This is a genomic window from Paenibacillus sp. p3-SID867 (assembly GCF_025142895.1).
GTDB lineage: Bacteria > Bacillota > Bacilli > Paenibacillales > Paenibacillaceae > Paenibacillus_AQ.
This window is the reverse complement of record NZ_JAMBDM010000011.1, coordinates 171,514-229,184: the sequence shown is the minus strand read 5'-3', so window position 1 is coordinate 229,184 and position 57,671 is coordinate 171,514. Positions and strand designations below refer to the sequence as shown.

The following is a 57,671-nucleotide window of genomic DNA, read 5'->3' as shown; positions in this document are numbered from 1 at the left end:
TTACAGGCGCTCCGGTCGAGCAGTTGGAGTTTGAAGAAGTGAATTACTGGGATGAGCTTACTGAAATTTTTGAATGGACCAAGACGCATGTAACCTCCACGCTCCATATCTGCTGGGCATCGCAAGCCGGACTTTATTATCATTACGGCGTGCCGAAATACAGCCTTGAGGAAAAATGCTTCGGCGTATTTCCACATACGATCAATGAAACATGTACCAAGCTGCTCCGCGGATTTGACGAAATGTTCTTTGTTCCGCATTCCCGCCATACGGAAGTTCGGCGCGAAGACATTACAGGCATTGACGATTTGGTCATCCTGTCCGAATCCGAGGAAGCAGGCATTTATTTGGTATCAAGCCGGGATGGAAAGCAGATTTTTGCCACAGGGCATTCCGAGTATGATGCGGACTCTCTGAAGTGGGAGTATGACCGGGACGTTGCCAAGGGCATGGATATCGAACTGCCGCGCAACTATTATCCGAATAATGATCCAACAAGGACGCCTCCATCCATATGGCGGGCGCATGCAAACTTATTATTTACTAATTGGCTCAATTACTATGTATATCAGGAAACGCCATACGATATTGGTCCGCAAATATAGCCGTATACGGGAGGAGAGTTTGTGATGGAGAAGAAACCTTTTAATATAGAGAGCCGGCTGGCACAGATCGGCTCGGTGCAAGAACCGGTAACCGGAGCCGTGAATTTTCCGATTTATCAGGCTACGGCATACCGCCATCCCAAATTAGGCCAGAGCACGGGGTTTGACTACGCCCGTACGAAAAATCCGACCCGGTCGGTACTGGAGGACGCCTGCGCCGAGCTGGAATCCGGCGATGCCGGCTTTGCTTGCAGCTCGGGCATGGCAGCCCTTCAGACGATTTTTGCTTTGTTCGGTCAAGGGGATCATCTGATTGTATCGCTGGATCTGTATGGTGGGACGTATAGGCTGCTGGAGCGGATTATGTCCAAGTTCGGCGTTACGGCTACGTACGTGGACACGAATGACCGGGATGCGCTGGAAGGGGCAAGAAGGCCCAACACGAAGGCTGTATTTATCGAAACGCCCACCAATCCGCTGATGATGATTACGGATATCGAAGCCGTCTGTACGTGGGCAAGGCATCATCAACTGATCAGCATCGTGGATAATACGCTGCTTACTCCGTATTTCCAAAGACCCATCGAGCTTGGGGCGGATATCGTTATACATAGCGCCACCAAGTATTTGGGAGGACATAACGATGTGCTGGCGGGGATCATCGTAACGAAGGGCAAGGAACTATCGGAGGAGATGGCTTTCCTTCATAACTCCATCGGCGCGGTGTTAAGCCCGACGGATTCCTATCAGCTGATGAGAGGAATGAAGACGCTTGCGCTGCGCATGGATCGGCACGAGACGAATGCAACCGCAGTGGCAACGTTTTTGACAACTCACCCGGCGATCGGCGAGGTGTATTATCCTGCCCTGCCGGACCATCCGGGACATGACATCCAGAATCGTCAATCCAGCGGCAACACGGGCATCTTCTCCTTCAAGGTGAAGGACGCCCGTTATGTGGAGCCCGTGCTGCGGCACATTAAGCTGATTGCGTTCGCTGAAAGCCTGGGGGGCGTTGAGTCCCTGATGACATACCCTGCCGTTCAGACCCATGCGGACATCCCGCTTGAGATTCGGGAAGCAATCGGCGTGGATGACCGTTTGCTCCGGTTCTCGGTCGGCATCGAGCATGCGGATGACTTGATCGCGGATTTGGATGCTGCACTGAGCGCGGCCATGGCTGAAGTGGAAGGGAGCACGGGAGAATGAGCATCGATAAAGGTCCATCCGGATTGGAAACGCAAACCAAGCAGTTAGCTGCTAAACGGGGACACGAGGAAGAACTGCGTTTCGAGACAAAACTATTGCATTTCGGCGGGGAAATCGACCGGGCAACCGGCGCCTCGAGCGTTCCGATCTATCAAGCCTCGACGTTTCACCATGAAGATATCTTTAACCCGCCGCAACACGATTACAGCCGTTCCGGCAATCCGACTCGGCAGGCGCTGGAGGATTATATCGCCCTTTTGGAGGGAGGCGTACGCGGTTTCGCTTATGCTTCCGGTATGGCAGCGATCTCCAGCTCGTTCATGCTGCTCAGTGCGGGGGATCATATGATCGTGACGGAGGATGTGTACGGCGGAACCTACCGCTTGCTGACCAGCATTTTATGCCGTATGGGCATCGAGAGCACCTTCGTGGACATGACCGATCTGGATCAGGTGAAGGCGGCCCTCAAACCGAATACGAAAGCCGTCTATATGGAAACTCCTTCAAACCCGACCCTGAAAATTACCGACATTGGTGCGGTGACGGATTGGGCGAAGGAGCAAGGCCTGCTTACCCTGCTGGATAATACGTTCATGACGCCGTTTTACCAGCGTCCGATTGAATTCGGCGTGGATATCGTGATCCATAGCGCGACCAAATTCCTTGGCGGGCACAGCGATGTGCTGGCAGGTCTCGCGGTAGCCAGAACCGAGGAGCTGGGAGACCAACTGAAGCAGCTGCAAAATGGTTTGGGCACGGTCCTTGGGGTCCAGGATTCCTGGCTCCTTATGCGCGGAATGAAAACACTCAGCACACGTATGGCCCACTCCGAGCAAAGCGCGGCCAAGCTGGCGGCATGGCTGCAAGGGAGAAGCGACATTGAGCAAGTGTACTACCCTGGCCTCTTGAATCATCCGGGACGTGAAGTCCATGAGAAGCAATCGAGTGGTTATGGCGCGGTCATCTCCTTTGACGTCGGCTCAGGCGAACGCGCCAAGCAGGTGCTGAACCATGTGAAGCTGCCGCTGGTCGCGGTCAGCCTGGGAGCCGTGGAGAGCATCCTGTCGTATCCGACAATGATGTCGCATGCGGCCATGGGCGAGAGGGTTCGGCATGAACGCGGAATTACGGATGGCTTGCTCCGTTTCTCGGTCGGACTCGAGGATGTGGACGATCTGATTGCTGATCTGGATCGGGCTTTTGCTGCCAGTTACTAAAGATTTGCGCGAAGCAAGGAACGTTATTTAAAGATTTGCCAAATCATAGAATTCGGCATCCTGTCACGGACGGGATGTCGTTTTTAATGCCGGATTGTGGTAGGATGAGATAGAAAAAGTTTTGCTGGTGATTTGTTATTTTGCTCTAAGTAGGGAGGCTGCAAGAATGAGTGCGGTAAACCGTATATTGGATAAAGCTTTACGCGGTGAGCGTTTGAACCTGGAAGATACCGTAACGCTTTTTGAAAGTGATGAGATTGAGAAAATTGGTCATGCGGCGGATGTGATGACAAAGCGTCTGCATCCGGATCCTATCACGACATTTGTTATCGGCCGGAATATCAATTACACAAACATATGTGATGTATTCTGCCGTTTTTGCGCTTTTTATCGCAGACCCGGCTCTTCCGAGGGCTATGTACTGCCCGATGAAACAATCTTCCAGAAGATTCAGGAAACCGAGGATGTGAACGGTACTGAAATTCTGATGCAGGGCGGCGTCAATCCGGATTTGCCTTTCAATTATTATACCGACCTGCTTCGCAACATTAAGAAGCGGTTTCCTAACATCACGATGCATTCCTTCTCCCCGGCGGAAATTATGAAAATGGTGGAGATCTCCGGGCTTACGCTCGAAGAGGTGATGCGCGAGCTTCACAGCGCGGGTCTGGACTCATTGCCTGGCGGCGGGGCCGAGATTTTGGATGATCGTATCCGCAAAAAGGTCAGTCGTCTGAAAGGCACATGGCGCCAGTGGATGGATGTCATGCAGACGGCCCATAAAGTCGGCATGAACACGACGGCTACCATGGTGATCGGTCTGGGTGAAACGATGGAAGAGCGTGCGTTACATATGCTTCGCGTACGTGATGCTCAGGATGAATGCATTCAGAACGGATATGATTCCAAAGGCTTCCTGGCCTTCATTCCATTTACGTTCCAGCCGGACAATACGAACCTTAAGCGCGAGCGCGAAACGCCGGAGGCGTACTTGAAGACGGTAGCCATTGGTCGCTTGGCGATCGATAACGTTCCGAATCTGCAATCCTCCTGGGTAACGATGGGACCTGAAATCGGCAAGCTGTCACTCAGCTACGGCTGCAATGACTTTGGCAGCACGATGATGGAGGAGAACGTGGTTTCTTCCGCAGGAGCCGTCTATAAGGTCAATATTGAATCGATAATTCAATTGATCCGGGAGACCGGCAACATCCCGGCTCAACGCAACACCCGGTATGATATTCTGCGCGTGTTCGAAGATAACAGCACCGTTGAGCGTGACTTCGTTATGCAGAACTAATTCTATACTTCATGTAGATCCGCAAGGCGGGCCGAGCAACTCGGTCCGCCTTTTTAATTTACATCAGAGAGTATGTGCGTTGATGGACATATTTAGGATGCGGCCGTTGATTAGATATTTTCCGGACTTGCTTGTTTTTCCAAGCAGGAGTTCCGTATATCCCCGAGCGGGTCCCCATATACTGAAAAGGGAACTCGAAAGGAGTGATTCCATGGAACTGTTCAGCATTTCTGTCGGTACACGGACGGAAGACGAGAAAAAGGCGTTTCACCGTATATTGTCAGACAAGCAGAAAGAGCTACATAAACAATGCAAGCAGCTGAAATTCACATTCAGCGCTTCGGATGACCGCGTAATTTGGACGTGCTCCGGCAAGCTTCCGCTGTCCTCATGGACCGCATCGGCCGACACGCTGCGCCGGCTCACTGCCGAAGCAGTCACTGCTTATATTATGGAAGAGAAAGAGCAGGAGATTGCTGCACGGTTAATGTTCTCGGAATTCGAGTTTGATGATGAGGAAGAAGCGGGGCGGATCCTGCAGTGGTTTTTGATGCTCCTGCAAAAAGAGGAAGGCCCGTCCGGGGACTTCTGGCAGAGCCGCAAACGCAAGCTGTCGGAAGGCATATATCAATGCCTGAACGAGGCGCCTGAGCTTAATCTGGATGGGTTTATAACCTTCCGGCTTCAGTCTTATGAACAGGAGCTCCGCGAGATGGCGGAGTATGCAGTGGATGAATTTATGCTCGATCAGCAGTACGAGGAGTTCGTCAGCCTGCTGAAATATTTTGTTTATTTTCAGGAGCCCAAAATGCCGCTGGTTCATGTCATTCATAAGGGGGAGGAAGAGTTCCTGCTGCTGGATGGCAATCTTCGCCCGATTGAACGCCCTCGGGATGAAGGACTCGTTATGGAGAGGCTTGACCAGGATATGGAGATTGAAGATATGGTGGTCAGTACGCTGATTTCGGTATCTCCGGCCCGCATGATTATCCACACGAGGCAGCCTGAGCTTCCCGTCATCGTGACATTGGCCCATATCTTTGATAACCGCGCCGAAGTATGCTGCAGCTGTCCCGAATGCAGCGCGCTTCTCGGAAGCGGACGAATGATGACTTGACGCATCGAAGCGGTCAGGATTATAATTACTGATAAATTCACGTAAAAGCTCTGACAAAGACATGAATCAATTTTGGATTTGACCGCTCAGAGAGAGGAAACCTTGGCTGCAATTTCCTCCGGTTCACCATTGATTTACCCCTTTGTAGCTGTGTCGTCGAACCCGCACGTCATGATGATTGCGGATGAGTAGGCTTCACCGGTTCATGACCGTTACTCAATGCTGATGAAGGATCTTAATCGTTTATGTACCCAGTACATAAGGTGATGAAAGAGATCGAATTAGGGTGGAACCACGGGTATAACACTCGTCCCTTCGCGGGACGGGTGTTTTTTGCATGTTCCGGTATCTTTCGTTGAAGTCTTGGCGGGCACCTCAGCGGTCCATGCCTGTCTTCGCGGGGAGACTAACGCGTCCTTCATATATGGAAGAAACGTGAAATTCTTTTTCTTGGGAGGAATACAAGGTGGCTATTAGCATTAAATTGCCTGACGGCTCCGTACGGGAGTATGATGCGGGCAGCAGTATTGAGGATGTGGCTGCTTCAATCAGCAGCGGACTTAGAAAGAATGCGGTCGCGGGAAAAATGGACGGGATCGTCGTGGATCTTTCGACACCGCTTCAGGACGGAGCTTTGATCGAGATCGTAACGCAGGATACGCCCGAAGGGCTTGAAGTGATGCGTCATAGTACAGCGCATTTGCTGGCTCAAGCGACCAAGCGTTTGTATGGAGCGAAAGAAGTAAAGCTGGGCGTGGGTCCGGTCATTGAGGACGGCTTCTACTATGACATGGATCTGGAAGAGCCTTTGAATCCGGAGGACCTGCAAAAGATCGAGAAGGAAATGGAACGCATTATCGGCGAGAATCTTCCGATTGTCCGCAAGGAAGTAAGCCGTGCGGAAGCGCTGCGCATCTTTGGCGAGCTTGGGGATCCGTACAAGTTGGAACTGATCAATGCCCTGCCTGAGGATAGCGTTATTACGATCTATGAGCAAGGCGAGTTCTTTGATCTCTGTCGTGGACCGCATGTCCCTTCAACCGGCAAGATCAAAGTATTCAAGCTAATGAATGTGGCGGGCGCATACTGGCGCGGCGACAGCAAGAACAAAATGCTTCAGCGAGTGTACGGTACGGCGTTTGTGAAAAAAGCGCAGCTCGATGAGCATCTTCATCTGCTGGAAGAAGCCAAGAAGCGTGACCATCGTAAGCTGGGCAAGGAATTGCAAATGTTTACGTTCTCTCAGCTTGTAGGACAAGGCCTGCCGATCTGGCTGCCAAACGGCGCGAAATTGCGCCGTACCCTGGAGCGTTATATCGTGGACATGGAAGAGCGCCTCGGGTACCAGCACGTGTACACGCCTGTGCTCGGAAACGTGGAGCTGTACAAAACCTCCGGTCACTGGGAGCACTATCAGGAAGATATGTTCCCGAAAATGGAGATGGACAACGAGGAGCTTGTTCTTCGTCCGATGAACTGTCCTCACCATATGATGGTATATAAGAGCGATATGCACAGCTACCGGGATCTGCCGATCCGTATTGCTGAGCTTGGCATGCAGCACCGCTATGAAATGTCCGGTGCACTGACCGGCTTGCATCGGGTGCGCGCGATGACGTTAAACGACTCGCATATTTTCTGCCGTCCGGATCAGATCAAGGAAGAGTTTGCACGGGTCATTCAGCTGATCATGACGGTCTACAAGGACTTTGGCATTCATGACTATCGCTTCCGTCTTTCTTACCGGGATCCGCAGGATACCGAGAAGTATTTCCAGAATGATGAAATGTGGGAAATGTCCCAGCGCATGCTGCGCGAAGTCGTCGAAAGCCTGGATATGCCGTTCTATGAGGCCGAAGGCGAAGCTGCCTTCTACGGTCCGAAGCTCGACGTTCAGATCCGTACGGCTCTAGGCAAGGAAGAGACGCTGTCAACCGTTCAGCTCGACTTCCTGCTGCCTGAGCGCTTTGAGCTGGAATATGTCGGCGACGATGGCCAGAAGCATCGTCCGGTCGTTATCCACCGCGGTATTCTGGGCACGATGGAACGCTTCACTGCGTTCTTGCTTGAGAATTTTGCGGGTGCGCTGCCGCTGTGGCTGTCACCGGTACAGGTGAAAGTCATTCCGGTCTCCAATGCCTTTGAGGATTATGCCAAGGAAGTGGCCGAGAAGCTTCAATTCGCCGGTATCTCCGTAGAGCCGGATCTTCGCAACGAGAAGCTGGGATACAAGATTCGGGAAGCGCAGCTCGAGAAGATTCCTTACATGTTCATCGTTGGCGAGAACGAGAAAAATGCGGGCGCGGTTTCGGTTCGCAAACGCGGCGAAGGGGATATCGGTGCCCAGCCGCTCGACGAGATCATGCTCAAGCTTCGTGAAGAAATTAACACCCACGTCGTTTAAGTTTAGCTATAAGGTTAAGTAACGTAGGGACATGCAAACCTCTGCCATCACGTATATTCTTTTTGGGAAGTGGGAACCCTCGCTAGTAAGGGGGAGGTACTCACATGATCCAATGGAAAAAATGGCAGAGGTTTTTTGCTGGTTTTATTTTATCAGCCGTCTTGTTCAGTGCAGGTTCTTCAATAGTAGATGCCCATAATCTGATTCTAAGCGAATCCTATGATTCAACAGACTTAAGAAATGTGTATGATCCGTCCGGGGAATATCAAGGCTCCGATTACGTGGAAATGTCTCGCTTCTATGCGCTTCGAGTAGCAGGTTTTAGCGATATGAATAGATACTTGGATGTTCCGGATACGGGGCCTAAGGCCAGCGTGCCTGGCAAGAAACGCGAATCCATGCCCGTGCTTGCGCCTAGGGAGGACCAGGTGCTGCATACGGTGAAGGTAACCGCTACGGGCTATACGGCAGGTTATGAATCGACCGGGAAGAAACCCGGGCATCCTCAATATGGAATTACCTATTCCGGGGTGAAGGTGAAGCGGGATCGAAATACGCTATCAACGATTGCCGCGGATCCGGATGTATTTCCGCTTGGCAGTATTCTCTATATACCGGGCTATGGTTATGGAATCGTAGCGGATATCGGATCAGCGATCAAAGGGCAAAAAATCGATCTTTATTTCTCCACAACCAAACAAGTGTTTAAGGAGTGGGGGAAGAAGGACGTCGAGGTACAGGTCATTAAAACCGGGAGCGGCAAATGCACGGAGGAAATGCTCAGAACCCTGGATAACGCGATCGAGACCTATCGTTTCCTGCCGGCATCCGTTTTGGAGGAAGCCATTTAGGGTGATTTTGGCGCGTAGATTGGCAGTAAACATTTAAGAATAATGCCTCCCTGTTCATCACATACTACTTTTCGGGGGCCAAACCCCTGAAGAGGATGATGGTATTGCATATGAACAGGGAGGTGAATACTGTGGCTAAAAAGAACAAGGTACAAGAAAACTTTAAAACGCCGAATGAAAAGTTTAACGCTGAGTTTGCTGAAGATACCAGCATAGCCAGCAACCCAAAAGGGAATTCCAAAGTTCAAGAGAACTACAAAAAACCGAACGAGAAGTTTGATGCTGAGTTTGGCGAACTGAACACACCAGGGGACCATTCTGCAAACCGTTAAGGTGCAGATGCCAGCGCCCGTTCGTGCAAAAATAAGACCTCCGCTTTAGCGGGGGTCTTTTATTATGGCTCTCCTCCCATTTTTATCCATGAACTCAGTCTCTAGACCGAGATCAACTTCATTCCACCGCCGCTAACCTGTTCATCGCAATATGTTGTACACTGTAGTTAAGAAAAAATAGAACTGGAAGGCAAGGGGATGACCATGAGTAGAAAAGGATGGAGCCAGCTTAGCAACGGATTGCTGCTCATCGGTATTGGTGTGGTGTTTCTTCTAAATCAGCTTGATATGATACATGTGGACCTTGGTTATATATTCTCGACTTTTTGGCCGGTGTTCATCATCTGGTTCGGGCTGCAAAGCTTAATTTATGCCCGTGGAGGAGCACTATGGGGCTCCGTTGTGCCGATCATTATCGGATCTTACTTTCTTGGGAAAAACCTGAATTTGATTGACTTCTCGTTTGGCGATCTGATCAAGTATGCGATTCCTATTATCTTGATTGGGTTTGGACTGCAGGTCATTTTCAAACCGAAACCTCATACGCCGCCGCCATCACCGCCAAGTCCGGATGACTTTAGCTCGCATCGTAGCGACCATTACGACATTCCCGATCCGCCTGAAGCGCGTCCGCTGGATTCTTCCCTGGATGAAGAATTCGAACGGAGATTTGGCAAGCCAGACAAGGCTGACAAGTCTGAGAATATCCTGCCCGAGCGCGAACCAGGATCATCGGATTTTCATGAGCAGGGCAAGGGTTACCGCTGGCAGGGACAGCAGCAGGAGCGCCCGCGCCAGGAGCATCAGGATCGCAGCAAGTTCAGAGTTCATGTGGATTTTGACGATAACGGCAAAAGCTACGGCAACGGATCGGATTATAAGGATGAACAGCACCAACATCACCACCATCATCATCAATCTTGGCACAGCCATGATGCGGTGAACAAGTCCTCTTTTATCGGGGACGTGCATATGGGAAAAGATTATTTTCAGCTGAAGCCGACAAATATCTCCCAGTTCATCGGTGATACGGTGCTCGATCTGACCAAAGCTCAAATCCCTTACGGAGAAACGAAAATCAACATCTCGGCGTTTATCGGGGATGTCAAAGTATTCGTTCCGAATGATTCGGATGTCGGCATTCATGTCACGACCAACTCCTTCATTGGCGATATGAAGGTGCTGGAGGAAAGCCGCAGCGGCTTTATGAGCAATGCCGGACTGGAAAGCCCGCATTACAGGGAAGCCGGTAAGAAAATACGAATCACCGTCAGCGTATTTATCGGTGATGTCAAAGTGAATAGGGTAGGATAACTGTTATGATGGGAATATTGAAAAATACCAAATGGGTGATACTGTTTTACTTTCTGTTGATTGGAGCCGGAGTTGCTGTTTTCCTGTATACAGCAAACCAATCCGGCTACATACATATTGAAGATAACCGGCTGTGGGTGTATTACACGGTCGGTGTACTTCTGTTTACGGGGATTGCGGGATACATCGCGGGGCAGCGCATTCAGCGGCCGCTGGACCTGCTCCATCTGAACATGCTGCAGGTTGCCAAAGGAAATCTGAACGTGCGGCTGCCGGCTATGGAAGACGGTTCTTTTGCCAGAGTATATGATGAGTTTAACGGAATGACGGAAGCGCTGGAGAAGAAGATGAAGCTGCTGCAGCGCCTGGGCGAGCAGGATGTCATTGAGAAAGAGATCGCCGCGGAAGCCGCGGTGCTTGAGGAACGACGCCGGATGGCAAGGGATTTGCATGATACGGTCAGTCAGCAGTTGTTCGCGATTCATATGTCGGCTTCATCGCTTCCGGCGGTTCTGAAGAGAAACCCGGAGCACGGCGATAAAGTGCTCGGTCAGTTGATTGAGATGTCTCACGTGGCACAGAAGCAGATGCGGGCGCTGATTGCACAGCTTCGGCCTGTTGAACTGGAAGGAAGAACCCTGGAGGAGGCACTCGAAAGGTGGTTTCCGGATTACTGCCGCCAAAATGGCCTGAAGGGCATGAAGGATGTGGAGCTCTACGGCGGGGTATCCGATGCAATTGAGCATCAGCTGTTCCTGATTATCCAGGAGGCCGTAGCCAACATTGTGAAACATGCCGGTGCAAGCCTTGTCAGCATGTCGCTTCGTGAGGATCAGAAACGCGTTATTTTAAGCATCAGCGACGACGGAATTGGGTTTGACGAGGTGGCAGGCAAGCAGGGCTCATACGGGCTGTCCACGATGCGTGAGCGAGCCGAAAAGCTTGGTGGCCAGGTCGATATCATAAGCAAAAAGGGTGCAGGAACGACAGTTCGCGTAAACATTCCGCTATTTGAGGCCGAGGGCAATCAGGGACCGGCTGCGGAAGAGAGCAAGGAACAGGAAGAGCTGGCTGAGCCAGTGGAGTAGAGAGGGGACAACATCATTATGGGTACGATTCGGATATTGCTGGCGGATGATCATGATATGGTTCGTATGGGATTAAAAACGTATTTGTCGCTGGATCCGGGATTTGAAGTGATCGGAGAGGCAGCTAACGGCCAAGAGGTTGTTGATATGTTAAGAAATGGAGATGAGGCAGACCGGCCTGATCTCATTCTTATGGATCTGATGATGCCGGTGATGAACGGGGCAGAGACCACGCGTGCGGTCATGTCCGAGTTCCCGGACCAGAAGATTGTGATTCTGACCAGCTTTCTTGAAGATGAGCTTGTGGTTGAGTGCATTGAGGCGGGGGCTGTCAGTTATGTACTGAAAACCGTTTCGGCTGACGAACTCATCTATGCTCTTCAAGGAGCGTTCAGGGGCATGCCGGTCATGACCAAAGACGTGTCGGAAGCACTTACCCGCGGGATCCGCCGACATATGGTGAACGGCGATGATTCGGGGCTTACCGAGCGCGAGAAAGAAGTGCTGCTGCTCATTGCCGAGGGCAAGAGCAACAAAGAGATCGGCGAAGAGCTGCATATCAGCATTAAAACGGTTAAAACCCATGTCAGCAATCTGCTGATGAAGTGTGAGCTGGAAGACCGCACGCAATTGGCGATTTATGCTCACCGTAAGGGATGGGTCAAAATATAGCGCCATCATTCGGATCAGATTCCCTTGACGCCGCTCGGCTTTCTTTTTATCTGCCTTTTAATTGTTTTTAAGGTACTATTAAGGTTTATAGTACACAATAAGAACAGTTAATCAATTAAACCACTTGGAAGCAAGTGATTTTAAATAGGAGGTAGACCTATGGACGACCAAAGAAAGCGCTACGGGTATCCGGATGATGAGGGAATGAACAATGAGTCGACTAACAATGAAGTACCGAGACGTGAGGAAGCATCCACGAAGAATTCGTCTTATTACTATTCTTACGGACCGTTTCAGTCCATACCCAATGAACGCGATGATCAGCAGACGGAGCGACCATATCAGAGCCGGGAATCGCAGGAAGTGGAGGTTACCGCTCCGCAGCCGGTTAAACCGATACCATCCTCCGGTTTCTCGCAGTCACATTCCTCCGGAAGCCAAGGGGGCGGCGGGTCTATGGATTCGATGAAAAGAAACAAAGAATGGAACTACAGCCAGAAGCCTAAAAATTCCGTGAAGACGGTGCTGTTGTCCTTCTTGGCTGGTGTCCTTGTTATTTCAAGCCTGATGTTTGCCGCGGACCGCACGAATCTGTTTACGCCGGATGCGGCGTATTCATCGGAGCCAGCCCAAGAAACTTCAGCTAGCGTTGATGATAACGGCGGAGCTACTACGGCATCGGCCATGATTCCTTCTAATCCCGGCGATGTATCGGCGGTTGTTGACCAAGCAAGTCCAGCCGTCGTGCTGATCGAGACGCTTGTAAACAGCAGCAATCGTCAAAACACGAATCCGAACATGAATGATCCGTTCTGGTACTTCTTTGGCGGCGGACAATCGAGCCAGGGAGGAAATGGCGGAAACGGTGGAAGCAGCAATAACGGAGGTCAGGAATCCCAGCTTCAGCCCTCAGGCATCGGCTCGGGCTTCATCTTTGAGAAGTCAGGATACATTTTGACGAATGAGCATGTGATCCATGGCGCAGATGTGATCCAGGTGACGGTTCAGGGTACCAAAAAACCATATGAAGCGAAGCTGCTCGGTTCCAGCTATGAGCTCGATTTGGCCGTACTAAAAATCGAAGGGGCCGATTTTCCATCGGTGCAGCTAGGCGACTCCAACTCGCTGAAGGTTGGTGAATGGCTTGTTGCCATCGGTAACCCGCACGGTTTTGAGCATACGGTAACCGCAGGTGTACTTAGCTCGAAGGAACGCGAGATCGATATTCAAGGAACGAATGGCGAGGATGATCGTAATTATGAGCATCTTCTGCAAACCGATGCTTCGATTAATCCGGGTAACTCCGGTGGACCGCTTCTCAATCTGAAGGGCGAGGTTATCGGGATGAATGTAGCCGTCAGCGCGGAAGCGCAAGGGATCGGGTTTGCGATTCCGTCCAGCACGATCAAGGAAGTTGTGGAATACCTGAAGAACAACGAGGAAGTTCCAAAAGAGCCGGTTCCGTTTATCGGGGCAAGCCTTGGAACGGTCACTCCGCAAATTGCCCAATCCTTGGGCACCGACGTAACGGAAGGTTCTTATGTTGACAGCGTCGTATTCCGTTCGCCGGCTTATGAAGCGGACCTGCGTCAATATGACATCATTGTGGGCGTGGACGGGACGAAATATCCGACCTCGAAGGATTTGACTGAATTCATACAATCGAAGAAAGTCGGAGACAAAATTACGTTGAATGTGGTTCGTAACGGCAAGAAGATTGATCTGCCGCTGACAATCGGGGACCGTAATAAGTTTGATCTATCCCAACAGCAGCAACAACAGCAACAACCGTAACCCTGGATATGTGTGACAACAAGCGGAAGGGACCGTTCCCTTCCGCTTGTCTTGTCCTTGAGACGACCGATATAATGGGATTGTAACGTCGTACTAAATTTAACGCTAGAAGATAGAGGAGATGCCGCTATGCGATCCCGGATATTAATTGTAGATGATGATGAGAAGATTATTTCGATGCTGCGCAGGGGACTTGCGTTTGAGGGCTATGACGTCCTGACCGCGTCCAACGGAGCGGAAGGTTTGAAAGTAATTTTGAGTGAGGACCCGGACGTTGTCGTTCTGGATGTCATGATGCCTCAGGTCGATGGATTTGAAGCGCTGCGCAGACTCCGGGAAGGCGGAAGCACGACACCTGTGCTAATGCTGACGGCGAAGGATGAGGTGGAGAATCGTGTGAAGGGACTGGATACCGGAGCGGATGATTACTTAGTCAAACCCTTCGCGCTGGAGGAGCTGCTCGCCCGCGTACGTGCCTTGCTGCGCCGCAAAACCGGGGATGATAGCTCTAACCACCGACTGACCTTCGAGGATCTCGTGATGGATACCGATGCAAGGGAAGTCATTCGCAGCGGGCAAAGACTGGAGCTCACCGCCAAGGAATTTGAGCTGCTGCATCTGTTTATGCAAAATCCGAAGCGGGTGCTGTCCCGCGATTTGATCATGGATAAAATATGGGGCTATGACTACAGCGGGGAGTCCAATGTGCTGGAGGTTTACATCGCCATGCTCCGGCAAAAGACCGAGGAACATGGAGGTAAACGGCTGATCCAGACGATCCGCGGAGCCGGCTATATTTTAAGAGGAGATAACTAGCATGTCCATTCGGTTAAGACTGACAGCATGGTATACCGGCATTTTATTTGTGACACTGCTGATTTTCAGCTCGGCGGTGTATGGCTTTGTCCATTTGTATACGTATGAGGAGTTAAAACAGCGATTAGTACAGGAAGCGAATAAAATCGGTTACACGTCTTCGTCTGTTGCGCTTCTACCGGATCGTTCCTCCGCGCTTAATATGGAGGCAGCTGATCTATACGTTCAGCTTTATACTTTCTATAATGGATCCATCTGGAGATCTGGCAATATGGAGTTCAGTGGTTTGCAATTTGAGAATCCAACTGTAGAAAGAGCGTTAAGTATGACTAAACCCGGAGAGTTTAAACGGTTTTCCTTTAATGGGGTATCCTTCCTTGTATACGAATCCCCAGTTGTTGAAACGAACTCAAGGAAATTATTCGGATGGCTTCAAATTGGTTCCAACACAAGGTTAATCGATGAGACACTTGACCGACTTCAATCCATCCTCATCATGGGATCCGCAGCAACCCTAGTCATTGCTTCAACGCTTGGCTTGTTCCTCGCCCGGAAATCCATGAAACCGATCGGCAAGGTCACGGAGGCGGCGGAGCAGATCCAGAAGGGTACCGACCTCAGCGTACGAATCGAATACGATGGGCCAGAAGACGAGATCGGGCAATTAATCGGCACGTTTAACGGCATGCTGGAGAGGACGGAGGGCTTTTACAAAGAGCTTGAAGATGCCTATGCGGCCCAGCGCCGGTTTGTATCGGATGCTTCCCATGAACTCCGAACGCCGCTGACCACCATCCGGGGAAATGTGGATCTCCTCCAGAAGATGTGGACGGAAACCCCTGGTGAGAGAGCGAATATGGACGAAGAAACGATCAAGCAAATCTCGTTCGAAGCTGTGGGAGATATATCCGATGAAGCGAAGCGGATGAGCCGGCTGGTGAACGATATGTTATCTCTGGCGCGAGCCGATACCGGCCAGACCTTTGAACTGCATCCGGTTCCTCTGCAGCCTTTGGTTGAAGAGGTCGCACGGCGCGCTCATTTCCTTGATAAAACCGCTGAGTGGCATGTCGGAGAGCTGTCTGTCCTAAACGGTGTTTATGTAGAAGGAAATAAGGACTACTTGCAGCAGATGCTGTTCATCTTTATCGAGAATGCATTCAAGTATACGCCGGAGGGTGAAGTCAGCCTGGATGTCGTCCTGTACAAGGGTCAGGTCGGGCTGCGAATTTCAGATACGGGGATCGGCATGGATAAGGATGAGGTTCCGTTTATATTCGAGCGTTTCTATCGCGCGGATCAGTCCAGAGGCATCACGAGCGGGACCGGTCTTGGCTTATCCATCGCCAAATGGATTATTGATGAGCACAAGGGCTCTGTCGAGGTTGTTACCCGAAGAGGAGAAGGCAGCACCTTTATCGTCTGGCTGCCCGTCGTCTTTGCTCCTCCGCTGGAATAGGTTATAATAGACTGGATACTTTACGTATGACAACGGAAAGCAGGTGAGGATCATCGAAGTCTTGAAAATATCACCGAGAGGTTACTGTTACGGTGTCGTTGACGCTATGGTCTTGGCACGTCAGGCGGCCCAGAATCTGGATCTTCCTCGGCCTATTTATATATTGGGCATGATTGTGCATAACAGTCATGTCACGCAATCCTTTGAGGATGAAGGCATCATTACACTGGACGGTCCGAACCGGATGGAAATCCTGAGCCAGGTGGAGAGCGGCACCGTCATATTTACCGCACACGGGGTCTCTCCCGAAGTACGCAAGCTTGCGCGAGATAAAGGGTTAACCACGCTCGACGCAACATGTCCGGATGTTACGAAAACCCATGATTTGATCCGGGAGAAGGCAGCGGACGGGTATGAGATCATTTATATCGGGAAGAAGGGACATCCCGAACCGGAAGGCGCGATCGGGATTGCACCGGATCACGTACATCTGATCGAGAAGGAAGAAGAGATCGAACAGCTTCAGGTAAAATCGTCCCGAATCATCATTACGAACCAGACGACGATGAGTCAATGGGACATCAAGCATATCATGAAGAGTCTGCTCGATAAATTCCCGGGAGCGGAGATTCATAATGAAATCTGCCTTGCAACACAAGTTCGACAGGAGGCGGTAGCCGAGCAAGCGGGCCAGGCGGATTTGGTTATCGTGGTCGGGGATCCGCGCAGCAATAACTCAAACCGTCTTGCACAGGTATCCGAAGAGATAGCCGGCGTACCGGCTCACCGCATTGGCGATGTGACGGAGCTTAAACGCGAATGGCTTGAAGGCGTAGGCAAAGTGGCTGTGACATCAGGGGCATCAACACCGACTCCGATTACCAAGGAAGTCATCGCCTATTTGGAACAGTATGAACATGATCAGCCGGAAACCTGGGAGATCAAGCGCACGGTGAATATGAATAAATTGCTTCCGCCTGTACGGGTGAAGAGCAAGTCATAAGAATTTTAATACAACGGTTGCGATCAATCGCAACCGTTGTATTTTTGTTGATATCGGTGTGTCCTTAATATGATCCCGTCATCGTCATAGTTGATGGCCATATGCTTGGAATTGTGTATTCTGCCGTTAATAATTGATTAGTATCATTTTTCATGATCGCTCGGCTAAATGTTGATAGAGCTTATGATACTTCCCCTTGTAGTGAATGGTGGAACAACTGTTCATGTGAATTGAACTTGACACTATTGACGCAAGGGGATTTTCTATATGTCCGGGATTAAGATGCCAGGGTGAATTAGAACTACCTGCCCTGTTAAAGGAACTTTTTTGGGGTTTCTATCCCTCCCGTAAGCTGTAAGCGTTTTAATTTTCGATTGAATAATATCATTTTTCGTTGAATAGGCAAATGTTTATATGGGATCATTTATTCTACAATGTTAGACATCAGGTAAACTTCATGGCATAGAACACACGGGGGGTTGGACATGGCGCAAATATCCGTAGAACAGGAAACTGTTCCAAAACGGAAGAGAGACAATGGATTCATTCGCTTTTTTAAACAGTGGGATATTCAGTTAATGGTACTTCCCGCTCTCGCACTCATTTTTATTTTCAGTTATATACCGATGTACGGTATTCTGATGTCGTTTCAGGATTTTAATATCTTCAAAGGCATGGGAGACAGCCCCTGGGTAGGGATGAAGCATTTCCGGATGTTCTTTGAGTCTCCGGAGTTTATGAACGTGATGCGAAACACTATCGTAATCAGCTTACTCAAGTTTCTGATTGGCTTTCCAGCTCCGATCCTGCTTGCGTTGATGCTGAATGAAGTGCGACATCTGTTCTTCAAGAGATTGGTGCAGACCGTTAGTTATTTACCCCATTTCTTATCCTGGGTTATCGTATCAGGGTTTGTGGTTTCCTTGCTTTCTACCGATAACGGAAGTGTAAACATTCTATTAGAAAAAATGAACTTGATTAAAGAGCCTATTAACTTTCTATCCATTCCTGAATACTTCTGGGGGATATTGGTGACCACAGGGCTCTGGAAGGAAATTGGGTTTTCCTCCATCGTTTACTTGGCGGCTGTAGCGGGTGTAGATCCCCATATGTACGAGGCTGCGGATATGGATGGAGCGAGCAAATTCAGACAGATCTTTACGATTACATTACCGTCCATCATGCCTGTCGTTATCATCTTTATGATTCTGGCAATAGGTAGCCTGCTCAATGCAGGATTTGAGGATATTTTGCTCTTGGCTAAGAACCCTGTTTTAAGAGAGGTATCAGATGTAATTGATACTTATGTTTACCGAATTGGTATTGAAAACTCCCGGTTCTCTTATGCAACGGCTGTAGGCTTGTTCAAAGCGGTAATCAGCGTGATGCTTCTGACCATTGCCAACGTGGTAGCACGCAGATCAGGTAACAGTCTATGGTAAAACGAACATCGTATAGAGGGGAGCGATTAGATTGGTACGTTTAGGATTCGGTGATCGCCTCATGGTGATTATGATCTATGTCTGTTTAGCATTTTTGGCCTTTGTGACCTTTTATCCTTTCTGGAATGCACTTGTAATTTCATTTAACTCCGGAGCGGACACATCGCTTGGAGGAGTTACATTCTGGCCGAGAGATTTTACATTGGAGAACTACGAAATCGTGTTTCAGGATAAACGCTTGTTGAACGGCTTCGGCATATCCGTAGCACGTACGATCATTGGAACGATTACTTCGATTCTCGTAACTTCCATCTTCGCATACGGCATGACCAAGCGCGAACTGATGGGCCGCAAATATTACATGATTATGTGTATCGTGACCATGTATTTCACTGGCGGATTAATCCCAAGCTTCATGCTAACTCGCAGTTTGGGCTTGATGGATTCTTTCTGGGTGTTCATTATTCCCGGTTTGGTAAGTGTATGGAATATGATCATATTCCGAACCTTCTTTGCTGGCTTGCCTAATGGCTTGGAAGAATCGGCAAAAATTGATGGTGCGGGTAACTGGGGAATCTTCTTTAAGATTATCCTGCCATTATCGGGACCGGTTATTGCCACTTTGTCATTATTCACGGCGGTATATCACTGGAATGAGTGGTTCTTGCCTAGTATTTATATCAATAAAGAAGAATTACTGCCGATACAAACGATACTGCGTCAAATATTGAATTCCAACATTATGTCTGAACAGATGAGTAATTTGGACTCAGCCTCTCAGGCCGCATTATCCCGAATGCAAAGTGTGACAACGAAATCGTTGTCCATGGCAACAATGATTGTTGCTACAGTTCCGATCATCATGGTATACCCTTTTGTACAGAAGCATTTTGTTAAGGGAGTACTGGTGGGATCGTTGAAAGAGTAGCACATGTATGGCAAGCAATCCTGTTGTTTGAAGCTTAGCTTTAGACATAAATATCAAGGGGAATTATGAAAGGGGAAATTAGAGAATGAGGCTCAGAAAAAAATCTTTGGCCACATCGGTTACTGCGTTGTTAGCAGCGGCTTTAATGCTGTCAGCATGCAGCGGTGGTACTAAGACAGCTAACCCGACTCCTAGCGACAATGGAACCACCACACCGCCAACAGAAGCAGCATCAGACAAGTTTGTACTGGGTGAGCAACCGCTTGATTTTAGCTTTTATGGTCACTATGACTGGTACACCATGCCAACATGGGGAGAAGATGCCGCAACGAAATGGATTAAAGAGAATAAAAAAGTCGATGTAAAAGCGGTTAACTCCCAAGGTAATGCTCAACAAAAATTCAACACGATGATTGCTTCCGACGAGCTTCCTGATGTGATTTGGCTGGAGCGGGGATCGGATGTTGAAAAATTGAGAGAAAACGGCATGCTCGTACCTTACGATGACTACTTGGATAAATATCCGAACTTGAAGGAATGGTTGGGTGAGGCAGGAATCAACATGCTTCGTTCCCCTGACGGCAAGCTGTATCAATTCCCTAACTGGTATACCAGCCAACCGAACGGTAATGCAGGTTATGTAGTCAACAGTAAAATTTATAAAGAGCTTGGCGAGCCTAAGCTGGAAACAACGGACGATTTGACTAAATACCTGGAAGCTGTCAAGGCGAAATACGGAAACGCTGTAGTTCCTTATGAACCAGGTATTGAAGGACAAGGGATTGATGTGTTGTACTCTGCTTTCAAAGAGAATGCAATGACACGTTGGATTACCATTCGTGGTGTGCCTAACGGAGATAAATTGACTTCGATCTTTACGGATCCAACATATCGCGAATCGATGCAATATGCAGCGAAGTTATTCCGTGATAAACTGATTTCTCAAGATGCATTGACTCAAACCGCTGACCAAATCAAGGAAAAAGTAATGACAGGCCGTGTTGCTGTATATGCAGCTTCCAGCCCGACTGAAAATGCAATGAACGCGCATGCGGAACTCGTTGCCAAAGATCCGGAAGCCGGTTATTTCATGATCTGGCCGATTCATAAGGAAGGTCTGGACAAGAATAAAATCTTCCCGGGAACCTATACTCAACTGGGTTGGAACGTAAGCGTTATTACGAAAGCTGCAAAAAATCCTGAAGCGATCTTTGCTTTCCTGGACTGGTATACAGGTCCTGAAGGTCAAACCCTATTAATGTGGGGACCGGAAGGCGGATATTGGGATGGATATGAAGAAGATGGTATAACGCCTAAGTTTACTGAGAAATATGTTACGGATGCTGCGGGTCTTGGTAAATTGCAAGCGGAAACAACAAACCTTCAGTGGAACGGAAACACGGTATTTATTGATACAGCAAAAGCGAAATACGAAAGCACATTGCCAGAAGAAGAGCGTAACTGGTCAACTCGTTGGCAATATGAAATAACTTGGAAAACTCAAGCAAATGCAACGGAATTCATCAATCTTGATCCGGCTCCAGAAAGCGAAGAAGGTATTATCCGTCAGCGTGTAGAAGATATCTACACAGAAGCTAGAGCGAAGGCGCTGTTTGCGAAGGACGATGCTGAAGTACTGGCTGTCTTGGACAAAGCAGAAGCGGATGCTCAAGCAGCTGGATATGATAAACTTCTTGCATTCAAAACAACGAAATGGCAAGAAAATTTGGCTCAAATGAAGGGTCAAAAGTAGAATAACGTAAACCGAAAGGGTATGCTGCATCTGCAGCATACCCTTATCGAAATTTAGGGGAGAGGATACCCATCTATAAAGTGCTGCTGGCTGACGATGAAATATTGGACCTAGAGGGCATGAGGAGCTTTATTCCATGGGAGAGTCTTGGAATGACCGTGGTTGATTCGGTCAATAACGGATTTGCAGCATGGGAAGTCCTGCAACGAGAAGATATCGACATTCTAGTGACGGATGTCCGCATGCCCAATATGACTGGTATTGAATTAGCGCAAAAAGCGCTGAAGATACATGATGAATTACAGGTTATTTTCGTGAGTGGTTACCAGGATTTCAGTTATGTTAAACAGGCAATCGCATTAAACGCTTGTAATTACGTGCTGAAGCCCATGGAGGACCAAGAGCTGATTGAAGAGTTGACCAAAGTTCGGATTGAGCTGGACAGGCTCCATGACCGCAAGGAAACAGAACGGGCTTATCAACTGATGGTACCGATTCTCAAAAATCAGTATCTGCTGCAAATTCTCCAGAAGCCTTATGACGGTGCCATGCTGGGTATTATTAAGCGGGAATACCAACTTCATGAGATGAACTGGCCCGTGCGAGTAATATTGCTTGAAGTGGATGATGTCAGCTCCTGGCGGAGCAATCATTACGAGGTCGAGAATCCGAGTGGATTAAATGAGCAGTACTTCACGAGTTTGCATAAGCAGCTGGAGAGTTGCGGATTCAGGCATATATGCAAGGTGACAGATCAGCGGATGGCAGTACTCATGGATACGACAAAAGACAAGGAAGAGGTTCAGTCATTACTGACAGCGCTAGGCCAAGAGTATCCCCTTACCGTGACCGTAGGTGAGGGAGGGACTGCGAATCGGCTTGAAGAACTTCATCCGTCCTACGTTATGGCAGAGGGTGCCCTTGACTATAAAATGTTTCGTGGAAAAGGGAAATGGATACTTTATAACGAAGTGCCGACAGAGGACCGGGAGGACGCCAAAAGCCTCGATATCAGGCTGGACTCTTTATTTACCGCTATGACGAATTATGAGATCGTCAAAATCCACGATGAGATCGAAGCCATACAACTGCTTGCATCCAATATCCGCTCCAAATTTACGGTTCGAAATCTTGGAGTATACATTATATTGAAGTTGGACGCGCATTTGCATACGATGCATGAAGACCTGTTTCGGATGCTGGGAATCGAACTGAAAAACCTCGATGTACTCTTGCAATTTGAAACGATGGACGATATTTTCTCGTGGTTAAGAATGAAAGTTTTTGAGATTTCGGAGCAATTGAAATTTCGCAAATCGTCCAAGAATGGACGTCTTGTTGAGGAGATTATTGATAATATACGAGAGCGGGTTCACGAGAATATTACGCTCCGGGATATGGCGAACCGTTTTTCCTTTTCTCCAAACTATCTAGGTGTTCTGTTTAAGGAAGAAACCGGTTATAATTTTAGTGATTATGTCATCAAGATTCGTATGGAGCGAGCCAGAGATCTATTAGTCAGCACGAAACTTAAAATATATGAAGTGGCTTCTCAAACAGGTTACCAGTATTTGCCCTATTTTAGTCGTCAATTCAAAGAGATGTATGGAATGACACCACTGGAGTATAGGCGTAAACACTCTTAATACTACTATACCGCTTGTAATGAGGTTGTGATTAGGTTTGGCGGGGAAATTCGAGCGTATCCGGGTCAAGATACCATTTGGCTTCAAATTAATGATTTCTTACTGTGTATTCATCATAATACCGGTATTGCTTGTAGGAAATATCGCGAACCAGGTATTTATCAAATCGATTAGAGAACAAACGTATAATAACATTCAGGGTACCCTGCACCAAATGAGTGATAATATTTCGTATAAAATGGAAGACATCGTCCGCGTTTCCGACATGCTCTACTTTGATTCGTCCTTTAATAACCGACTGCGTTATTCAGAAAGTACATGGGTAAGCTACGATACGATGGTCAATGTCCTGATTCCGAAGTTGGAAACGGCGATTAACACAGCGAACTCCAAGATTTGGCTGTCTATTTATTTACGGAATGAAGAGTTAAGGGAAATTTATAATAATTATAGTTACTCTGATCCGCTTGAATCCAACACGCGTTTATTTGATATATATCAGTATGAGCGTCTGGTGGATAAGACCTGGTACAAGCTCTATCCCCAAGAGGAAAACTATGGATCGACGCTGGAATGGAAGCAGGTTGAAAATGATGCGGGCAACGGTCGCATTTCACTCTTGCGCAGGCTGATCGATATCAGTTCTATACAGCTGCAGGAGATTGGATTCGTGCGAATCAATGTCAGTCTCGAAGATATGTTCGAAAGCATGGATTATAACAAAATCGGTGATGGGACAGCGTTATATTTGTCGGATTCGCAAGGCAGAGTCATTCTTTCTTCAGGCGGGGTACAGACAACCGTGTTTAAGGAGAACGAGCTGCGCAATAATGGAGACTTGCTTATTCGTAAGCCGATTCCCGTGCTCGGCTGGAATCTTATCGCTGTCGTTCCTGCAGAAATCGTGGAGAAAGATACGGTGAAAATCCGGAACCTCACCCTGCTTATTTGCCTCATTTGCATTGCTATATTTTTTATAGTCAGCATCGTGATATCCAAGTACTTCAGCTTACGCGTATCCAAGATCGTCTCTGTTCTGGATTCTTTTCAGGAAGGTGCATTTCATAAACGGGCTCAGTTCAAGGGAAATGATGAGTTTACACATATCGCTTCAGCCCTGAATGATATGGGCAGCAATATCGGCAAGCTGATTAATGAGGTGTATCTGGCCGACCTTCAGAAAAAACAAGCGGAACTGGAGTCGCTGCATGCGCAGATTAATCCGCATTTCCTATATAACACCCTATCCTCCATTAGCCGTCTGGCACGGTTTGGGATGCTGGATAAGCTGCAGCGCATGGTGATGGACTTAGCGAAGTTTTATCGCCTGTCTCTTAATGATGGACGGAATATCATCTCTGTGAAGAATGAGTTGGAACAGGCTCAGGCATATGTGGATATTCAAAAGATTAAATACGACGAACGCATGCAGGTTACTTATGATTTTGAGCCGGAAGTGGTCCGGTATGAAACCGTGAAACTGATTTTGCAGCCGTTTATCGAGAATGTGCTGGAGCATGCCTGGACCGGGGATTATATACATGTTCGAATTACCGCCAGAGTGCTGGAAGATGTTCTGGAATTTAAAATTATCGATAATGGCGTCGGGTTCCCGCCCGGCAGAGTTCTGGACAATACAGGCGGACAGGATCTAACCAATGCCGGATATGGCATTCGGAATGTGGATCAACGAATCAAACTTCACTATGGCAGCGAATACGGGGTTACATTATTCAGCCGTGCCGGTATTGGGACGACGGTAAGAATTGTGATCCCCCTCGTGAAGCGAACCGTAGCGGAAGGACGCAGCAAAACATTGATGTAACAGATGATTTATATCTCCCGATCGTTCAGGCTTCAAGAATGGGCTTGACGAGGGGAGATATTTTTTGTATATTTACTTTATCGGTTAAAAGCATAAAAGCTTAAAAGCGAACAAGCGCGAAAGTGACTATCCAACAATAAAATGGAATATATTCAGAAAGAAGGTTTTATTATGATCGTTATTACATCCAATCAAATATCAGAGGAACAAGTTCAGTATATTGTAAGCGAGATTGAGAAGGAAGGACTCCAGGCTCATGTATCCAAGGGAGCGGATCGTACCGTGATCGGGCTGATCGGCAGCGTAAACCCGAAGCTTGCGGAGCATCTTCGCCAAATGAAGGGCGTAGAGAATGTAGTTAAAATCTCCAAGTCCTACAAGCTTGCGAGTCGTGATTTCCATCCGGATGATACCGTCATTGATATTAAAGGCACCAAGATTGGCGGCGGCAATCTGGTCGTTATGGGTGGTCCATGCGCCGTGGAATCGCCGCAGCAGATTGACGAGATTGCACAGCTGGTTAAGGCAGCAGGCGGACAAGTGCTTAGAGGTGGCGCATTTAAGCCTCGCACGGGTCCATACAGCTTCCAGGGCGTTGGCGTCGAAGGTTTGATCATGATGGCGGAAGCCGGGCAAAAACACGGCCTGTTGACGATTACGGAGGTTATGACGCCTGAATACGTGGATATATGTGCGGAGTACGCCGATATCCTGCAAGTTGGTACCCGCAATATGCAAAATTTCGATCTGCTTCGGAAACTGGGCACCTGCGGCAAGCCGGTTTTGCTGAAAAGAGGTTTCAGTGCAACCTATGATGAATTCCTGAATGCAGCGGAGTACATTCTTGCCGGCGGCAATCCGAATGTCATGCTCTGTGAACGTGGAATCCGAACATTCGAAACTTACACCCGCAATACGCTGGATTTATCTGCCATCCCTGTTTTACAAGGGTTGAGTCATCTTCCGGTCATCTCTGATCCGAGTCATGGAACGGGACGACGCGAGCTTGTCGAACCGATGTCCAAGGCATCCGTGGCGGCCGGAGCAGACGGCCTTATTATTGAGATGCATACAGACCCGGATAATTCCATGACAGGTGACGGGGTTCAATCCCTGTTCCCGGATCAATTCGCCGCACTGCTTAAAGACTTGGAGCAGCTGGCCCCATTGGTAGGCAAAAGCTTTGCGACTGCCAAAGCGCCTGCTTCTGAATTTGCGCGCGTATAGCATTTGAGCAGTGACGCTGCAACCACAGGGATCGCGTTAAGAACCTGGTCAAGGTTCACCATTTCCTTAAATCTAATTGAGAAGACACCTGCAAAGAGCTTGCAGGTGTCTTTTTTCTGAGTTTACATTAACTGGTTTCTCATGTCATATAAGTTAACATTGTTTTCAAAAATACCTTACATAGGTATTGACGTCAGGTTATCTCCCGGCATATAATGACGAAAAGAAATCGAAAGATTATGAACATTGTTAAGCTGTTTAAGTCTTAATGTTCGGAAATTGGGAGGAAGAGACATGTCGGTAGAGAAAGTATTGCAAACCATTAAAGAGAACAATATTGAGTGGGTCGATTTTCGTTTTGTAGACTTGTCGGGACGGGTTCATCATATTAGCTTGCCGGCTTCAGAAGTAGACGAAGAAACATTCGTGAACGGGGTAGCATTTGATGGATCTTCTATTCCAGGATTCCGCGGCATTGAAGAATCGGATATGGTTATGATGCCTGATCCGGAGTCTTGCTATATCGATCCGTTTACAGCACATCCTACGCTTAACATTATGAGCAACATCTATACTCCGGAAGGGGATGCTTACGAGCGTGACCCGCGCGGTATCGCAGCTCGTGCCGAGCAATACCTTCAGGAGGCAGGTATCGGAACAGCGGCATTCTTTGCACCGGAATCCGAGTTCTTCCTGTTTGATGAAGTTCGCTATGAAAGCTCCATGAACAGCTCCAGCTATTTCGTAGACTCCGAGGAAGCGCATTGGAATACGAACCGTAAGGAAGAAGGCGGCAACCTTGGCTTCAAAGTTGGCGTTAAGGGCGGATATGTTCCAGTAGCGCCTGTGGATACGCAGCAAGACATCCGCAGCGAAATGTGTCGTTTGCTTGATGAAGCAGGACTTCGCGTTGAGCGTCACCACCATGAAGTAGCAACTGCCGGCCAAGCGGAAATCAACTTCCGTTTCGATACATTGAAAAAAACAGCTGACAATTTGTTGATCTATAAATATATCGTGCATAACACAGCGCGCCAATATGGCAAAACCGCTACGTTCATGCCGAAGCCATTGTTTGGGGATAACGGAAGCGGCATGCACGTTCACCAATCCATTTTCGATGGCGACACCCCATTGTTCTACGAGAAAGGCGCTTATGCGAACCTGAGCGAAACAGCGATCCACTATATCGGCGGTATTCTGTACCATGCGCCTGCATTGATCGCTTTGACGAATCCGAGCACCAACTCCTTCAAACGTCTGGTACCAGGCTATGAAGCGCCGGTTAACCTCGTATTCTCGAAGGGCAACCGTTCTGCCGCAGTGCGGATTCCGGTTGCAGCGGTAACACCTAAAGGCTGCCGCATCGAGTTCCGTACACCGGATTCCACGGCGAACCCTTACCTTGCATTCTCCGCTATGCTGATGGCTGGCTTGGACGGTATCAAGCGCAAAATCGATCCAACCGCACTCGGATATGGACCATTCGATAAAAACATCTATGAATTGTCTGACGCCGAGAAGAAAGAAATCCGCAGCGTACCAGGTTCCCTGGATGAAGCTTTGGATGCACTTCAAGCAGACTATGAGTTCTTGACAGAAGGCGGCGTATTTACGAAGGAATTCCTCGAGAACTTCATCGAGTTCAAGCGTGCCGAAGCCAAAGCGGTTAATATCCGCGTTCATCCGCACGAGTACTCCTTGTACTACGATCTGTAATAAACAACGTTAAAAAGCCCCGGGCATGATGCCCGGGGCTTTTTTTTGTACACATATAAGTCTCGCTAGGTTTAGGTTTTAGGTGCGGATTACCATGCCAAATGAGATCAAGGGCTATTTTCAAAGGCATGCATTACTAGCGCTGCTCTTAGCTAAAACATACCCGTCACTAAAGCTTTACTCTCAAAAGTAACCATAGTTATGCGTATTGCTTCCGCAAGATTCACGGACGATGAGCTCAGGCTCGACGACGAAGGAGCTCACCGGTGATTGCTTATGGATAAGGTCGTAGAGCATGAGCGCTGCCAGGCGGCCGATTTTCTCTTTATTTTGCCGAATCGTCGTTAATTTGGGAGTTGTATATTTGCACGCTTCAATATCGTCGCAACCGATGATCGATACATCGTCAGGGACATTCAGGCCGTGTTCCTGAAGCGCTTGGATGGCTCCAATCGCAATCTGGTCGGAGGCTGCAAAGATCGCGCGGGGGAGAGAACCCGCTTGAATCAGCCGCGTCATGGCTTTATATCCGCTTGCCTCATGAAAATCTTCACCGTTCAGGAACCATTCCGCACGGGCCGGAAGCCCGAAGCTTTCCATGGCGTTACGATAACCGGCCTCACGCATGTTGGAGATTTCAGACTCCTTGCTGCCTCCGATGAACCCCAAGTCTCTGAGGCCTTGAAGATAGAAATGCTCCACGACCTTTGAGGACATTTTGTAATTATCGGACATGATATGCCCCGACATTTCGCCGAACAGTTCTATATCGACCCCGATACACGGAATGTCGCTCTCATCAAGCTCCTTAATGGAGGGCTCGATTTCCTCGCCGGATATAATGACACAGCCATCCACCTGATAATGACGGCATCGGCCGAGGTAGTCGGCGTCATCCCCTTGGAATTTCTCATTCGAAAAAAACAGCAGATCGTAACCGAGCACCCCCATTTGTTTCTTAAAGGAATTGAGAACTTCAACAAAAAAAGGATGGGTAAAATCGACATTCAGCTTTCCCGCAAATATGATGCCGATTAAATTGGATTTTTTGGTTGCTAATGTTTTCGCGGAGTTCGAAGGGGTGTATCCCGTCTCTTTCATAATTTCCAACACCCGTGCTTTGGTTTCCTCGGACACATCACTGTAGTTGTTGATAATCTTGGAGACGGTGGATACGGATACCCCGGCCATTTTAGCGATTGTTTTAATGTTTAACGCCATGCGAAACGCCCCTTATTCTGTTTATGATGTCACTTCATAATTTTCGTAAGTTTTCGTTAATCATGATTGCCAATGATCTGTATGTGTAAGGTTGAGGAGAGAAAGAGCCGTTCTATACATGTTTTCTGCTCGAAATATGTTGTTTAAGAACACGATTTTATACGATCCGATAGAGTGATAGCGGAAAATATGTCGATCGATCCTACCATTGTGATCAGTATTAACCAATCCGGTTGCAACGTATACAGCACATATCCGAAACTGTTTCGTAAATTAGTGTATCTGCTTTACCTAGGTAAGTCAATGAAGAGAATAGCCGCAATGCTAGTGATAGAAAGGAATTATACTGAAATATGTTCAATAATGAAATATTGCGACAAAGAGAAAAAAAGCTTTGACAAACAAAAAATTATGAGTAATAATAGGCCTTGCGAAACCGCTTTCGGTATATTTCGCTAAATTACGAAAATTTATAATGAATGTTTCGTAACATCAAGATTGTACTGTGCGAGAAAAGGCGAAAATGATGAATCCGGTTTCATAATGAATTGCACTTTAATTTCAGGGGGTAAAGAAATGATTAAGAAATTATCAGCAATACTTTTGGCGGGTGCTCTGACTTTCTCGCTAGCGGCTTGCGGAAGCAGCGATTCGGCCGATAAAGGTACACCTGCGAAAGGTGATAAAAAGGTCATCAAAATTTTACACTGGAAACAAGATAACATCAATAAAGCGGTTGAAGAGATCAACAAGAAATTTGAAGAGAAATATCCCGAGTATAAGATCGAGTATACCACTACGGGTCCTGATGACGAATACAAACAGGCGCAGAGAGCGAGAATTACCGCTAATGACGTCGACGTTTTGGCTGATTTATCGGGTATGAGACTCTCCCCGCAGGAATGGACACCGGGTGCGAAAGTGCCTGATTGGCAGCAGTGGATCGATACAGGCTTGATCGCCGATTTGTCCGACCAAGCCTTCATTAAGAATTATAATGCTAACGATATCGAAAAAGCCGGAACTTATAACGATAAAGTGTATGCTATCCCAACGGGCAAGGTTGCGATGTCCGGCCTGTTCTACAATAAGGAAATCTTCGAACAGAATGGATTGAGCGTACCGAAAACATGGTCGGAGTTCATCAAGCTGAACGATGACCTGAAAGCCAAGGGCATTACCCCGATTGTTGTTGCTGGTAAAGACGTATGGCCATTGAAACTTCCTGTTTTCGCCCTGCAAGCTAAAATTCTGGGCGGCGGAGATCAGCAGAAATGGATTGAAGGCGTTTGGAAAGGCGAGACGGCTTACAACGATGAAGAGGCAATTGAAGTATTGGAAAAAATGAAGACGCTTCAAGACAATTACATGATTGACGGATTCATGGGGATTGATTACGCAACGGCGCCTTCCTATTTTGCCACAGGAAAAGCAGCGATGCTGGCTGATGGCTCTTGGGATGCTCCAACCGTCGCAGCAGCGAATCCGGAGCTGAAATTCGGTTACTTCCCGCTTCCGGCTACGGAAGATGCAGCCAAGAATGCCTCCTTTGTCGGCAAGTATGACGTAACCTGGTATGCTGCCGAGAAGGGACCGAACAAGGAAGGGGCTCTAAAATGGCTTGAGTTCTTCTCCGAGCCGGAAAATTACACAACTTTCGTGAAAGCTGCCGGCTTCATCCCGACACAGGATAACATTCAGACGGAGAGCGACTTTATTGACAATGAATTGACTCCATATCTCGGAGAGTTCGAATTGGCGTACGAAATCATGATGATTAACCGTCAAAATATTGGCGAGCATCTGGCTGCAGAAGGCGTTCATACGGAATTCCTGGCACCGGGCGGCCCATACAAAACAGCAAAAGAGCTGGCTGACATTCAACAAAAAGAATGGGAAGCTGCCGCTCCAAAATAAAGCTTCTTCTATTATAAAGAGACCTATATAGAATGAACCATACTGTAGTCGGGGTCTGTGCAGCAGGCCCCGACATTTATTGAAATGGGATTTGCGAGGTGAGAGAGATGTATCCATTTGGAAAAGGATTTAACCGATTCATCCCCTTATTGCTGCTGCTGATACCGATGGCGCTTTACATCGTCTTTTATTTTGGACCATCGATCCTGACGGTCATTTATTCCTTTACCGATGTCAAGAACCTCCCGGGCAGCACGTACCAATTTGTCGGGCTGGATAATTATAAGGAATTATTTTTCTCGGGGAACTCAGGAGAACGGTGGCGTTCCATCGTAAACACCCTGATCTTTATGTTCGTTGTTACGATCGTGCAGAACGGGGTCGCTCTGTTTATCGCCGTCATCATTAACCAGCGCCTGAAAGGCGATTACTTCTATCGTGCCGTATTCTTCCTGCCGGTAGTTCTGGGCGTAGCCGTCGTCGCTCTGATCTGGGGGATGATGTTCGATCCGTTAAACGGACCGGTTAATCGCCTTTACGACGCGCTCTTCGGCTATCAGGACATGTTCTTCGGGAGCTTTACTCATGCGTTCGGCTATATTATCTTCGTCCAGATTTGGATGTACATGGGCTATTCCATGCTGATCTTTCTGGCCGGGCTCCAATCGGTCCCTAAAGATTTATACGAGGCGGGGCATATTGACGGGACCAACAAGTGGCAGTCTTTCCGTCACATTACCTTCCCCCTGATCGCACCGTCCTTCACCGTGAATATGCTGTTATCCATCATTGGCGCCATGTCGACCTTTGATATCATTTTGGCGACAACGGACGGTCGCTTCAATACAAGGACGATGGCGTATGACGTGTACAAAGAGACATTCCGGGGAAGTTTGGAAATGGGCCTTCCTTCAGCGTTATCCGTTGTTCAGTTCCTGATTATTCTCCTCTTTGTTGTGGTGGCGGTCAGACAGACGCGTAAGAGAGAGGTGGAGTATTGATGCGAAATTCCAAAACCACGCAAATTCTTTCTTACGCCGTCGTAGGTTTGCTGCTGATTCTGTATGTCGTTCCGCTGCTGCTTGTATTCAATGTATCGCTCAAATCCTTCAACGAGTATCTGCTCAACCCGATCGGAATCGTTCAGAACATGGAATGGGGCAATTATACGCAAGCATGGTCTGAAGGCAATTTCGCCGGTTATTTTGCGAACAGCTTGATATATACGGTAGCGGCGACGCTGCTGACCATCATTGTGTCGTTGTTTGCGGCGTTTCCGGTAGCGCGCGGATATGTGATGTGGAGCGGCTTTATTTATATGTTCTTTTTGCTGTCCCAGTTTCTTCCGAATCCGATGGTGGCCCAGTATAAACTCATGCTGTCCTTCAAGGAGAGCGTATCGTTCTTCGGGTATGATACCAAGCTCGGTTATATCTTGCTGAAAACGACGGGAACGGGCGTTGTGTTCATGATGTTTGTCGGCTACATCAAGTCGATTAGCCGCGATTTGGATGAGGCCGCAGGAATGGATGGTTCCGGTTATATCCGTTACCTGTTCCAGATCATTCTGCCGCTGATGAAGCCGGTTATCGCAACGGGCGTCATTCTGACCGCGATCGGAATTTGGAATGATTTTGTCGGCCCGATCATGTATCTCCCGAGTCCGTCCAATTATCCCATTACGTTCGGCCTGAAGGAATTCAGGGGGCAATACGGGAATAACTGGCCGCTGCTTGCATGCGGAATTACGATCGTAGCCGCACCATTGATCATTCTGTACACGTTCATACAGAAATATCTGGTGGACGGGGCGCTGGCGGGAGCCGTCAAAACCTAAGGCATAGAGGGGGAGAAATCGCGATATGAAATCAACAGGATGGAAGTTTGAGGGGAAGCAGGGTGTCTTTAAGATAAGTCATCCCGAACATCATAACTATTTATATTTTCCTTTAGTGAATGAGGCCGGCATGATGTCGGCCGTCACGCCGAATCTTCACGGTGAAATGACCAGCAGTCATAATACGTTTTTCATGCCGCCCGTTTCGGTGGAGGATCTTCACAATTCCAAGTCCGCGCGTAACTTTTGGGTGCATGTTGACGGGCATGGCGCATGGTCCGTAACCGGCAATTCAGCCAAGCAGAATGCAAGCCGGTTCATGAACGAGGAAGAAGAAAGCCAGTTGGAAGCCGGGTTTTTATGGCATAAGCTGACGAGGATTAATGGGGAGGCCGGACTGCAAGCGGAAGTAACGAGTTTCGTTCCGGTAACGGATGACCAGGTCGAATTAATGAAAGTGAAGCTGATCAACGTAGGTGAGCAGACGCTAAAACTGACCCCTACCGCGGCGATCCCGCTGTATGGCCGTTCGGCAGACGACCTGCGGGACCATCGCCATGTGACATCCCTTCTTCACCGGATCTTTGTCCATCGTAAAGGGATCGAGGTGCAGCCTGCTCTCTCATTTGACGAGCGGGGTCACCGTATCAATCACGTATCCTACAGTGTGCTGGGTGCGGAAGCGGACGGTGCGGAGCCGATCGGTTATTTTCCGGTGCTTGAAGAATTTATTGGGGAAGGCGGCGCGCTCGATTGGCCTGAGGCGGTCATTGCCAATAAGCCAGAAGGCGCACAGGCAGGAGACTCCGTGGAAGGGTACGAGGCTATAGGAGGTCTGCGGTTTGCGGAGGTTCATTTGCAGCCGGGTGAATCCAAGGTCTTTGTCATGGCAATGGTTATTTCGGAGGATCGCGCAGACACTGAAAGGCTGTCCGAAACGTATTTATCGGAGAGACGATTTGATGAGCTGCTTGCGCAGAATGAAGCCTATTGGAATGATAAACTGAATGCCGTATCCTTCCAGACCGGTGATCAGCAGCAGGACCTGTGGATGAAATGGGTAACCTTGCAGCCGATATTGAGACGTCTTTATGGCAATTCATTCCTTCCTTATCATGACTATGGCCGTGGGGGACGTGGATGGCGTGACCTATGGCAGGACTGCCTGGCATTAATGATCATGGAACCGTCCGAGGTCCGGTATCTGCTGCTTAATAATTATGCGGGTGTACGGATTGACGGAAGCAATGCAACGATTATCGGGACAAAGCCCGGTGAGTTCATCGCTGACCGGAACAACATACCGCGCGTGTGGATGGATCACGGTGCTTGGCCATTCATGACCACGCTGCTTTATATGGATCAGAGCGGGGATTTGGATTTCCTGCAGCAGCCGCAGACCTATTTCCGCGATGTATTCGTGAAACGCTGCCAGGAGAAGGACATCGGATGGCTGCCTGAGCACGGGAATAAGCTCTTAACCGTGGACGGTGAGATATATGAAGGTACGATACTGGAGCATATGCTGCTGCAGAATCTGGTTCCGTTCTTTAATGTAGGGGAGCACAATAACATCAAGCTTGAGGGGGCAGATTGGAATGATGGTCTTGATCTTGCCCCGGATCGAGGCGAGAGCGTAGCCTTTACTGCGTTCTATGCAAGCAATTTGATGCAGCTTGGCGATCTGCTGCTGGCATGGCGGGACAGCGAAGGCGTGGAGTTAATTGAAATAGCAGAGGAAATGGCCGTGCTGCTCGATTCGCTAACGGCTCCCGTCTCATACGACGATGTGCAGGCGAAGCTGGGGCTGCTTGATCAGTATTATGAGTCTGTTAAAGTCTCCGTGACCGGAAACAAACGAAAGTTTAGCGTGGCGGATGTTGTGCAGGATTTGAAACGGAAAGCCGACTGGATCATCGGGCATTTGCGCGACAAAGAATGGATGACGAGCCAAGAAGGATATTCGTGGTTTAACGGTTACTACAATAACGATGGAGAGCGCGTGGAAGGTGATCATCCCCTTGGCGTCCGGATGACGCTCACTGGTCAGGTCTTTGCTACTATGGGCGGAATAGCGGACAATGAACAGGTAGGGCAAATAACGAAGGCAGTTGATCGGTATTTAAAAGATCCGAGCATCGGCTATCGCCTGAATTCGAACTTTGGCGAGATTCAGCAAAATCTCGGGAGGGCATTCGGGTTCGCATTCGGCCATAAAGAGAATGGAGCTATGTTCAGTCATATGAGCGTCATGTACGCTAACGCTCTCTATAAGAGAGGTTTTGTCCGAGAGGGATACGAGGTACTGCAATCGATTTACGATTTAAGCAATGACTTTGAACGCAGCCGCATGTATCCGGGTATTCCCGAGTACATCAACGAGAAAGGGAGAGGGATGTATCCCTATCTTACGGGGTCGGCAAGCTGGCTCTTGCTGACCATGCTGACCGAGGTTTTTGGAGTAAAAGGAAATCTGGGACATCTGCTCCTGGAGCCCAAGCTCAGGCCTTCGCAGTTCGGAGCCGACGGCACTGCCGTTGTGCATACGCGGTTTGCGGGTAAAGAGCTTCAGATTGCATACAGCAATCCGAAGCGGCTGGATTACGGAAGCTATACGATTCAATCGGTTACGCTGAACGGCGAGAAGATTCAGCTGCGCAGTCAGAAGCAGGAGTCTGCCGAATTGGATCGCAGCTTGCTGTCCGCGTTATCCGATGACGAGTGTCAACGGATTCTTGTCGAGCTTGCCTGACACACGAGCATACAATATTTCGGAAGCCCTGGCAGGCAATTCGGCCGGGGCTTCTTCATCATGAATGGAGCGATTGTTTTGGGACATCAATTAGCAAACGGACAATTGGAAGTTGATATTGCGGAAATCGGCCGTTATCAAGGCACGCGTTTTGACCGGACCGGTTTCATTACCCAGGTCAAATTAACCAAGAGCGGTCACACATTCTGTGTACACGAGTTTGCGGAGGGTTTTAACGCTCAGGGCGGGTCTGGATTGTGTAACGAGTTTGGACTGCATGAGGGGATGGGGTATGCAGAGGCCGAAGTAGGAGGGTGGTTTCCTAAATTAGGGGTAGGGCTTCTTAAACGGGTCAGCGAGGACCCGTATCACTTTCAGTATACGTATCCGGTGGAACCGTTCGATGTGGATATCACTTCGGATGATGTGAGCATTTCCTATACGATTCATCCTAAGAACGTCAAGGGGTATGCGGCAAAGCTCGTTAAGAAAATCTCGATTCAGGACACGGCAATGACGATAGATTATGAGCTCTGCAATGAAGGAAGCCAGAGGATCGATACGGAGGAGTATATTCATAATTTCATAGGGATTAACGAGGAGCTGGTAGGACCAGAGTATAAGCTGAAGTTACCGGTTCCTGTCCGTTTTACGGAGGTCGAATCGGATTATACATCGGATCTGCTATCCGTTCAGGATTGCGAGATAGGCTGGAACGCCAGACCGAACAAGCCTTTTTACGGAAGAATACAAGGCTTTAACGGCAGCGAGTTTCCTTATTCATGGGAGCTAACACACACTGCCAGCAGGGCGGGAGTAAGGGAGATCAGTGATTTTCCGGTTGCGTATATGGCTCTGTGGGGGATGGGCCATGTCATCTCGCCGGAAGTGTTTATTCAACTGAGCCTGGCTCCCGGAGAAAAGAGAACCTGGAGCAGAAAGTATCAATTCTTCTGTTGGTAGCCGGACAATTTAATGTGAATAATTACACTTGAAGGTCTATGGGATTGTTGCTATGATTAGCGTTAATTAGCATTCATAGTAGAGAAAGGGTGGAGAGTCTTTTGAGCAAGAGAGCATACAATTTTAACGCAGGACCTGCTGCATTGCCGCTTGAAGTGTTGGAGCGCGCCCAGGCCGAATTCGTCAATTACGGGGATACCGGCATGTCGATCATGGAAATGTCGCATCGCGGTGCTGTGTATGAAGCCGTTCATAACGAAGCGCAGGAGCGCCTGCTGTCCCTGCTGGGGAATCCATCCGGCTACAAGGTGTTGTTCATCCAGGGCGGTGCAAGCACACAATTTGCGATGATTCCGATGAACTTCCTGGGACAAGACCAGGTTGCGAACTATGTAATGACGGGAAGCTGGTCTGACAAGGCGATTAAAGAAGCCAAGCTGATCGGCGAAACTCATGTGGCGGCCTCTTCCGAGGAGAGCAAGTACATGGCTCTGCCTAGCCTTAAGGACATCCAGCTGTCGGATCGTGCAGCTTATCTCCATCTTACGTCCAATGAAACGATTGAAGGTACGCAGTTTAAGGAATTCCCGGATACCGGCTCGGTGCCGCTTATCTGTGATATGTCGAGCGATATTCTCAGCCGTCCGTTCGATTTGAACCAATTCGCCATGGTTTATGCGGGTGCCCAGAAGAACCTGGGGCCGTCCGGCGTTGCGGTTGTGATCGTTAGAGAGGATATGATTACAGATTCTCCTAAACATCTGCCGACTATGCTCCGTTACAATACGTATTTGAAAAATAACTCGCTGTACAATACGCCGCCGTCATTCGGCATCTATATGATCAACGAAGTGCTGAAGTGGATTGAGGAGAAGGGCGGCCTGCAAGGCGTTCAAGAGATGAACCGCAAGAAAGCCGCACTCATCTACGATGCCATCGATCACAGCGAAGGCTTCTACCGCGGCTGCGTGAATGCAGAGGTGCGTTCCGATATGAACATTACCTTCCGTCTTGCCTCCGAGGAGCTGGAGAAGGAATTCGTGAAGGCTTCGGAGCAAGCAGGCTTTGTCGGCCTGAAGGGTCATCGCAGCGTCGGCGGTTTGCGCGCTTCGGTCTATAACGCCGTTCCGTACGAGAGCGCTCAGGCGCTCGTAGAATTCATGCAGCAGTTTAAGAACAGTCACAGCTAATATCATACAAGATTACACCATGATAACCTTCCGCCGATTTACGCGGAAGGTTATTTCTGGATATCCCGGGAAATCGGGAAGGAATCGGTTATAATAAAAATAAAACAGAAGAAAAGGTGGACTTATCAACATGGCATTACACATCGTACTAGTCGAACCGGAAATTCCAGCCAATACGGGCAATATCGCCAGAACTTGCGCCGCAACCGGCACACATCTGCACTTGGTCCGTCCGCTCGGCTTTAATACAGATGACAAAACCTTGAAACGGGCCGGGCTGGATTACTGGTATGCCGTACATATTGAATATCATGATTCCTTTGAGGAGCTGCAGGCACTCTATCCGGAAGGACGCTATTTCTACGCCACGACGAAGGCAACCAAGCGTTATATGGACATTGATTATCAAGACGGGGATTTTCTGGTGTTTGGCAAAGAAACCAAGGGATTGCCCCCGGAGCTATTGGCCGCGAATAGCGACCATTGTATTCGCATGCCGATGACGGATAAGGTGCGTTCTTTGAATTTATCCAATTCTGCAGCGATTATGGTATATGAAGCACTGCGTCAATTGGATTTCCCGGGCATGGAATAAGTTCTGCAAAACTTTGAGTTTTTTGGGGAATATCATCCAGTATACCTAGTTGATATTGAAAAAAACTAAGAAATTCTTAATTTCCAGCAGGATTCGACAACTTTTCATCGAACTATTATACTAGGCCCTTGTTATCAGTTCTGAACTGTGGTGTCAGAAATCACTTGTTGAAAATGAAAGAGGTGTACAATCGTTATGAAACCTGCTGGTGTTGTTCGTAAAGTGGATCAGCTGGGGAGAATCGTTCTGCCTAAGTCTCTACGCAAGAGATATCAAATGAACGAGGGGGATCCCGTAGAAATTCTTGTACAGGGGGACCATATTATATTGGAACGCTATCGTCCGAAATGCGTCTTCTGTGGTTCTATGGACGGAGTAAGCGAGTTTAAAGAGCGCTATATCTGTTCACAATGCATGTCCGAAATGCAGCAGCTTCCGAAACATGCCTAGTACCTCAAATGAATTACCTTCTGCGCATCGCTTATGAGCGATGCCTTTTTTGTCCCCTGAAAAAATAAAACTCCCCCGATATACGAGGGAGACGCCTTACAGGCCTTTGGTTTTATCATCATTGTATGACGCGGTCCAAATGCCAACCATATAAAGGGCGAATACGAGCATGACGATCCAAAATGTTAATGAGAAAGACATCCTTGCCACCTCCTGCTAAGCTACTCTTTATTATAACCACCTTGGGCAAAAAAATAAATGAGAATATCAAGCCGGCTCCATTATTTGAAAAATAAGAAGTGCGTAGGTACCGGACGCAGACTTCCGTCCGATGGTTTGTTCACGACGCGGCCGTTTAGGATTAGGGATGCGGACCCGCCGCCATCCAGATTATAAGCATCGATCACGCCCAGCTTTTTAAGCTTGTTTTGCAGCTCTTGCAGCGTGGCTCCCGATTTGCCTTTCTCATCATATCCTTCGGTAACCAGGATGAGCAGCTGATCGTCCTTGTAGTTGCCGATGACGGTACGCGGTGCCCGGCCGGGGGTCGTTCTCCATTTGTCGGGAATTGTCGTTTTGCTGCCATTTTGGAGCAGCACGGGGACAAAGGTAGCACCGAACATGGGATCGAGCCGGTCAAGCTCGCTCTGGCTGTAGAACTTGCCACCGATCAGCTTGCCGGATTTGCTCATGCCGACAAAGGCAAGATCCTTAAAGCTCGGTTGAAACCCCGAGACGTATTTGCCATCATAATAGGTCGTGCTCAGTGGATGTCTGCCCCCATTCCCGTCAGCGTATCCACCGGCATTAATTCCCGCGACCGCACCATGCCGGCTTACGGCACGCATGGTGGTTTCGACGGACCCGGGTCTGCCGCTTTCGCTGCCAAGTGACATCTTCATCGCGGAAGGATCCTTCAGTTTGACCTTCATCGCATAGCCGTGATAGGTGCCCGGATTGATCTTGTACAACTCGATTCGAATCCGGTCACTGTTGACCGTTTCAATAGGGACACCCAACTTGGTTGTGATCCTTCGATTATAGATTTGCTCCGGGCGCGCGGCTTGCGATTCCGCTGTTTGCAGAATGGTTCCCACTGTGGCCGTCGTCTGCCGATAGAGCTTGGCCGTTTTTTCAATGGAGGATATCGTCTGTTCCGCAGAGACGGCGGCTTGATCCAAATCCTGTTTGATCGCGGCTGATTGTTCCGATATGCTGCCGGATGGTATGTACTCGGCGGTGTCGTGCGACAGACGCGGCGGTTCCGTGATTAACCACATACACAGCAGCATTCCGATAAAAGGAGCAATGGCCAGCATAAACGTACGGTTTAACTGCTTGGGACGGATATACTTCAGTTTTCTCACTTCAGCAGCTCCATCTTGCGTTCCAGCTCTTTCAGCTGTTTCTCAACTTGGCTTAGTTGACTGTACAGCTTGTTGCTGTTGTCCGTTTTGCCGCTAGCCTGATCCTTGGTAAAGGTCAGCAGCTCATTAAACGACTGAACCTTGCTCTGCATTTCGTCCATTTCCTGAACCAGCTCGTTAAACCTTTGGTCGTACTCTGCTTTGAATGACGCCATTTCCTGGCGCGTATCCTGCTGCAGCTGCACCACAACTTGCTCCTTCAAGTGATTGCTATATAGGTAGGCTGCGGTGGTACCCAGCCCGATGAGAACAATCCAAAATACCCAGAACCATTTGGTGGATGGCCCCTTTTGCTGCACTTCCTCACGGGATTTATAGGGGGTATTGTGTTCCTGCTCCAACATTGGCATTTCATCACCCCTCAAAAACTATCATTTTTTCCAAATTTCATTCTAACATGTCAGAATTACTTTCGCAAAGACGAACCAATAGCACTTGTTTTTATGAAAAATAGATTGCCTAGAAAGATAGAGTGGGATACAATCTGTATAGATTTGATTATCAAATAGGATACATATAAGACATTCGCCATGCATACCGTCAAAGGCCCTGCGCCTATAGGATTAATTAACCTATTTTCTATACGTATAACGGCTCTAAATTGCGTCTATCCATATCTGCAAACAACGAAGATTCGCAATACCGGTTATGTAAGAAATTGACGGCGCTTACTTAATAGAGATACTAGAGATTCAAGTTTGTTGATACAGGAGGTCTATTAGAAAATGAATCAGGTTTGGCGGGTAGTTATCGTCGGCAGTCAACCTACAAGCATGCTGGGAACAAAATTGATTTTGGAAGAGCAGCAGGATCTGCTCGTTGAGGGAATGACATCCTCGGATTCAGAAGGGCTTCGCATGGTCGGGGATTTGCTTCCTGACTTGGTACTATTGGATTATCATTTGTCGGAACATACCTCGGAAGCCGTATTGGAGCAGATGAAGCAGCTGTCCCCGAAGACCCATGTCGTCATTATGACTGACAATGATGGCCTTCCTTTACTGCAATCCTTGATCAGCCGCGGGGCAAGCGGCCTGTTGTCCAAGCAGGCATCCACATTTCAGCTCATACATATGATTACCGGACTCCGGGAAGGCGTTGCCTCGCTGCCGCTCGACTGGGTAAGGCAAGGCATCTGGCCATTAACGGCCTCTGCAATGAACGAAGGCGGACTCCAGCTCTCCGAGACGGAGGCTTTTATAATGGAACGGATTGTCCAGGGCATTACATACGACAAAATCGCCATGGAAATTCAGGTGAGCCGCCGCTCGATTGACAATTACCTTCGTAAAATCTACGTGAAGCTCGGGGTATCCACCCGTGCACAGGCGATCGAGAAGTATGCGCTGTATACCCGTCAAGGCAGGCAAATATATGCCTAATGCAGGATTAAGGTATAATATATACATATCAGGAATACCTTTTAGAGGTTGTTAAGAGGCTCCTGAATACAAAACCGAGGTTTTGATAACGGTTAGAGGAGGGACTTCCATGCAGTATTCCTTTGCTTCCCGTGCACAGACCCTTTTGTCATCCCCGCTGCGCGATATCAGGGAACTTGCGAAGCGGGATTCTTTTATTTCCTTGGCAGAAGAGCTGCCGGCCGAAGAGTTATTTCCTTTGCATTCACTGGCAGAAGCGGCGACCTCGGTGCTCTCCGAGGACCCGCTCGCCTTGCAGTACGGTGAGGCCGAAGGCTATGGACCGCTGCGCGAGTGGCTGAGCGAGAACTTTTCCCGCCGTAAAGGCCTGAGCATTCAGCCGCAGCATATTCTGCTGACTACGGGGACGCAGCAGGCCATCGATTTGCTGGTCAGGGTGTACGTGGACCCGGGCGATCCGGTGCTGGTGGAGAACCCCACCTCACCGGGACTGCTCCAGGTGCTGCGTCTCCAAGGTGCCGTCATCGTGCCTGTGGAGGGAGATCAAGACGGGATGCTGCCGGAGCACCTGGAGGCCATGATCCGGCAGCACAAGCCGAAGTTGCTTATGGCTGCGCCCAATTTTACCAATCCGACAGGCGTGATGTGGAGCTTGGAGCGGCGTCAGCAGGTGCTGGAGCTGTGTATCTCGCATGGACTTCTTATCGTGGAGGATGATTCTTACGGCGATCTTTATTTTGCGGACGCCAAGAATCCGAAACCCCGAATTCCTTCCATCTTCTCACTAGAGGAGCCGCAAGGAGGACATGTTCTGTATGTGGGCTCGTTCAGTAAAACGGTAGCGCCGGCGCTGCGTACGGGATGGGCTGCCGGGAACCGGCGCTTGATTGAGATGATGACGGCCGTGAAGCAGATGGCCGACTGGCAATCCAGCATGCTGAACCAGCGGATGCTGCACCATCTGCTGGAATCGAAGCATTTCAAGCTGGAGGACCATATCGGCATGCTCAATCGGGAATACGCAACGAGGCTCAAGCTGATGGTGGAGCTGCTGAAACGCAGCGCATGGAAGGAGTCGAAGTATGCGGTGCCTCCCGGGGGAATGTTTCTCTGGGTACAGCTGCCTCCGGGCTTGGATGGGGATGCGCTCCTAAGAGCCGCTCTATTAAAAGGAGCCGCTTTCCTGCCAGGCTCGATGTGCTCGGCGGCAGATCGTACCCGTGAGTGTATCCGGCTGAATTTTACGCACCCGGGGCGGGATGAGCTGCTGCTCGGCATGAATCTCATCAGCGAAGCCGTGATGGAATTTACAGCCCGGAATTAGACATGGAAGGTTTCTTTATGCGAATCGTGTATAACATAGCAAAGCTGCTGATTGAGCCTGATTTCAGGTTCGGAATAGAATCAGCGGCTTTTTTTCATGGGCGAATATGTACTTGTTCGGAGTTCTGCCTGCAGAATCTATGATTTCAATACGGAAGCATAGTCTGCCAGTGCTTGTACGCCGGCCGGTGTCAACACGTAGCGACCGCGACTTACCCGACGGAACCAGCCATAGTAATTGCGCTGCAGAATGTCAGCCGCCGATCCCACGCCGCTTCGATCCCGCACGGCCGCGGGAGAAATACCGGACAGCACCGCGGGTGTAACTTCTTGAAGCTCATGCCCCTCCTGCAGTTCGCGCGAGCTTCGCTGCTCCACTTCCGCCGCATTCATGGCAGCAGCAACGCGCAGCGTCTTCTCGCGATAAGCGGTAACCAGCTTGGCTCTCGTCACCCCGCCCGTGTTGTAATCGCCGCTGCGCTCCCGAAATTCATACAATAGGCGTTCCTTGCGCCTGATGGCGGTGCGGCCATTCTGCACGGCGATCTCCGGCTCACAGAGCACCTCGACGAAGGGCGCTTTGGTTTTGTAGAAGGTGACCGTAATGAGTCCTAGTCCCAAACGTCCGCAGAGCCCCGTCAGCTCCGCCCAGCGCTGATTGACGGCTCCTTTCTTTGCCCGGCTCTTCTCGACGGCAAGGTAAACGTAGGGGGTCAGCTTTAACCGCTCGATGCCCTGGAGCAGAAGGGCCAGATTGAAGGTTTTTTTCAGCTCCACGATCAGCGGTTCATCGGCGCCCTCTTTCATGCCGACAAGGTCACAATTGCGTACTTCACCCTTCACTTCATAACCGTTTAGTTCAAAAAAGGCCTTCAGGGGAGCGTACAGCTCGGCTTCATGCTTTATCGCCATGATGACTCTCCTTTATTCGAAAGATGCTTTAATGTCAAGTTAATGTAATTTCAGTATAGCATGGGGACGGCTCGCATGGCGTACCCGAGTGTAGAATGGAGCGGTGGTTAGATAAAATTGCATGCGCATGACTTCGAAAATAAGGTCAACTATTCCAAGCAAGTCGCATAGGTATGTAATACACTTTTTCGAAAATGGAATGTTTTCTAATGACGCTGTGGAATGGAAGCCAATCCCCATAAACAGACTCATAGGAGGTAGCGAAATGGATATTTTCGAACGCATAGCATCGTATCGGGCAGAAGGCGACCGTTTGGCGTGGAGCGGCACATTCAGGGAATACATTGAAATACTTAAGAAGGATCCCTCTCCAGCCATGACGGCACATGCCCGTGTATATGACATGATCGAATCCTACGGTTTCGAAGAGAGCGGGGGCCAGAAAAAATATAAGTTTTTTGAACAGGAAATCTTCGGTCTCGACCGGGCTGTCGAGAAACTCGTTGAAGAATATTTCCATTCCGCGGCCCGCAGGCTGGATGTGCGCAAACGCATACTGCTGCTTATGGGGCCTGTCAGCGGCGGGAAATCCACGCTGGTCACGCTGCTGAAGCGCGGCCTGGAGAAGCATTCCCGTACCGACCGCGGAGCGGTATACGCGATCGCCGGCTGCCCGATGCAGGAAGAGCCGCTGCATTTGATTCCGATGGAGCTAAGACCGGAGATCGAGAAGGAGCTCGGCGTCCGGATCGAGGGGAATTTGTGCCCGGCCTGCCAGCTTCGGCTTAAAACCGAGTACGGCGGCGATATCGAAAAGGTTGAAGTTGAACGGATATTAATCTCCGAGGAGAACCGGGTCGGCATCGGCACGTTCAGTCCGTCGGATCCCAAGTCGCAGGACATTGCCGATTTGACCGGCAGCATCGATTTCTCCACCATCACGGAATACGGTTCGGAATCGGATCCGCGGGCCTATCGCTTTGACGGTGAGTTAAACAAGGCGAACCGCGGTTTGATGGAATTCCAGGAGATGCTGAAATGCGATGAAAAGTTTCTGTGGAATTTGCTCTCCCTGACCCAGGAGGGGAACTTTAAAGCCGGCCGGTTTGCGCTGATTAGCGCAGATGAGCTGATCGTGGCTCACACCAACGAATCCGAGTATAAAGCATTTATCGCCAATAAGAAAAACGAGGCGCTACAATCCCGGATGATTGTTATGCCGATTCCGTATAACCTGCGAGTCAGCGACGAGGAGAAAATCTACTCGAAGCTGATCGGCCAAAGCGATATGAAGCATATCCATATCGCGCCGCACGCGCTTCGTTCCGCCGCCATATTCTCCGTCTTGACGCGTCTGAAGGAAACGAAGAAGCAGGGCATGGATCTGATCAAGAAGATGCGCATGTACGACGGGGTAGAAGTCGAAGGGTATAAAGAAGCGGACCTGAAAGAGATGCAGAATGAATATCTGGAAGAAGGCATGTCCGGGATTGATCCGCGATATGTCATTAACCGGATATCCAGTGCTTTGATTAAGCAAGATCTTCAGTGCATTAACGCGCTGGATATGCTGCGGGCGATCAAGGATGGGCTGGATCAGCATGCGTCGATTGCCAAGGAGGAGCGGGAGCGCTACCTGAACTTTATTGCCGCGGCACGCAAGGAGTATGATGATCTGGCGAAGAAGGAAGTCCAGAAGGCCTTTGTGTATTCCTTCGAGGAGTCTGCCAAGACGCTGTTCGAGAATTATTTGGATAACATCGAAGCATTCTGCAACTGGACGAAAATCCGCGATCCGTTAACCGATGAGGAGATGGATCCGGACGAAAGACTGATGCGTTCGATCGAGGAGCAGATCGGCGTCTCGGAAAACGCAAAGAAGGCTTTCCGGGAGGAGATCATGATTCGCATCTCGGCTTATTCCCGAAAGGGCAAAAAGTTCGAATATCACAATCATGAGCGCCTGCGCGAGGCGATTGAGAAGAAGCTGTTCACCGACCTGAAGGATATCGTCAAGATTACAACCTCGACGAAAACGCCGGATGCCGTGCAGTTAAAACGGATCAACGAGGTTAGCTCCAGACTGATCGAGGAGCATGGGTACTGCCCGGTATGCGCGAACGAGCTGCTGCGTTATGTGGGCAGTCTGTTGAATCGATAATATCGGATAGAATAACGGAATGCCATGAGAAACCACCTGTAAAGTTAGGGTGGTTTCTCATGCTTTGGGATGAAATGGCCTGTTGATCAGTGCAAATATACACACAATTAGGACTTAAGCATTATGTCTGTATGGTAAATATAGTCTATAATGGACCCTAAGTACTTGAACCTGTGATATGGATCACGCTATTTAGGAGTGGAGTTATCGAAATGATTGATGTTTCCCCGAAAAGACGCCAACAGTTGGAGTATATCGGATTGGATGAACAAGGGCTGGAGCTGCTGGCCAATCATCGCGACGTGTTTGCGAAGGTGGTTGAAGAGGTCGTTAACCGGTTTTACGCGCAGATCGGGACGCAGCCGCACTTGATGCAGATTATCGAGCGCACCTCGACCGTGGAACGGCTTAAGGAGACCCAGCGGGTATACTGGATGTCCCTTGCGGCAGGAAGAGTGGATGAAACTTATATTGCCGAACGGATTAAGATCGGACAAGTTCACTCCAGAATCGGCCTGAAAACGGATTATTACCTTGGAAGCTACATGGTTTATCTGGATATCGCTACCGACTTACTGAAGCAAATCGTACCGGATCAGTGGATCCAAGTGGTGCACGCGCTGAGCAAGATGTTTAATTTGGATTCCCAGCTCGTTCTGGAAGCTTACGAAATGAAAGAGAAAGAGAAGATCAACAATTTGGTATCGGATCAACAAAGAATGTTGGAAGCGATTACAAATGCGGTTCAAGAACTGACGGCCATGATCGTGGAGCTGGATCAAAGCGCGGCGTTAATGGCAGACAATGCGATCAAAACAGCGGAAGCACAGGATAAAGCGCATATGCTGACTTCCGAGCTGGGTGAAGAAATTTTACATATTGAGCAGATGGGAAGTTTGATCAGGGAAATCTCGGATCAGAGCCACTTGCTCGGTCTGAATGCGGCGATTGAGGCAGCTCATGCCGGGGAATTAGGCAGAGGCTTCGAGGTGGTTGCCGGGGAAGTTCGAAAGCTGGCCACCCATTCCAAGAAGGCGATGGACGAGATTCAGGACAAGGTCAGCGGCATTATTCGCAAGCTGGGTCTTGTAGAGCAGGAATCAGAGAAAACATCCTTGAACGCACGAAATCAGGCGGCAAGCTCGCAGGAATTGGCTGCTTTTGTGAAAATGATGGAAAAGCTGGCCGATGATTTGGAATCACTTCAGCATGAATATGATGTTCAGAAGCACGATGTCCAAGAGGGAGCCATATCCCAGAAGGTAAGTGTATAACAGGGATCCAAGAAGGAAACAGATTAAGGATATCCCTAAACAACAGCAGCACCCGCGCATGGAGGAATCCCCCAGCGCGGGTGCTGCTGCTCTATGGCGCCATATTGGCCTTCAAGCGCTGCGTTGCTAAATAAATCGCCGATGGAGCTTCTTGCCGTCGTAGGAGAACAGGATCGGTTTGCCCTCGATCATGCTGTGCAGATGCACGGGTTTGCCCCAGAGCCGGTAAACATAGGGGATGGTGCGCTCCATATATTTCAGGTCAAGCTCAACGCCCTCGTACAGATGCTTGATCATCAGCTCACCGGAGCGAAGATGATCGCCATCGGTTACCACGAGAAACGGCGAGCCGCCGTTTACGCGGGAGACGACCAGCTGGTCGCGGATATTTTCCCACGCCTTGTCGGTGATTTTCCACTCCGGCCCTTTTTTCTCGAAGACATAGAGGTCCAGGTCCTCCACGAGTTCCTTCGTTAAATAATTGCGCAGGAAGGAAATATCGGAGTCGTATTCGCGCACATCAAACATCTTCTCCCGATCCCAGCGGCGTTCGATATCCTCGAAGATTTTCAGACCCAGGTAGTAGGGATTCAGGCTGTGGCGCGACGGCTGCACGACCGAGGCATTGAGCTTGGCGAATTCCACCGTTTCCTCGCTAGTCAGGTCCATCTCCCGCAGAATGCGCTGATGCCAGTAAGATGCCCAGCCCTCGTTCATGATTTTGGTTTCCATCTGCGGCCAGAAGTACAGCATCTCCTCGCGCAGCATACTCATAATGTCCCGCTGCCAATCCTCCAGAATATCGGAGTGCTCCTGAATGAACCACATGATGTCTTTCTCCGGCTCGGGCGGGAAGCGTTTGGGTGCTGCCGGTGATTTATCGGCTTTGTCTTCGCCGTCATCATCCATATCCCACAAATCATCGTACCGGCCAGGAGGCTTTTGCCGTTTGGCTTCCTCCTTACGCTCCAGCACCCGCCGTGCATTGTACCGCTGCTTATCGAGTTTATCCGGTCTTATGATATGCGGATCCACATGCTCTTGAATCGCCAGTACAGCGTCGATAAACTGCTCCACCGCCTCCGTGCCGTGCTCAATCTCGTAACGGGAGATGCGTTCGGCAGTAGCCGACATGCTTTCAACCATATTACGATTGGAGACGGAGAAACGGGCGTTGTTTTTAAAGAAATCGCAGTGTGCAAGGACATGGGCCACAATGAGTTTATTTTGAATCAGGGAGTTGCCGTCCAGAAGAAACGCATAACATGGATTGGAGTTGATCACGAGCTCGTAGATTTTGCTAAGGCCGAAGTCGTACTGCATCTTCATTTTATTGAAGGTTTTTCCGAAGCTCCAGTGGCTGAACCGGGTAGGCATGCCGTATGCGCCGAAAGTATATATGATGTCTGCCGGGCAGATCTCATATCGCATAGGGTAAAAATCAAGGCCAAAGCCTGTAGCGATCTCGGTAATCTCTGCAATGGAACGTTCCAGTTCCGCGATCTCGTCTTGGTGCACGAGTATCCCCCCTTCGTTATTAAAAACATGGTTCTTATCATTTATATGGAATCTTGCTGCAGATATGCGGGCTGACGAGGGGATGCCGGGAATATGTACGGGCTTCTGCGAAAAAAGAGTCCCGTCTCGTTCCTCAGACGTAGCGAGCTGCCAGACCACGTAACGATGCTCCTCGGAAAACTTTGCGTTATAATGGGATTAATCCAGCGGTTTGGCAGACTTCTCCATTTATTAACCGCTGGATAATAAGATGAGGTCAGGGAGGCAAATGAATGATCGAATTTCCTAAACCCGATGTGGAGCAATTTTTTCAAACTTATGGCATTCGTACCTTTGGAATTAGCGCAGACGAGTCACGGCTCGTGTTCAGCAGCAGCCTGAACGGAAAGTTCAATTTATGGGCCATGGAGTTAGAAGGGGAGACGTCCTACCCTTATCCGCTTACATACAATGACCAGATCGCAAGCTTTATCAAGCTGGACCCGGAAGGGCGACATATCTTAACGGCGTTTGACCGTGACGGGAATGAGAACTATCAGTTTCATGCGCTTCGCTGGAACGGCGGCGAGCCGATGCCTTTGTTCGAAGGGGCCGATGCGGATGACAAACATTATTTCGTGCATCTGTCGGAGGATGGCAAGCGATTGTATTACGTCACATCGAAGGGGAATCCGTCCTTCCTCAATTCGCGCGTATATCATCTGGACACCAAGGAGGATCATTTGCTGCATGAAGGCGAGGTGACGTCGACCGAAATGTGTGCCGTGAGCCCCGACGAGAAAACTATCGCATATACGAAAATGTATGCCAACACCTACTATGTCAGTTACGTGAAGCGTGAAGGCGGCGAGCCGCTCTGCTTGACACCTTCCCCTGATCAGGTTCACATCTCGGGTGATGTGCTGTTCGCCAGCAATGACCAGGTCATTTTCGCAACGGATTACGAATCGGAATTTTCATATGTAGCCACTTACGACATTCCTCAGCAGAAGTTTGAACCGCTGTGCCGTTTCGACCGGGAGAGCATCCAGCTCTTGCGCTACCATAAGGATTCACGGACCCTCTATATCGTCACGGAAAAAGGGGTGGAGGATCGACTGTATGCCTATTCGCTCGACACCGGTGAGTTAACCGCCATTCCCCTTCCATCGGATATCGTGGAGCAGTTGAACGTGACAAAGTCCGGCAATTTGTACCTGCTTGCCCGCGGCGCAGTGAAGCCGCTTAACATTTACCGCTACGCCGGCGGCGCATGGAGTTTGATCACGAAGAACGTTCTGACAGGATTAACCGACGAGGACATGGTGACGCCGGAGGTTGTGACGTATCCTTCTTTTGACGGCATGGAGATCGAAGCGCTCCTGTTCCGAGCCAAAGACCATGTGGCGAACGGTTATACGGTTTTTTGGCCGCATGGCGGCCCGCAAGCCTCGGAACGCAAGCAGTTCCGTTCCATGTTCCAGTATATTCTGGCCAAAGGGTATCACATCTTCTGTCCGAACTTCCGGGGAAGTACGGGTTACGGCAGCTCCTTCGTGAAATTGGTGGAGCAGGATTGGGGCGAGGGACCGCGCAAGGACTGTTTGGCAGGCATGGATTGGCTGTTTGAGCAAGGCATTTCGAGCCGTGAGAAGCTCTTCGTGATGGGCGGAAGCTACGGCGGTTATATGACTCTGCTGCTGGCAGGACGTAATCCAGAGTATTTCAAAGCGGCCATTGATATCGTCGGGGTCAGCAACCTGTTTACCTTCTACAACTCGGTACCCGAGCACTGGAAGCCGATTATGGAGCGCTGGATAGGCGATCCGGAACGGGATAAAGAACGCTTTATCAAGGATTCGCCGATTACGTACCTGGATGATATGGTGAACCCGATGCTGATCATCCAAGGGGCTAACGATCCGCGTGTCGTCAAAGAGGAATCTGACCAAATCGTCGAAGCTTTGAGGGCGAAGGGTCGCGACGTGGAGTATCTCGTGTTCGAAGACGAGGGGCATGGCATTACGAAAAAGGCCAACGAAAAAATCGCTTATGCGCGGATGGTCGAATTCCTGAAGCGCAATCAGTAAGAGGCCGTATGAAAAAAGAGGCGTACCCAAGGTCCATTCGGACTCTGAGGTACGCCTCTTTCCCTTTTAGTTATCTATAGTCTCGCTCGGATTCCAGAGCTTGATTCCATCGTCCTCCAGGATGCCTAAGGTCACATCCGAAATGTTCGGATCCTGGGTCAGCAGGGCGTTGATTCTCATTTTGGAATGGCCGGCCTCGGCCAGGGTCATCCCTTTCTTCAGTTCAATGTAGGCCTCCACATGATAGTTGCGGCCTTCCTGCAGGATGCGAAGACGATTGATGTCGCGGACATCCGGATCGCCGAGTATGATCTGGGAGATCTTCTCTTCCACTTCATTCGGAGCGGCGACGCCGATTAAGCCGACCATATTGTCATATCCGACCTTAAAGGCGACGCCCACCATCAGACAGCCGATCAGGATCGTGGCGATTCCGTCCAGGATGAGGAAATTGAAGAAATGCGCGAACACAATGGCGATCAGCGCGAAGAGGGCACCTAGTGTAGCCACGATGTCTTCATAGAACACAAGCCGTGTAGGCGGGGCAGCACGGCCGGCATTTTTGAAAGCGGCGGGCAGCAGGGCAAATCCGGATGCTTGAACACGGGTTTCCTTCATAATCTCTTTCATGGCTTTCATCAGAATGGCGCCATCAATGATAACGGCAATAACCAGCACAATGAAATTAAGCCAGAAATTCGTGGCTTCTTCCGGATGCTTTAACAGCTTGAAGCCTTTCAGTATCGTTTCGTAGGCCATGATGGTAACCACGATTACCGCAACCATGCAGACCAGATTAATGACCCTGCCGAATCCGGTGGGGAACTTCTTGGTCGGCTTTCGCTCGGCCAGCACGCTGCCTACGAATACAAACCCCTGGTTTACGGCATCGGCCACCGAGTGCATGGCGGATGCAAACATCGTACCGCTGCCGCTAACGGACGCCGCTATCCCTTTGATTATGGCCAATCCCGTGTTGCCCAGTGCTGCAATGGCGGATGAGGTGTTTCCTTTCTTAATAAGCTGCCATGTGTTCTTCAATCCGAACCCTCCGTCTATTTTGTCGATTTCGATTCAATCCGAAGTATATATTATCATATCATGCCAAATTAAGGGTATCTCCATATCCTCACGTGAAACATGATGTCATACCATATTACTTAACATGTTTTTTGTTACATTAATCATTATTTACTCATATCTTCATTTCTTACCCAATACATTAAGAATATAGTGGAAAATAAAGGGATGTATGTAGTGAACACGGTTGGTAAGTGGTCTTTAGGAGGATGTGGCGAATCGAGTTACCGCTGGATGACAAAGCGTAAACTGCCTTGCAGCAAAGTGAAAAAACATAAGGAGGAAATGTTATGAAAGCGTTAACAAGTCCAGAGGCAGCGAAAGGCAAGGCGAATGAGGAATGGGGCCTGATTATATGCTCCAGATGTGATGAAATGGTGGACACGATTCCAACCGACGGAGTGAAGATCATTTATGGATATTGCGGAAAAGGGGAATGCAAAGGCACAGACCCTCAAAATTAATGGATGATCGTTAGCGGAATGTAAACAAAGCATGCTTTTTTGGGAGGAATCTTCCAGAAAGCGTGCTTTTTTTATGGATTTATAACCTTTTTTGATGGGTATTAAAAAAATGATTGATACCTAATTATGCATTTTTTAGACGAAAATATGTTGCATATATATTATATATGACGTATTATATCGGCAAGTAGAGGAAATGCACGCAGGAGGGATCACTATCGAACTGACGACAAGGCAGCAGGATATCGTCGATATCGTAAAAAAACATGCACCCATTACAGGAGATCAGATTGCGGAGATGCTGAATGTCAGCCGAGCCACCCTTCGTACCGATTTATCCAAACTGGTGGTTCTGGATTATATTGATGCCAAGCCAAAGGTGGGGTACTTTCTGGGAAAGCGGGGAACGCGCGACCGGGAGGAGAAGTTCCGCCTTCTCAAAATGAAGGTTGGCGATCTTCACGGTGTTCCGGTTATTGTGCGTGAGACCACGACGATTCATGAAGCCGTTGTATCCTTGTTTCTGGAGAACGTGGGGAATCTGATCGTTACCGATGCCGATGGTCATCTGGCCGGGATTGTGTCCCGCAAGGATCTGCTTAAGGTAACGCTTGGCAACCCGACGGCATCCTCCATGCCGGTAAGCCTGATCATGACCCGACGGGCTAACGTGACAACCGTGCAGCCGGAAGATACGGTGCTGGATGCCGCCCGGAAAATCATCAATCATCAAATCGATAGCCTGCCGGTTGTCGTTCCGTCCACTACGGGGAATCCGGGGGAACACTGGAAGGTTGTCGGTCGGATCACAAAAACGAATATTATCAAAATGCTGCTCGACATGGTAGCCGAGGAATAATGGGAGGAATCGGATGAATCAGGCATTAACTCATTTCATAGCAATCTGTTCGGACTCCATCGGGGAGACGGCTGAAGCAGTTGTGCAAGCTACCCTGCGCCAATTCGAGCTTCCGAATACAGAGATTAAACGTTATATGAACGTTCGCGACGAGGATGAATTGACCGAATTGATGGAAGAGGTGGCGCGGCGCGGAGGCTTTGTAGCCTACACGCTTGTGCAGCCGGAGCTTCGCGAGGTCATACGGGAGGAAGCCGTACGGCTCAACATTCGTACAGTGGATATTATGGGGCCGATGATGCAGGCCTTTGCCGATACGTTCAACGACTATCCCAAACGGCTGCCGGGGCTGCTGCATCGCCTTGATGACAGCTATTTCCGGAGGGTCGACGCGATGGAATTCGCTGTCCAATATGACGATGGCAAGGACGTTAGCGCTATTTTGAAGGCAGACATCATATTGCTGGGCGTATCTCGAATCTCCAAGACGCCGCTATCGATGTTTCTCGCGCATAAAGGCTACAAAACGGTCAATTTCCCGATCGTGCCGGAGATGTCGCCGCCGTCGCAGCTCAGAGAAGTCACGAACGGGACGATCATCGGGCTTACGATCGAGCCGGAGCATCTTCTCAAAATCCGCAGCGAGCGCTTAAAGGTCATGGGACTGCCGCATCAGGTGCAGTATGCAGCCCTTGAGCGGATACAAGAGGAACTGGATTATGCCCTGTCGCTGTATGCGGAGCTTGGATGCCCCGTCATTGATGTTACCGATAAGGCGATTGAGGAATCCGCAGGACTGATTATGAATTATCTGAAATAAGGTGCATCGGCAAGGAAAAAAGCTGAAGGAGGGATTCATTCATGGAGAGTTCATTAGCATTGGAGCTTGTAAGAGTGACGGAGGAAGCGGCGCTGCAATCCGCCCGGTGGACAGGAAGAGGGGACAAGAACAGTGCTGATGAAGCCGCGACGGTTGCCATGCGCAAGCATTTTGATTCCGCAGCGATGGATGGTGTCGTTGTCATAGGGGAAGGCGAGATGGATGAAGCGCCCATGCTGTATATTGGAGAGCGCGTAGGGAACCGAAAAGGTCCGAAGATGGACGTGGCGGTGGATCCGCTCGAAGGAACGGAAACGGTGGCCAGCGGACTGAACAACGCGTTATCCGTAATCGCCGCAGCTCCCCGAGGCACCCTTCTGCATGCGCCCGATATCTATATGCATAAGCTCGCGGTTGGACCCGAGCTTGCGGGCAAGCTGAATTTGAATGATCCGATTGAGGTCACCCTTCGAAAAGCATCGGAGATCTTATCCAAGCCGTTGTCGGAGATGACGGTATCCATTCTCGATCGAGACCGACACAGCGCGATGATCAAGGCATTGCGAGAGTCCGGGGTAAGAATCAAGCTGCTGAGCCACGGGGATGTCATGGGAGCGATCGAGACCTGCACGGACAGCGAGGTCGATCTCTATGTGGGCTCAGGAGGAGCTCCGGAAGGCGTTCTCGCTGCCGCTGCTTTGAAATGCCTGGGCGGAGAAATCCAGGGACGGCTCATACCGGAGACACCGGAGGATTTCATCAGATGCCAGGACATGGGGTTGAAGCATCCCGAGCAGCTGCTGACGATGGAGGATATGGTAGGCGGCGAAGGCGTATTATTCGTGGCTACGGGCGTGACGGCTGGCGATTTCCTGCGCGGTGTGAAGTTTATGCCGGGTCAGCGGGCCGAAACGCATTCCGTCATGATGTACTCCGGCACCAGAACCGTCCGTTATATTCGGAGCGTTCATCATCTGTTTCAAAGCAGTGAGACTTTAGCTGCCGCTGCATCCTCTTAATGCATAAGCAGGGTATCCATAATATAAAGGCACTCCGAAGGTTAGCTAACCTTCGGAGTGCCTTTATGCGTTGTTAACGGATTGGTGCTGCCGGATGCTTAACCGTGTCTCTTCCGTCCGAGCATCAGCCAAGCTCCGCCAAGCACAAGCAGTACGGCGATGACAGGCTGCACGACGGACAGGTAATTCAGTACGGGTCCGATTGAGAATACCACGAAAAACAGCAGCGACAATACGGTCAGAATGTTAATCGGGATGAGCAGCCACTTGTTACGCGATCCGAACCAGTAGAACTCGAACAGTCCTGCCGCAACGGCCAGGATAAAGCCGGGCCACATGGAGCCCCACGAGTCAAACAAGGAAGCGATTTGGCTGACAATACCGGCTGTGAGCAGAATGCCGCCCGGTATCAACAGTCCGATACCCTGTCGTCCAACCAGCGAGAAGTACATCCAGTGAAAAAACAGGCCTAACGGGATCACGAACAGGGTAGGCCAGAATGTGGCGAAGATGGAACCGGCGCCTACTGTTCCGCCTTGGTTTAAGAGCAAGTATGCGCCGAGCAGGATGAGCAGCGGTGCCAAGATTGTACGTTTCGTCATACAAACTTCGTTCCTTTCCTTTTGTAGATTGATTAATCCAAGAATACCATGCAATGGATGGGGATGTCCTCGGTCCTGCGGGGAATGTTTCACCTAGACTTTAGTCTAGGATGGCAAGTTTAGCCAATAGGCAGCCCGTTTAATAAGGTCACAAGCGCCCGGTAGGCGAGCCTGAATAAAGAAAAAACAGTCCTGCAGCAAAAGGGTTTCATAGCAGGACTGTCTTTTCCGAATGAAGGATATTAAGTAGGCTTCTTGGTATACATGAGTCCAACGGTTTGAGGACCGCAGTGGCTGCATATGACGCAGCCCGCGGTAGAAATGCTAACCTGCCGTGCGCCTGTTTTCTCCTGCAGTTGCTTTTGCAGGAAGCGGGCTTCCTCCTCGGCCATGGTATGCACAACAACGATCAGATCATTGTCCATTTTATCCACTTGAGCCAGCGCATTCTGGATCATCTGATCCAGTGCCTTCTCTTTTTTGCCGCGTACCTTGTAAGCGGGGATCATGCCGCCGTCCACGACTTTGATAACCGGACGGATTTTCAGCAGGCTGCCAATGATGTTTTGCATGCCCGAACAGCGTCCGCCTTTATGCAAGTAATCCAGCGTATCGACAACGAATTCGCACTCCACTTCATTTACGGTGCGGCTTAATAGCTCCACAATTTGTTGTATGGATGAACCTTCATTGGCTGCGTGAACAGCCTTCATGACAAGCAGGCCGATACCAGAGGAAAGATTGCGTGAATCGAACACGGTAACCCGGCCCTCGGGCAGCTCGCCTGCGGCTATCAGCGCATTTTGATAGGTGGAAGAAAGCTCTGATGAAATGCTAAGGAACAGGATATCCTCGCCTTGCTCAATGGATGGCGTGAAGGCCGCAATAAAGTCGGACGGAGAAGGTGCCGCTGTTTTGGGCAGGCTGCCGATCTGATCAACTTTGGCGTATAGCTGTTCCGGCGTGATGTCGACTCCGTCACGCAAGGATTGTTCTCCGAATACGACGTAGAGCGGAACGATGCCGATATTATATTCTTCTATCCATGAAGGTGGTAAGTCGCAAGTACTGTCAGCAAAAATTCTAATTTTACCAGACATGAACATCTCCCTTTATCAACTAATTGAATCTTGTACTACTAGAATACCTTGTTTGATGAAAAAAGGGAATGCTCTTGTCGTTTTGGGTCGAGAGCTGCGAGCATACTCCAAAAAAGGCGGTGATTGTGCAACATATTCCATAAGTTTCCCGTTAATTCTAATGGAGGTGGTTTTATGGCTAACCGTAAGCATTTGGGCAAAATGATCGCATTAACGACCGCTGCAATGCTGCTGATGGCAATAACGGCATGTGGAGGTGAAAACCCAACTTCTCAGCCGCCGGCTAATCCGAATCCCATTGTGGATGATGTCAAGGAACCGGCTGAACCCGTCGAAGAACCGAAGATCGAGATCAAGCAGGGAACCGGTACCTATGTAGGTCAAATCGATAGTAATTCCATTGAAATTGAAACAGCAGACGGTCCTACCGCGTTCCGGCTGGACGAAGGTATGGACCAAGTCATATCCAAACTACAGGGAGATGAGTCCGTCTCGTATGAGTATTGGGAGCAGCCCATTGAGGGCGAAGAAGAATTGAAACAGCTGATCCTCACCAAGCTGACGGTGGAAGAGAGAGGCGGGGGCAAGGGTTCAGAGAACGCGCAGCTGCCTGCAACCAAAGATTTTGAACTTGAGCTGGAGGGCATGAAAGAGACCAAAACAGCTAAACTGGCCCAGGGTGACGGTTACGCGCTCTATATATTTGATATCTTTTCCTTTGATGCAAAGACCAACAAGTTGACCATGAATGTGGATCAAGATTATTATGTCGAGATTACGAAGTTGCCTTCGGATTATAACGGGGATGAGCTCAAGCTGGAAGCGGAGAAAGAGCTTGCCGAGACAGGTAAAGTTCGTGAAGCTGACGACAATGAGAAGCATAAGGGCATGGAGGATGCGTCCGTTTATATGATAGCCGAAGGTGAGAGCCTGACCAAGATGTACATTGTGGATGAGATTGACGGCCAGGGATATATTTTCCGCGTAAATAACCCTCACCGTGAACCTTCCGAGG

The 57,671-nt window shown here is 49.3% G+C and carries 48 protein-coding genes (2 of these 48 only partly in view); 40 read left to right on the top strand and 8 right to left on the bottom strand.

What is annotated here, in order from left to right; genetic code table 11:
• The 22 genes from metA to glnA all read left to right on the top strand — a co-directional run.
• On the top strand, positions 1-605 hold the 3' portion of the coding sequence (metA, locus tag M4D81_RS22885; RefSeq protein ID WP_071222710.1) for a homoserine O-acetyltransferase MetA. 313 nt of this gene lie to the left of the window's left edge; 605 of the gene's 918 nt are visible here — the last part of the coding sequence; the start codon falls outside the window, past its left edge; the stop codon is at positions 603-605.
• A 24-nt stretch (positions 606-629) separates the two neighbouring features.
• Positions 630-1,814, top strand: a complete 1,185-nt coding sequence (locus tag M4D81_RS22880) for a PLP-dependent transferase (protein ID WP_260068150.1) — start codon at positions 630-632, stop codon at positions 1,812-1,814.
• A complete protein-coding gene (locus M4D81_RS22875; RefSeq protein ID WP_260068149.1) occupies positions 1,811-3,031 on the top strand; it encodes an aminotransferase class I/II-fold pyridoxal phosphate-dependent enzyme in 1,221 nt (406 codons plus the stop codon). Before M4D81_RS22880 ends, M4D81_RS22875 begins: the two co-directional genes overlap by 4 nt.
• A gap of 166 nt (positions 3,032-3,197) precedes the next feature.
• Positions 3,198-4,331 (top strand): cyclic dehypoxanthinyl futalosine synthase, encoded by a 1,134-nt coding sequence (gene mqnC / locus M4D81_RS22870; RefSeq protein WP_015737124.1) that lies wholly within the window; start codon positions 3,198-3,200, stop codon positions 4,329-4,331.
• Positions 4,332-4,542: 211 nt separating this feature from the next.
• Positions 4,543-5,448, top strand: coding sequence for a putative sporulation protein YtxC (locus tag M4D81_RS22865; RefSeq protein WP_071222713.1), 906 nt, complete (start codon positions 4,543-4,545; stop codon positions 5,446-5,448).
• 466 nt (positions 5,449-5,914) lie between these two features.
• Positions 5,915-7,852 (top strand): threonine--tRNA ligase, encoded by a 1,938-nt coding sequence (gene thrS / locus M4D81_RS22860; protein WP_260068148.1) that lies wholly within the window; start codon positions 5,915-5,917, stop codon positions 7,850-7,852.
• A gap of 329 nt (positions 7,853-8,181) precedes the next feature.
• On the top strand, positions 8,182-8,703 hold the full coding sequence (locus M4D81_RS22855; protein ID WP_374198228.1) for a 3D domain-containing protein: 522 nt from the start codon (positions 8,182-8,184) through the stop codon (positions 8,701-8,703).
• Between the two features lie 131 nt (positions 8,704-8,834).
• A complete protein-coding gene (locus M4D81_RS22850) occupies positions 8,835-9,035 on the top strand; it encodes a hypothetical protein (RefSeq protein ID WP_071222739.1) in 201 nt (66 codons plus the stop codon).
• Between the two features lie 198 nt (positions 9,036-9,233).
• A complete protein-coding gene (liaF, locus tag M4D81_RS22845) occupies positions 9,234-10,349 on the top strand; it encodes a cell wall-active antibiotics response protein LiaF (RefSeq protein WP_260068146.1) in 1,116 nt (371 codons plus the stop codon).
• Positions 10,350-10,354: 5 nt separating this feature from the next.
• Entirely contained in the window at positions 10,355-11,437 is a 1,083-nt protein-coding gene (locus tag M4D81_RS22840; protein ID WP_071217856.1) for a sensor histidine kinase, read from the top strand.
• An 18-nt stretch (positions 11,438-11,455) separates the two neighbouring features.
• Positions 11,456-12,109: a response regulator gene (locus M4D81_RS22835; RefSeq protein ID WP_071217857.1), complete on the top strand. Its 654-nt coding sequence runs from the start codon at positions 11,456-11,458 to the stop codon at positions 12,107-12,109.
• 159 nt (positions 12,110-12,268) lie between these two features.
• A complete protein-coding gene (locus M4D81_RS22830; RefSeq protein ID WP_260068145.1) occupies positions 12,269-13,903 on the top strand; it encodes a S1C family serine protease in 1,635 nt (544 codons plus the stop codon).
• 129 nt (positions 13,904-14,032) lie between these two features.
• On the top strand, positions 14,033-14,719 hold the full coding sequence (locus M4D81_RS22825) for a response regulator transcription factor (protein ID WP_113057613.1): 687 nt from the start codon (positions 14,033-14,035) through the stop codon (positions 14,717-14,719).
• 1 nt (position 14,720) lies between these two features.
• Positions 14,721-16,178: a sensor histidine kinase gene (locus M4D81_RS22820; protein ID WP_260068144.1), complete on the top strand. Its 1,458-nt coding sequence runs from the start codon at positions 14,721-14,723 to the stop codon at positions 16,176-16,178.
• Between the two features lie 52 nt (positions 16,179-16,230).
• Positions 16,231-17,181, top strand: coding sequence for a 4-hydroxy-3-methylbut-2-enyl diphosphate reductase (locus tag M4D81_RS22815; RefSeq protein WP_071218136.1), 951 nt, complete (start codon positions 16,231-16,233; stop codon positions 17,179-17,181).
• A 485-nt stretch (positions 17,182-17,666) separates the two neighbouring features.
• Positions 17,667-18,623, top strand: a complete 957-nt coding sequence (locus M4D81_RS22810) for an ABC transporter permease (RefSeq protein WP_260068143.1) — start codon at positions 17,667-17,669, stop codon at positions 18,621-18,623.
• Positions 18,624-18,654: 31 nt separating this feature from the next.
• Entirely contained in the window at positions 18,655-19,551 is an 897-nt protein-coding gene (locus M4D81_RS22805) for a carbohydrate ABC transporter permease (protein WP_071217862.1), read from the top strand.
• An 85-nt stretch (positions 19,552-19,636) separates the two neighbouring features.
• Positions 19,637-21,304: an extracellular solute-binding protein gene (locus M4D81_RS22800; protein ID WP_260068142.1), complete on the top strand. Its 1,668-nt coding sequence runs from the start codon at positions 19,637-19,639 to the stop codon at positions 21,302-21,304.
• A gap of 80 nt (positions 21,305-21,384) precedes the next feature.
• A complete protein-coding gene (locus M4D81_RS22795; protein ID WP_311200693.1) occupies positions 21,385-22,950 on the top strand; it encodes a helix-turn-helix domain-containing protein in 1,566 nt (521 codons plus the stop codon).
• A gap of 91 nt (positions 22,951-23,041) precedes the next feature.
• Positions 23,042-24,775 (top strand): sensor histidine kinase, encoded by a 1,734-nt coding sequence (locus M4D81_RS22790; RefSeq protein WP_216530870.1) that lies wholly within the window; start codon positions 23,042-23,044, stop codon positions 24,773-24,775.
• Between the two features lie 171 nt (positions 24,776-24,946).
• On the top strand, positions 24,947-26,002 hold the full coding sequence (gene aroF, locus M4D81_RS22785) for a 3-deoxy-7-phosphoheptulonate synthase (RefSeq protein ID WP_260068141.1): 1,056 nt from the start codon (positions 24,947-24,949) through the stop codon (positions 26,000-26,002).
• 294 nt (positions 26,003-26,296) lie between these two features.
• Positions 26,297-27,721 carry a type I glutamate--ammonia ligase gene (gene glnA, locus M4D81_RS22780; protein ID WP_260068140.1) on the top strand — a complete coding sequence of 475 codons (1,425 nt, stop codon included), beginning with the start codon at positions 26,297-26,299 and terminating at the stop codon, positions 27,719-27,721.
• 183 nt (positions 27,722-27,904) lie between these two features.
• On the opposite strand, the gene M4D81_RS22775 is transcribed toward glnA, so the two are convergent.
• On the bottom strand, positions 27,905-28,942 hold the full coding sequence (locus M4D81_RS22775; protein WP_194544298.1) for a LacI family DNA-binding transcriptional regulator: 1,038 nt from the start codon (positions 28,940-28,942) through the stop codon (positions 27,905-27,907).
• A 576-nt stretch (positions 28,943-29,518) separates the two neighbouring features.
• Between M4D81_RS22775 and M4D81_RS22770 the strand changes: the two genes are divergently transcribed.
• The 8 genes from M4D81_RS22770 to M4D81_RS22735 all read left to right on the top strand — a co-directional run bounded on the left by M4D81_RS22770 (position 29,519) and on the right by M4D81_RS22735 (position 38,646).
• Positions 29,519-30,859, top strand: a complete 1,341-nt coding sequence (locus M4D81_RS22770) for an ABC transporter substrate-binding protein (RefSeq protein WP_260068139.1) — start codon at positions 29,519-29,521, stop codon at positions 30,857-30,859.
• Between the two features lie 107 nt (positions 30,860-30,966).
• A complete protein-coding gene (locus M4D81_RS22765) occupies positions 30,967-31,860 on the top strand; it encodes a carbohydrate ABC transporter permease (protein WP_071217869.1) in 894 nt (297 codons plus the stop codon).
• A complete protein-coding gene (locus tag M4D81_RS22760) occupies positions 31,860-32,696 on the top strand; it encodes a carbohydrate ABC transporter permease (protein WP_260068138.1) in 837 nt (278 codons plus the stop codon). The genes M4D81_RS22765 and M4D81_RS22760 overlap by 1 nt, the downstream gene beginning before the upstream one ends.
• A gap of 25 nt (positions 32,697-32,721) precedes the next feature.
• Positions 32,722-35,448, top strand: coding sequence for a GH36-type glycosyl hydrolase domain-containing protein (locus tag M4D81_RS22755; RefSeq protein ID WP_260068137.1), 2,727 nt, complete (start codon positions 32,722-32,724; stop codon positions 35,446-35,448).
• 78 nt (positions 35,449-35,526) lie between these two features.
• A complete protein-coding gene (locus M4D81_RS22750; RefSeq protein WP_260068136.1) occupies positions 35,527-36,411 on the top strand; it encodes a hypothetical protein in 885 nt (294 codons plus the stop codon).
• A gap of 101 nt (positions 36,412-36,512) precedes the next feature.
• Complete coding sequence (gene serC, locus M4D81_RS22745; RefSeq protein WP_260068135.1) at positions 36,513-37,601, top strand: 3-phosphoserine/phosphohydroxythreonine transaminase; 1,089 nt, start codon at positions 36,513-36,515, stop codon at positions 37,599-37,601.
• A 130-nt stretch (positions 37,602-37,731) separates the two neighbouring features.
• A complete protein-coding gene (trmL, locus tag M4D81_RS22740) occupies positions 37,732-38,196 on the top strand; it encodes a tRNA (uridine(34)/cytosine(34)/5-carboxymethylaminomethyluridine(34)-2'-O)-methyltransferase TrmL (RefSeq protein ID WP_071217873.1) in 465 nt (154 codons plus the stop codon).
• A 195-nt stretch (positions 38,197-38,391) separates the two neighbouring features.
• Positions 38,392-38,646, top strand: a complete 255-nt coding sequence (locus M4D81_RS22735) for an AbrB/MazE/SpoVT family DNA-binding domain-containing protein (RefSeq protein ID WP_009595823.1) — start codon at positions 38,392-38,394, stop codon at positions 38,644-38,646.
• 281 nt (positions 38,647-38,927) lie between these two features.
• Here M4D81_RS22735 and M4D81_RS22730 read toward each other — a convergent pair whose 3' ends face one another.
• Together M4D81_RS22730 and M4D81_RS22725 are read right to left on the bottom strand one after the other, a co-directional pair.
• Entirely contained in the window at positions 38,928-40,013 is a 1,086-nt protein-coding gene (locus tag M4D81_RS22730) for a phosphodiester glycosidase family protein (protein WP_260068134.1), read from the bottom strand.
• Positions 40,010-40,417 carry a hypothetical protein gene (locus M4D81_RS22725; protein ID WP_071218139.1) on the bottom strand — a complete coding sequence of 136 codons (408 nt, stop codon included), beginning with the start codon at positions 40,415-40,417 and terminating at the stop codon, positions 40,010-40,012. The genes M4D81_RS22730 and M4D81_RS22725 overlap by 4 nt, the downstream gene beginning before the upstream one ends.
• A gap of 381 nt (positions 40,418-40,798) precedes the next feature.
• Here M4D81_RS22725 and M4D81_RS22720 point away from each other — a divergent pair, with 381 nt between their 5' ends.
• Together M4D81_RS22720 and M4D81_RS22715 are read left to right on the top strand one after the other, a co-directional pair.
• Positions 40,799-41,455 carry a DNA-binding response regulator gene (locus M4D81_RS22720; protein WP_076324451.1) on the top strand — a complete coding sequence of 219 codons (657 nt, stop codon included), beginning with the start codon at positions 40,799-40,801 and terminating at the stop codon, positions 41,453-41,455.
• A 109-nt stretch (positions 41,456-41,564) separates the two neighbouring features.
• On the top strand, positions 41,565-42,779 hold the full coding sequence (locus M4D81_RS22715) for an aminotransferase-like domain-containing protein (RefSeq protein WP_260068133.1): 1,215 nt from the start codon (positions 41,565-41,567) through the stop codon (positions 42,777-42,779).
• Between the two features lie 137 nt (positions 42,780-42,916).
• Here the strand turns inward: M4D81_RS22715 and M4D81_RS22710 are convergent, their stop codons facing one another.
• Positions 42,917-43,690 (bottom strand): DUF2161 family putative PD-(D/E)XK-type phosphodiesterase, encoded by a 774-nt coding sequence (locus M4D81_RS22710; protein ID WP_260068132.1) that lies wholly within the window; start codon positions 43,688-43,690, stop codon positions 42,917-42,919.
• Between the two features lie 265 nt (positions 43,691-43,955).
• Between M4D81_RS22710 and M4D81_RS22705 the strand changes: the two genes are divergently transcribed.
• Together M4D81_RS22705 and M4D81_RS22700 are read left to right on the top strand one after the other, a co-directional pair.
• On the top strand, positions 43,956-45,851 hold the full coding sequence (locus M4D81_RS22705) for a PrkA family serine protein kinase (RefSeq protein ID WP_194544289.1): 1,896 nt from the start codon (positions 43,956-43,958) through the stop codon (positions 45,849-45,851).
• A gap of 212 nt (positions 45,852-46,063) precedes the next feature.
• Positions 46,064-47,125 (top strand): globin-coupled sensor protein, encoded by a 1,062-nt coding sequence (locus M4D81_RS22700; RefSeq protein ID WP_071217879.1) that lies wholly within the window; start codon positions 46,064-46,066, stop codon positions 47,123-47,125.
• 126 nt (positions 47,126-47,251) lie between these two features.
• Here the strand turns inward: M4D81_RS22700 and M4D81_RS22695 are convergent, their stop codons facing one another.
• Positions 47,252-48,643 carry a SpoVR family protein gene (locus M4D81_RS22695; protein WP_260068131.1) on the bottom strand — a complete coding sequence of 464 codons (1,392 nt, stop codon included), beginning with the start codon at positions 48,641-48,643 and terminating at the stop codon, positions 47,252-47,254.
• A gap of 272 nt (positions 48,644-48,915) precedes the next feature.
• Between M4D81_RS22695 and M4D81_RS22690 the strand changes: the two genes are divergently transcribed.
• The gene (locus M4D81_RS22690) at positions 48,916-50,712 is read left to right on the top strand and encodes a S9 family peptidase (protein ID WP_260068130.1); all 1,797 of its coding nucleotides are present in this window, start codon (positions 48,916-48,918) and stop codon (positions 50,710-50,712) included.
• A gap of 66 nt (positions 50,713-50,778) precedes the next feature.
• Here M4D81_RS22690 and M4D81_RS22685 read toward each other — a convergent pair whose 3' ends face one another.
• Positions 50,779-51,753 (bottom strand): cation diffusion facilitator family transporter, encoded by a 975-nt coding sequence (locus M4D81_RS22685; protein WP_260068129.1) that lies wholly within the window; start codon positions 51,751-51,753, stop codon positions 50,779-50,781.
• 329 nt (positions 51,754-52,082) lie between these two features.
• Between M4D81_RS22685 and M4D81_RS22680 the strand changes: the two genes are divergently transcribed.
• From M4D81_RS22680 to glpX, 4 genes are all read left to right on the top strand, one after another.
• Positions 52,083-52,256: a GapA-binding peptide SR1P gene (locus M4D81_RS22680; protein ID WP_074961774.1), complete on the top strand. Its 174-nt coding sequence runs from the start codon at positions 52,083-52,085 to the stop codon at positions 52,254-52,256.
• Positions 52,257-52,452: 196 nt separating this feature from the next.
• On the top strand, positions 52,453-53,115 hold the full coding sequence (locus M4D81_RS22675; RefSeq protein ID WP_009595798.1) for a helix-turn-helix transcriptional regulator: 663 nt from the start codon (positions 52,453-52,455) through the stop codon (positions 53,113-53,115).
• 13 nt (positions 53,116-53,128) lie between these two features.
• Positions 53,129-53,935: a pyruvate, water dikinase regulatory protein gene (locus tag M4D81_RS22670; protein ID WP_071217883.1), complete on the top strand. Its 807-nt coding sequence runs from the start codon at positions 53,129-53,131 to the stop codon at positions 53,933-53,935.
• A 41-nt stretch (positions 53,936-53,976) separates the two neighbouring features.
• Positions 53,977-54,954, top strand: coding sequence for a class II fructose-bisphosphatase (gene glpX, locus M4D81_RS22665; protein WP_260068128.1), 978 nt, complete (start codon positions 53,977-53,979; stop codon positions 54,952-54,954).
• A 98-nt stretch (positions 54,955-55,052) separates the two neighbouring features.
• Here glpX and M4D81_RS22660 read toward each other — a convergent pair whose 3' ends face one another.
• A complete protein-coding gene (locus M4D81_RS22660) occupies positions 55,053-55,556 on the bottom strand; it encodes a hypothetical protein (protein WP_009595848.1) in 504 nt (167 codons plus the stop codon).
• A 242-nt stretch (positions 55,557-55,798) separates the two neighbouring features.
• Entirely contained in the window at positions 55,799-56,656 is an 858-nt protein-coding gene (locus M4D81_RS22655; protein ID WP_260068127.1) for a DegV family protein, read from the bottom strand.
• Positions 56,657-56,830: 174 nt separating this feature from the next.
• Here M4D81_RS22655 and M4D81_RS22650 point away from each other — a divergent pair, with 174 nt between their 5' ends.
• Positions 56,831-57,671: the 5' portion of a hypothetical protein gene (locus M4D81_RS22650; RefSeq protein WP_260068126.1), read on the top strand. It continues 50 nt past the right edge of the window; 841 of the gene's 891 nt are visible here — the first part of the coding sequence; its start codon is at positions 56,831-56,833; its stop codon lies beyond the right edge, outside the window.

What these genes read in the sequence shown, in the direction of transcription:
- M4D81_RS22770 (WP_260068139.1), top strand. Translation starts at nt 29,519, where the DNA reads ATGATTAAGAAATTATCAGCAATACTTTTGGCGGGTGCTCTGACTTTC.
- M4D81_RS22820 (WP_260068144.1), top strand. Translation starts at nt 14,721, where the DNA reads ATGTCCATTCGGTTAAGACTGACAGCATGGTATACCGGCATTTTATTT.
- M4D81_RS22825 (WP_113057613.1), top strand. Translation starts at nt 14,033, where the DNA reads ATGCGATCCCGGATATTAATTGTAGATGATGATGAGAAGATTATTTCG.
- M4D81_RS22670 (WP_071217883.1), top strand. Translation starts at nt 53,129, where the DNA reads ATGAATCAGGCATTAACTCATTTCATAGCAATCTGTTCGGACTCCATC.
- M4D81_RS22705 (WP_194544289.1), top strand. Translation starts at nt 43,956, where the DNA reads ATGGATATTTTCGAACGCATAGCATCGTATCGGGCAGAAGGCGACCGT.
- M4D81_RS22875 (WP_260068149.1), top strand. Translation starts at nt 1,811, where the DNA reads ATGAGCATCGATAAAGGTCCATCCGGATTGGAAACGCAAACCAAGCAG.
- M4D81_RS22655 (WP_260068127.1), bottom strand. Translation starts at nt 56,656, where the DNA reads ATGTCTGGTAAAATTAGAATTTTTGCTGACAGTACTTGCGACTTACCA.
- M4D81_RS22880 (WP_260068150.1), top strand. Translation starts at nt 630, where the DNA reads ATGGAGAAGAAACCTTTTAATATAGAGAGCCGGCTGGCACAGATCGGC.
- M4D81_RS22690 (WP_260068130.1), top strand. Translation starts at nt 48,916, where the DNA reads ATGATCGAATTTCCTAAACCCGATGTGGAGCAATTTTTTCAAACTTAT.
- M4D81_RS22840 (WP_071217856.1), top strand. Translation starts at nt 10,355, where the DNA reads ATGATGGGAATATTGAAAAATACCAAATGGGTGATACTGTTTTACTTT.
- M4D81_RS22660 (WP_009595848.1), bottom strand. Translation starts at nt 55,556, where the DNA reads ATGACGAAACGTACAATCTTGGCACCGCTGCTCATCCTGCTCGGCGCA.
- M4D81_RS22680 (WP_074961774.1), top strand. Translation starts at nt 52,083, where the DNA reads ATGAAAGCGTTAACAAGTCCAGAGGCAGCGAAAGGCAAGGCGAATGAG.
- M4D81_RS22735 (WP_009595823.1), top strand. Translation starts at nt 38,392, where the DNA reads ATGAAACCTGCTGGTGTTGTTCGTAAAGTGGATCAGCTGGGGAGAATC.
- trmL (WP_071217873.1), top strand. Translation starts at nt 37,732, where the DNA reads ATGGCATTACACATCGTACTAGTCGAACCGGAAATTCCAGCCAATACG.
- M4D81_RS22865 (WP_071222713.1), top strand. Translation starts at nt 4,543, where the DNA reads ATGGAACTGTTCAGCATTTCTGTCGGTACACGGACGGAAGACGAGAAA.
- M4D81_RS22810 (WP_260068143.1), top strand. Translation starts at nt 17,667, where the DNA reads ATGGCGCAAATATCCGTAGAACAGGAAACTGTTCCAAAACGGAAGAGA.
- M4D81_RS22800 (WP_260068142.1), top strand. Translation starts at nt 19,637, where the DNA reads ATGAGGCTCAGAAAAAAATCTTTGGCCACATCGGTTACTGCGTTGTTA.
- M4D81_RS22830 (WP_260068145.1), top strand. Translation starts at nt 12,269, where the DNA reads ATGGACGACCAAAGAAAGCGCTACGGGTATCCGGATGATGAGGGAATG.
- mqnC (WP_015737124.1), top strand. Translation starts at nt 3,198, where the DNA reads ATGAGTGCGGTAAACCGTATATTGGATAAAGCTTTACGCGGTGAGCGT.
- M4D81_RS22700 (WP_071217879.1), top strand. Translation starts at nt 46,064, where the DNA reads ATGATTGATGTTTCCCCGAAAAGACGCCAACAGTTGGAGTATATCGGA.
- glnA (WP_260068140.1), top strand. Translation starts at nt 26,297, where the DNA reads ATGTCGGTAGAGAAAGTATTGCAAACCATTAAAGAGAACAATATTGAG.
- M4D81_RS22715 (WP_260068133.1), top strand. Translation starts at nt 41,565, where the DNA reads ATGCAGTATTCCTTTGCTTCCCGTGCACAGACCCTTTTGTCATCCCCG.
- liaF (WP_260068146.1), top strand. Translation starts at nt 9,234, where the DNA reads ATGACCATGAGTAGAAAAGGATGGAGCCAGCTTAGCAACGGATTGCTG.
- M4D81_RS22835 (WP_071217857.1), top strand. Translation starts at nt 11,456, where the DNA reads ATGGGTACGATTCGGATATTGCTGGCGGATGATCATGATATGGTTCGT.
- aroF (WP_260068141.1), top strand. Translation starts at nt 24,947, where the DNA reads ATGATCGTTATTACATCCAATCAAATATCAGAGGAACAAGTTCAGTAT.
- M4D81_RS22755 (WP_260068137.1), top strand. Translation starts at nt 32,722, where the DNA reads ATGAAATCAACAGGATGGAAGTTTGAGGGGAAGCAGGGTGTCTTTAAG.
- M4D81_RS22790 (WP_216530870.1), top strand. Translation starts at nt 23,042, where the DNA reads ATGATTTCTTACTGTGTATTCATCATAATACCGGTATTGCTTGTAGGA.
- M4D81_RS22710 (WP_260068132.1), bottom strand. Translation starts at nt 43,690, where the DNA reads ATGGCGATAAAGCATGAAGCCGAGCTGTACGCTCCCCTGAAGGCCTTT.
- glpX (WP_260068128.1), top strand. Translation starts at nt 53,977, where the DNA reads ATGGAGAGTTCATTAGCATTGGAGCTTGTAAGAGTGACGGAGGAAGCG.
- M4D81_RS22855 (WP_374198228.1), top strand. Translation starts at nt 8,182, where the DNA reads ATGAATAGATACTTGGATGTTCCGGATACGGGGCCTAAGGCCAGCGTG.
- M4D81_RS22765 (WP_071217869.1), top strand. Translation starts at nt 30,967, where the DNA reads ATGTATCCATTTGGAAAAGGATTTAACCGATTCATCCCCTTATTGCTG.
- M4D81_RS22725 (WP_071218139.1), bottom strand. Translation starts at nt 40,417, where the DNA reads ATGTTGGAGCAGGAACACAATACCCCCTATAAATCCCGTGAGGAAGTG.
- M4D81_RS22760 (WP_260068138.1), top strand. Translation starts at nt 31,860, where the DNA reads ATGCGAAATTCCAAAACCACGCAAATTCTTTCTTACGCCGTCGTAGGT.
- M4D81_RS22720 (WP_076324451.1), top strand. Translation starts at nt 40,799, where the DNA reads ATGAATCAGGTTTGGCGGGTAGTTATCGTCGGCAGTCAACCTACAAGC.
- M4D81_RS22675 (WP_009595798.1), top strand. Translation starts at nt 52,453, where the DNA reads ATGCACGCAGGAGGGATCACTATCGAACTGACGACAAGGCAGCAGGAT.
- M4D81_RS22775 (WP_194544298.1), bottom strand. Translation starts at nt 28,942, where the DNA reads ATGGCGTTAAACATTAAAACAATCGCTAAAATGGCCGGGGTATCCGTA.